The organism is Pseudomonadota bacterium (genome assembly GCA_018823285.1).
Taxonomy (GTDB): domain Bacteria; phylum Desulfobacterota; class Desulfobulbia; order Desulfobulbales; family JAGXFP01; genus JAHJIQ01.
On sequence record JAHJIQ010000066.1, the window covers coordinates 1 to 57,671 of the forward strand.

At 55.1% G+C, this 57,671-nt stretch carries 53 protein-coding genes and 1 riboswitch (1 of these 54 running past the window's edge); of the genes, 27 read left to right on the top strand and 26 right to left on the bottom strand.

The window, feature by feature from the left end; genetic code table 11:
• Positions 1-275: 275 nt before the first annotated feature.
• From KKG35_14750 to KKG35_14790, 9 genes are all read left to right on the top strand, one after another.
• Positions 276-743, top strand: a complete 468-nt coding sequence (locus KKG35_14750; GenBank protein ID MBU1739388.1) for a nucleoside deaminase — start codon at positions 276-278, stop codon at positions 741-743.
• A gap of 108 nt (positions 744-851) precedes the next feature.
• Positions 852-1,484: a tetratricopeptide repeat protein gene (locus KKG35_14755; GenBank protein ID MBU1739389.1), complete on the top strand. Its 633-nt coding sequence runs from the start codon at positions 852-854 to the stop codon at positions 1,482-1,484.
• An 85-nt stretch (positions 1,485-1,569) separates the two neighbouring features.
• Positions 1,570-2,589 carry a hypothetical protein gene (locus KKG35_14760; protein ID MBU1739390.1) on the top strand — a complete coding sequence of 340 codons (1,020 nt, stop codon included), beginning with the start codon at positions 1,570-1,572 and terminating at the stop codon, positions 2,587-2,589.
• Positions 2,590-2,943: 354 nt separating this feature from the next.
• On the top strand, positions 2,944-3,582 hold the full coding sequence (locus KKG35_14765) for a hypothetical protein (protein MBU1739391.1): 639 nt from the start codon (positions 2,944-2,946) through the stop codon (positions 3,580-3,582).
• Between the two features lie 270 nt (positions 3,583-3,852).
• Positions 3,853-5,508 (top strand): hydroxylamine reductase, encoded by a 1,656-nt coding sequence (hcp, locus tag KKG35_14770; GenBank protein ID MBU1739392.1) that lies wholly within the window; start codon positions 3,853-3,855, stop codon positions 5,506-5,508.
• A gap of 87 nt (positions 5,509-5,595) precedes the next feature.
• Positions 5,596-6,357 carry an HD domain-containing protein gene (locus KKG35_14775; GenBank protein MBU1739393.1) on the top strand — a complete coding sequence of 254 codons (762 nt, stop codon included), beginning with the start codon at positions 5,596-5,598 and terminating at the stop codon, positions 6,355-6,357.
• A 72-nt stretch (positions 6,358-6,429) separates the two neighbouring features.
• Positions 6,430-7,173 carry a 4Fe-4S binding protein gene (locus tag KKG35_14780; GenBank protein ID MBU1739394.1) on the top strand — a complete coding sequence of 248 codons (744 nt, stop codon included), beginning with the start codon at positions 6,430-6,432 and terminating at the stop codon, positions 7,171-7,173.
• 192 nt (positions 7,174-7,365) lie between these two features.
• A complete protein-coding gene (locus KKG35_14785) occupies positions 7,366-7,869 on the top strand; it encodes a TlpA family protein disulfide reductase (GenBank protein MBU1739395.1) in 504 nt (167 codons plus the stop codon).
• Between the two features lie 113 nt (positions 7,870-7,982).
• Entirely contained in the window at positions 7,983-8,192 is a 210-nt protein-coding gene (locus tag KKG35_14790) for a hypothetical protein (protein ID MBU1739396.1), read from the top strand.
• 203 nt (positions 8,193-8,395) lie between these two features.
• Here KKG35_14790 and KKG35_14795 read toward each other — a convergent pair whose 3' ends face one another.
• A complete protein-coding gene (locus tag KKG35_14795) occupies positions 8,396-8,887 on the bottom strand; it encodes a DUF456 domain-containing protein (GenBank protein ID MBU1739397.1) in 492 nt (163 codons plus the stop codon).
• 194 nt (positions 8,888-9,081) lie between these two features.
• On the opposite strand from KKG35_14795, the gene uppP reads away from it, so the two are divergent.
• The 7 genes from uppP to KKG35_14830 all read left to right on the top strand — a co-directional run bounded on the left by uppP (position 9,082) and on the right by KKG35_14830 (position 17,940).
• Positions 9,082-9,888: an undecaprenyl-diphosphatase UppP gene (gene uppP / locus KKG35_14800; GenBank protein MBU1739398.1), complete on the top strand. Its 807-nt coding sequence runs from the start codon at positions 9,082-9,084 to the stop codon at positions 9,886-9,888.
• A 174-nt stretch (positions 9,889-10,062) separates the two neighbouring features.
• Positions 10,063-10,761, top strand: coding sequence for a methyltransferase (locus KKG35_14805; GenBank protein ID MBU1739399.1), 699 nt, complete (start codon positions 10,063-10,065; stop codon positions 10,759-10,761).
• 10 nt (positions 10,762-10,771) lie between these two features.
• A complete protein-coding gene (locus KKG35_14810) occupies positions 10,772-11,596 on the top strand; it encodes a class I SAM-dependent methyltransferase (protein ID MBU1739400.1) in 825 nt (274 codons plus the stop codon).
• A 399-nt stretch (positions 11,597-11,995) separates the two neighbouring features.
• Positions 11,996-13,450, top strand: a complete 1,455-nt coding sequence (locus tag KKG35_14815) for a TrkH family potassium uptake protein (protein ID MBU1739401.1) — start codon at positions 11,996-11,998, stop codon at positions 13,448-13,450.
• A gap of 37 nt (positions 13,451-13,487) precedes the next feature.
• Positions 13,488-14,900 carry a Trk system potassium transporter TrkA gene (gene trkA, locus KKG35_14820; protein MBU1739402.1) on the top strand — a complete coding sequence of 471 codons (1,413 nt, stop codon included), beginning with the start codon at positions 13,488-13,490 and terminating at the stop codon, positions 14,898-14,900.
• 280 nt (positions 14,901-15,180) lie between these two features.
• On the top strand, positions 15,181-17,037 hold the full coding sequence (mnmG, locus tag KKG35_14825; protein MBU1739403.1) for a tRNA uridine-5-carboxymethylaminomethyl(34) synthesis enzyme MnmG: 1,857 nt from the start codon (positions 15,181-15,183) through the stop codon (positions 17,035-17,037).
• A 57-nt stretch (positions 17,038-17,094) separates the two neighbouring features.
• The gene (locus KKG35_14830; GenBank protein MBU1739404.1) at positions 17,095-17,940 is read left to right on the top strand and encodes an MBL fold metallo-hydrolase; all 846 of its coding nucleotides are present in this window, start codon (positions 17,095-17,097) and stop codon (positions 17,938-17,940) included.
• A 72-nt stretch (positions 17,941-18,012) separates the two neighbouring features.
• On the opposite strand, the gene KKG35_14835 is transcribed toward KKG35_14830, so the two are convergent.
• Positions 18,013-18,948 carry a GGDEF domain-containing protein gene (locus KKG35_14835; protein MBU1739405.1) on the bottom strand — a complete coding sequence of 312 codons (936 nt, stop codon included), beginning with the start codon at positions 18,946-18,948 and terminating at the stop codon, positions 18,013-18,015.
• An 8-nt stretch (positions 18,949-18,956) separates the two neighbouring features.
• Positions 18,957-19,745, bottom strand: coding sequence for a prepilin peptidase (locus KKG35_14840; protein MBU1739406.1), 789 nt, complete (start codon positions 19,743-19,745; stop codon positions 18,957-18,959).
• A gap of 135 nt (positions 19,746-19,880) precedes the next feature.
• Between KKG35_14840 and KKG35_14845 the strand changes: the two genes are divergently transcribed.
• The 8 genes from KKG35_14845 (at position 19,881) to KKG35_14880 (ending at position 23,816) form a co-directional block, all read left to right on the top strand.
• Positions 19,881-20,279, top strand: a complete 399-nt coding sequence (locus KKG35_14845) for a hypothetical protein (protein MBU1739407.1) — start codon at positions 19,881-19,883, stop codon at positions 20,277-20,279.
• A 71-nt stretch (positions 20,280-20,350) separates the two neighbouring features.
• The gene (locus tag KKG35_14850; protein MBU1739408.1) at positions 20,351-20,884 is read left to right on the top strand and encodes a hypothetical protein; all 534 of its coding nucleotides are present in this window, start codon (positions 20,351-20,353) and stop codon (positions 20,882-20,884) included.
• A gap of 52 nt (positions 20,885-20,936) precedes the next feature.
• Complete coding sequence (locus KKG35_14855; protein MBU1739409.1) at positions 20,937-21,302, top strand: PilZ domain-containing protein; 366 nt, start codon at positions 20,937-20,939, stop codon at positions 21,300-21,302.
• An 82-nt stretch (positions 21,303-21,384) separates the two neighbouring features.
• Positions 21,385-21,939, top strand: coding sequence for a PilZ domain-containing protein (locus KKG35_14860; protein MBU1739410.1), 555 nt, complete (start codon positions 21,385-21,387; stop codon positions 21,937-21,939).
• A gap of 12 nt (positions 21,940-21,951) precedes the next feature.
• Positions 21,952-22,263, top strand: a complete 312-nt coding sequence (locus KKG35_14865; GenBank protein MBU1739411.1) for an MTH1187 family thiamine-binding protein — start codon at positions 21,952-21,954, stop codon at positions 22,261-22,263.
• Positions 22,264-22,275: 12 nt separating this feature from the next.
• Positions 22,276-22,440 (top strand): hypothetical protein, encoded by a 165-nt coding sequence (locus tag KKG35_14870; GenBank protein MBU1739412.1) that lies wholly within the window; start codon positions 22,276-22,278, stop codon positions 22,438-22,440.
• Between the two features lie 2 nt (positions 22,441-22,442).
• The gene (locus KKG35_14875) at positions 22,443-23,354 is read left to right on the top strand and encodes a 4Fe-4S binding protein (protein MBU1739413.1); all 912 of its coding nucleotides are present in this window, start codon (positions 22,443-22,445) and stop codon (positions 23,352-23,354) included.
• A 24-nt stretch (positions 23,355-23,378) separates the two neighbouring features.
• Positions 23,379-23,816 (top strand): SH3 domain-containing protein, encoded by a 438-nt coding sequence (locus KKG35_14880; protein ID MBU1739414.1) that lies wholly within the window; start codon positions 23,379-23,381, stop codon positions 23,814-23,816.
• 216 nt (positions 23,817-24,032) lie between these two features.
• Here KKG35_14880 and KKG35_14885 read toward each other — a convergent pair whose 3' ends face one another.
• A complete protein-coding gene (locus KKG35_14885) occupies positions 24,033-24,947 on the bottom strand; it encodes a diguanylate cyclase (protein MBU1739415.1) in 915 nt (304 codons plus the stop codon).
• 512 nt (positions 24,948-25,459) lie between these two features.
• Between KKG35_14885 and KKG35_14890 the strand changes: the two genes are divergently transcribed.
• Together KKG35_14890 and KKG35_14895 are read left to right on the top strand one after the other, a co-directional pair.
• Positions 25,460-27,232, top strand: a complete 1,773-nt coding sequence (locus KKG35_14890; GenBank protein MBU1739416.1) for a hypothetical protein — start codon at positions 25,460-25,462, stop codon at positions 27,230-27,232.
• Between the two features lie 319 nt (positions 27,233-27,551).
• Positions 27,552-31,058: a right-handed parallel beta-helix repeat-containing protein gene (locus KKG35_14895; GenBank protein ID MBU1739417.1), complete on the top strand. Its 3,507-nt coding sequence runs from the start codon at positions 27,552-27,554 to the stop codon at positions 31,056-31,058.
• Positions 31,059-31,220: 162 nt separating this feature from the next.
• On the opposite strand, the gene KKG35_14900 is transcribed toward KKG35_14895, so the two are convergent.
• The 22 genes from KKG35_14900 to KKG35_15005 all read right to left on the bottom strand — a co-directional run bounded on the left by KKG35_14900 (position 31,221) and on the right by KKG35_15005 (position 55,987).
• Positions 31,221-32,111: a glycosyltransferase family 2 protein gene (locus KKG35_14900; GenBank protein MBU1739418.1), complete on the bottom strand. Its 891-nt coding sequence runs from the start codon at positions 32,109-32,111 to the stop codon at positions 31,221-31,223.
• A 51-nt stretch (positions 32,112-32,162) separates the two neighbouring features.
• Positions 32,163-33,113, bottom strand: coding sequence for a sulfotransferase (locus KKG35_14905; GenBank protein ID MBU1739419.1), 951 nt, complete (start codon positions 33,111-33,113; stop codon positions 32,163-32,165).
• 31 nt (positions 33,114-33,144) lie between these two features.
• Complete coding sequence (locus KKG35_14910) at positions 33,145-34,533, bottom strand: oligosaccharide flippase family protein (GenBank protein ID MBU1739420.1); 1,389 nt, start codon at positions 34,531-34,533, stop codon at positions 33,145-33,147.
• A complete protein-coding gene (locus KKG35_14915) occupies positions 34,526-35,926 on the bottom strand; it encodes an O-antigen ligase family protein (protein ID MBU1739421.1) in 1,401 nt (466 codons plus the stop codon). Before KKG35_14915 ends, KKG35_14910 begins: the two co-directional genes overlap by 8 nt.
• A gap of 1 nt (position 35,927) precedes the next feature.
• Positions 35,928-37,109 (bottom strand): glycosyltransferase, encoded by a 1,182-nt coding sequence (locus KKG35_14920; GenBank protein MBU1739422.1) that lies wholly within the window; start codon positions 37,107-37,109, stop codon positions 35,928-35,930.
• A 153-nt stretch (positions 37,110-37,262) separates the two neighbouring features.
• Positions 37,263-38,831, bottom strand: coding sequence for a mannose-1-phosphate guanylyltransferase/mannose-6-phosphate isomerase (locus tag KKG35_14925; protein MBU1739423.1), 1,569 nt, complete (start codon positions 38,829-38,831; stop codon positions 37,263-37,265).
• 66 nt (positions 38,832-38,897) lie between these two features.
• Entirely contained in the window at positions 38,898-39,683 is a 786-nt protein-coding gene (locus KKG35_14930; GenBank protein MBU1739424.1) for a class I SAM-dependent methyltransferase, read from the bottom strand.
• 4 nt (positions 39,684-39,687) lie between these two features.
• A complete protein-coding gene (locus KKG35_14935) occupies positions 39,688-40,914 on the bottom strand; it encodes a hypothetical protein (GenBank protein MBU1739425.1) in 1,227 nt (408 codons plus the stop codon).
• Positions 40,890-41,777, bottom strand: a complete 888-nt coding sequence (locus KKG35_14940; GenBank protein MBU1739426.1) for a methyltransferase domain-containing protein — start codon at positions 41,775-41,777, stop codon at positions 40,890-40,892. The genes KKG35_14935 and KKG35_14940 overlap by 25 nt, the downstream gene beginning before the upstream one ends.
• An 88-nt stretch (positions 41,778-41,865) precedes the next feature.
• Complete coding sequence (locus KKG35_14945) at positions 41,866-43,107, bottom strand: radical SAM protein (GenBank protein MBU1739427.1); 1,242 nt, start codon at positions 43,105-43,107, stop codon at positions 41,866-41,868.
• A 264-nt stretch (positions 43,108-43,371) separates the two neighbouring features.
• Entirely contained in the window at positions 43,372-44,148 is a 777-nt protein-coding gene (locus KKG35_14950) for a WecB/TagA/CpsF family glycosyltransferase (protein MBU1739428.1), read from the bottom strand.
• Positions 44,099-45,124, bottom strand: a complete 1,026-nt coding sequence (locus KKG35_14955) for a hypothetical protein (protein ID MBU1739429.1) — start codon at positions 45,122-45,124, stop codon at positions 44,099-44,101. The genes KKG35_14950 and KKG35_14955 overlap by 50 nt, the downstream gene beginning before the upstream one ends.
• A gap of 17 nt (positions 45,125-45,141) precedes the next feature.
• On the bottom strand, positions 45,142-46,188 hold the full coding sequence (locus KKG35_14960) for a GNAT family N-acetyltransferase (GenBank protein ID MBU1739430.1): 1,047 nt from the start codon (positions 46,186-46,188) through the stop codon (positions 45,142-45,144).
• A 69-nt stretch (positions 46,189-46,257) separates the two neighbouring features.
• A complete protein-coding gene (locus KKG35_14965) occupies positions 46,258-47,361 on the bottom strand; it encodes a DegT/DnrJ/EryC1/StrS family aminotransferase (GenBank protein ID MBU1739431.1) in 1,104 nt (367 codons plus the stop codon).
• Positions 47,361-47,837 carry an N-acetyltransferase gene (locus tag KKG35_14970; protein MBU1739432.1) on the bottom strand — a complete coding sequence of 159 codons (477 nt, stop codon included), beginning with the start codon at positions 47,835-47,837 and terminating at the stop codon, positions 47,361-47,363. The genes KKG35_14965 and KKG35_14970 overlap by 1 nt, the downstream gene beginning before the upstream one ends.
• Entirely contained in the window at positions 47,795-48,862 is a 1,068-nt protein-coding gene (locus tag KKG35_14975; GenBank protein ID MBU1739433.1) for a Gfo/Idh/MocA family oxidoreductase, read from the bottom strand. The genes KKG35_14970 and KKG35_14975 overlap by 43 nt, the downstream gene beginning before the upstream one ends.
• A 40-nt stretch (positions 48,863-48,902) precedes the next feature.
• Positions 48,903-50,087, bottom strand: a complete 1,185-nt coding sequence (locus tag KKG35_14980; GenBank protein ID MBU1739434.1) for a sugar transferase — start codon at positions 50,085-50,087, stop codon at positions 48,903-48,905.
• Positions 50,088-50,102: 15 nt separating this feature from the next.
• A complete protein-coding gene (locus KKG35_14985) occupies positions 50,103-50,873 on the bottom strand; it encodes a hypothetical protein (GenBank protein MBU1739435.1) in 771 nt (256 codons plus the stop codon).
• Positions 50,874-50,875: 2 nt separating this feature from the next.
• Entirely contained in the window at positions 50,876-52,297 is a 1,422-nt protein-coding gene (locus KKG35_14990) for an AAA family ATPase (protein ID MBU1739436.1), read from the bottom strand.
• Entirely contained in the window at positions 52,288-53,883 is a 1,596-nt protein-coding gene (locus KKG35_14995; protein MBU1739437.1) for a hypothetical protein, read from the bottom strand. Before KKG35_14995 ends, KKG35_14990 begins: the two co-directional genes overlap by 10 nt.
• Positions 53,884-53,951: 68 nt before the next feature.
• Positions 53,952-54,707 carry a polysaccharide export protein gene (locus KKG35_15000; GenBank protein MBU1739438.1) on the bottom strand — a complete coding sequence of 252 codons (756 nt, stop codon included), beginning with the start codon at positions 54,705-54,707 and terminating at the stop codon, positions 53,952-53,954.
• Between the two features lie 551 nt (positions 54,708-55,258).
• Entirely contained in the window at positions 55,259-55,987 is a 729-nt protein-coding gene (locus KKG35_15005) for a response regulator transcription factor (GenBank protein MBU1739439.1), read from the bottom strand.
• 456 nt (positions 55,988-56,443) lie between these two features.
• A riboswitch (cyclic di-GMP riboswitch) is annotated at positions 56,444-56,533 on the top strand.
• Positions 56,534-56,579: 46 nt separating this feature from the next.
• Between KKG35_15005 and KKG35_15010 the strand changes: the two genes are divergently transcribed.
• Positions 56,580-57,671, top strand: the 5' portion of a protein-coding gene (locus KKG35_15010; protein MBU1739440.1) for a tandem-95 repeat protein. 1,593 nt of this gene lie beyond the right edge of the window; 1,092 of the gene's 2,685 nt are visible here — the first part of the coding sequence; the start codon lies at positions 56,580-56,582; its stop codon lies off the right edge, out of view.

The following is a 57,671-nucleotide window of genomic DNA, read 5'->3' on the forward strand; positions in this document are numbered from 1 at the left end:
CGAGCAGCTCGCCTGCTCGTACGAAACTTATACCCGCAGGGTGAAAAGCTTAAGTCGAGCAGCTCGCCTGCTCGTACCGATTAGTTAAGTTAAGCAGCGTGCCTGCTTATACGAAACTTATGCCCCCTGGGCGAAAGCGAGCTTGCGAGACATCGAGACTTAATACCCGCTGGGTGCAATAACGTGTCGGTTTCTCGCAGGCAAAGTGTTTTTATCGTCTGAAGTGCTGTTTCCGGAGAGGGAGGCGGCTTTTTTTCTTTGGGAGAATTTTGCAGATGGATGAGGAATTCATGGCGGAGGCCATCCGGCTCTCCGTGGAAAAAATGCAGGAAATGGAAGGAGGGCCTTTCGGGGCGGTCATTGTCCGTAACGGCAGGATCATCGCCCGGGGCTGGAACCGGGTCACTTCCACCAATGATCCCACCGCCCACGCCGAGATCGTGGCAATCCGGGAGGCATGCCGGGAGCTGAACAATTTCTGGCTCGGCGACTGCCGGATTTATGTGAGCTGTGAGCCGTGTCCGATGTGTCTTGCGGCAATCTACTGGGCGGGAATCAGGCAGCTCTATTATGCGGCGGAGAGGAAGGATGCCGCCGAAGTCGGCTTTGGCGACGAGTATATCTACAATGAAATCATCAAGCCGATCGGCGACCGCAACCTTGAGATGACCCAGATGATGCGGGAAAAAGCGCTTGCCGCCTTCGCGATCTGGGATACTATGGAGAACAAGATCGAGTATTGACGTCACTCGGTTTGGCGGGTGGGAGCAATCCGGGTTTTTTGCCGGTGCAGGATCCCGGATCTGTCGAGAGTGTTACCGAAAACTTTGCGAAAAAGATGGAACTGGAAAATGAATAACAAAATCAGAGCAGCACTTTCACCCTGCGGGTATAAGTCTCGATGTCTCGCAGGCTCGCTTATCGGTACGAGCAGGCGAGCTGCTCAACTCAGCTTTATGCTGGTAGCGGGCTTCGTTCTTCTCCTGCCTCTCCTTGCCGGGGCCAAAGAAGTGACCAAGTATGCGCAGGAAGAGGTCGAAAAAGGGTGGGGTTTTTTCCGGGACAATGATCTTGATGAGGCCCTGGGTCGTTTCAATCAGGCCATCATTATGGACCCGGCATTCGCCCCGGCCTATTACGGCAAGGCCCATGTGTACAGCGCCAGAAACCAGCCGGGCGAGGCGATCAAGTTCTTCCGCAAGACCATAGAGCTTTCCGATCCGCCGATGGTCGAGGCGTTTGTCAACCTCGGCTTCACCCTGACCCTGGCCGGACACGAGGAGGAAGGGTATGAGATGTACATGAAGGCGCTGGCGATTGACCCGAACAACAAGGACGCCCATATCAATCTCGCCCATTACTACTGCGGGCAGCTGAACGGCGCAAAGGCCTGGGAGCACATTCGGACCGCGCTCAGCCTGGGCGGGAAGATGCCGGAAGAGCAGCTGGCCGACATGCGTTCCATCTGCCCGGAAGAGAAATGAATTACGGATTTCAGCTTTCTGTGCGAACGATTCCGATTCCATGCCTCTTCTCCGAACGAGAATAATCAAACTCAAAATTCAGCAAATGGCTAAAAACCAGGTCCGGGTGACAGGCTTGACTTTACTGTACTGCTTGTTCTCCTGGCCCCCCATGGTCGGGGGCGCCACCGGTGACGCTTCTCCTGCCGACCTGGGCCACCGCTATGAACTGCCGGGCCACACGGGAAGAGTGGCTGAGATTGTCTTCCTGCCCGGCTCGGACCGCTATCTGGTCTCGGCAGGGTATGATGACAAAACCGTGCGTCTCTGGGATCTGCGGAAGAGAGAGGAGGTGGATCGGATTGAACTGGGCATCAAGATCAGCGATCTGGCGATCAGCCCGGACGGGAAGACTATCGAGGCCTTGAAAATCACCGGGGGGATCAAGCGGATCGCCCTGGGAAAGAACGGGTTTGGCAACCCCCGGTCGCATTGGGGCTCCGCGGGGGACTACGGACGTCTGGCAATCAACTCCGACGGCCGCTTCTACGCCATCGCTTCGCGAAATGAGGCGGTGACCGTCTGGAACGCCGAGAAGCGACGCAGGCACCAGTCCTACCTGGGGACCGAAGACTACCGGGCGGTGGCCTTCGCTCCGGGCAAGGCGATCTTCGCGGCGGCCGATTCTACCGACCGGTTGGCCTTCTGGGACATCCTGGCCCTGGAAGGTTTCGGTTCCAGACGCACCTACCGGATCCAGGGGGTCGCTCCGAAGCTCGGCACCTGGGACCTCGCCTTCAGCCGCGACGGCGGGCAACTGGCCACCAGCCATATCGACGGCCACGTCACCACCTGGCGGTTCACCGCTGAAAAGCTGGTCGCCAGCCAGGTCCATACTTTCGACCTGCCCCAGTCGGCCTTTGCGGTGGTCTTCAGCCCCGGGGGAGAATATCTGTTCGCCTCCTGCCAGGACGGCTCGGTATATCGGTGGGAGACCGCAAGCGGCAAGCCGGCAGGGATCTATCCGGGTAAATCCGGGTCACTCCTGGTTCTGGCCCTGGACCGGCGCGGTTCGACCCTGGCGGCGGGATCGCTGGAAGGCAGGATCGTGTTCTGGCAGAAATAAAGCTGAGTTGAGCAGCTGGTCTGCTCGTACGAAACTTATGCCCGAAGGGTGAAAAGCTGAGTTGAGCAGCTGGTCTGCTCGTACGAAACTTATGCCCTCTGGGCGAAAGCGAGCTTGCGAGACATCGAGACTTATACCCGCAAGGTGAAAAGTGAGGGTCGATGGCAACCATGCCGATAACCTGAATCCGTGACGGTTTATGCATCTTCCGTCTCAAGTGGCTGTAATTGCATGCAAAGATATTGCTCACGGATTCAGGGATAAGGCCTTCCCGGCCCGGGCCGTAATCCACGTGCAAGGGTTTCAAACGACATTCCCGACCTGATCGGGAATCCACCGCTTATCAGGGCTGAAATGGAAACCGGCAACCCAAGATCTTCCGGCAATCGACTTACCGACATCCTCTTCCGGGTCACCCCCCGTGATATCCTGGAGGCGACCGGTCCTCTGGTAATGGCCGCGACCTTCGCCTTTGTCCTTTACGGCATCCAGGTGCCCTTCGATTTTCTGGTCTTCTTCGGATTCGGGCTGCTTTACTGGCCCCTGTACGAAATCGTCGGGCTCCTGGCCGGGCTGGGACTGGGCGCTCTCTTCAGGACCCTGCCGGCCAGCCGAAAGGACGCGTTTCGTAACGGTCTCCTCCCGCTGGGGTTGGGTATTGTGGTGATCGGGCTTTTCTACTTCGGACAATGGGTCTGGCTGGTGATTTTCAGCCATCTGCTGGGGTTGGTGCTTGGGCGGACGGAAGTAAACGACCGGGGGCAGGGTTGTCGGCAAGGCGTGACAACCGGCCTCCTTCTCCTGGCGGTCCTGTTTCTGATTGTTGTCGGTTTGCCGACGAAACTGAGCGACATGTTTCAATTCCCCAATGTGGTTGGTGATCTGGTTTTCCTGCCCGGGATGCTGATCATCGGGATCGGCTACTACTTGCTGATGGCCGGATCCACAGTAGTGATCAGCAGCGGCTCCAGGCACGGCGGGCAGAGGAACTGAATAGCGGCCATTGTACTCCAAACCACATGAATACATGGTTGAATTCTGGTCTCCGACAACGGTGTTTTTATGAACATGCAAAGCAAAACCTGTCTCGACGCTGCTCGAAGTCTCACTTAAAAAAATCCCTCCTTTGACCTAAGTCAACGTCACAAATCTCTCCTTCCGCTATCCTGTTGAAAAATCAGTTGTCAAACCGTGTTTTGGTTAACGGCTTAAAAATTTGCATCGTGTTAATTTTTATTTAATTTTTTTCAGGAGGATTGTGAAATGTTCTGTAACCAGTGTGAACAAGCGGCGAAGGGCGGGTGTACCAAAATCGGAGTGTGCGGCAAGGATGCGGATATTTCCGCCCTGCAGGATCTGCTGATCCATGCGCTGCAGGGGTTGTCTTTATTTGCGGTGGAGGGCCGCAAGGTTGGTGTCGCCGATGCGGATACCGGTCTTTTTACCTGCGAGGCGGTGTTTTCCACCCTCACCAATGTGAATTTTGATGCCGAGCGGCTGGCGGGATTGATTGGAAAAACTGTGGAGTTGCGGAACGAGCTTTCCGACAAGGTTGCCAAGGCCGGCGGGAAAACCGATTTTGCCCAGGCGGCTGCCACCTTCACCCCGGCGGCGGACCTTGCAGGTTTAATTGCCCAGGGCAACGGTGTGGTGGTGACCGGCGTGGCCGATGACCATGAGGATATCAAGTCGTTGAAGAGTATTCTGCTCGGCGGGTTGAAGGGAGTTGCGGCGTATGCGGATCATGCCAGGATTCTCGGCCGGGAGGATGACGCGATCTATGCCTTCATCCATGAGGCGCTGGCCGCCACCCTGCAGGAAAATCTCTCTGCCGGTGACTGTGTCGCGGCAGCGCTCAAATGCGGGGAGGTGAACCTGCGGGCGATGGAGCTTCTCGATGCGGGAAATACCGGGACCTACGGTCATCCGGTGCCGACTTCAGTCCCCCTTGGCGCCAAAAAGGGCAAGGCGATCCTGGTGTCCGGTCATGACCTGAAGGACCTGGAGGAGATTTTGAAGCAGAGCGAGGGCAAGGGGATCAACGTCTATACCCACGGCGAGATGCTGCCCACCCATGGCTATCCCGGGCTCAAGAAATACAAGCACCTGCATGGTCATTACGGGACCGCCTGGCAGAATCAGGGCAAGGAATTTCCCGAGTTTCCCGGCGCGATTGTGATGACCACCAACTGTATCCAGAAACCGAAGGGGTCATACCGCGACAACATCTTTACCACCGGCCTCGTCGCCTGGCCCGGCGTGAATCATGTGGGAAGCGACAAGGATTTTACCCCGGTGATCGAGAAGGCCCTCTCCATGGGTGGTTTCTCCGAGGATACCGAGAAGGGGTCGGTCATGGTCGGTTTTGCCAGGAACACCGTACTGTCGGTGGCCGACAAGGTGATCGCGGCGGTCAAAAACAAGGATATCCGCCATTTCTTTCTGGTGGGCGGGTGTGACGGCGCCAAACCCGGTCGGGATTACTACACCGAACTGGTCGAGAAGGTCCCCGCGGACTGCATGGTTTTGACTCTCGCCTGCGGGAAGTTCCGTTTCTTCGACAAGAACCTTGGCGAGATCGGCGGGATCCCCCGGCTGCTCGATGTCGGTCAGTGCAACGACGCCTATTCGGCGATCCAGATCGCGGTGGCGCTGGCCGGGGCCTTTGACTGCGGCGTGAACGATCTGCCGCTGTCGATGATTCTCTCCTGGTATGAGCAGAAGGCGGTGGCGATTCTTCTCACCCTGTTCCATCTGGGTATTCAGGACATCCGGCTTGGACCGAGTCTGCCGGCCTTTATCACCCCGAACGTGCTGAAGGTTCTGGTTGAAAATTTCGCCGTGAAACCGATCTCGACCCCGGATCAGGACCTGAAGACCATCCTCGGTGAAGGATACAAGGAAAACCAGGCGGCCTGAGGCAAATACTTGCAGTGCCTGGAGCAAATCCTTATGATTGGGAAATGCTCCAGGCGCTTTGGTGAAACAGGAAGAGGAGGCTGAACAATGAAATGTCCAGGGCAGGACAGCCGGTATTGGGACGGGGCGGCGGTATTTGAGGCGGCCTGTACCAAGTGCGGGGCGACCATCGAATTTTTCAAGGACGACAGTACGCGTAAATGCGGCAACTGCGGGCACAAGATGCTGAATCCGCAGACGGACTTCGGCTGCGCCTCCTATTGCCCCTACGCCGAACAATGCCTGGGTGAGCTGCCCCCCGAGTTACTGGCAGGCAAACAGGATCTCCTGAAAGAACGGGTCGCGATCGAGATGAAGAAGTATTTCGACGGGGACTTCAGGCGGATCGGCCACGCCGGCAAAGTGGCCCGCTATGTGGAGCGGATCGGCGCAAAAGTCATGGAGAACTGCGGCGGGGAGGGAGCCTGCGCTTCCTACAATCCGGCGGTTGCCGGGATTGCCGGGTATCTGCATGATATCGGGATCAAGGAAGCGGAGCTGAAATACAATAGTTCCTCGGCAAAATACCAGCATCAGGAAGGCCCGCCGGTGGCCCGGCAGATCCTAGAGGGGCTTGGCGCCAACGAGGGGCTTATTGAAGAGATCTGCGATATCGTGGGGCACCACCACACCCCCCGGGATGAGGAGACCCTGAACTTCAAGGTCCTCTACGATGCCGATCTGATCGTCAATCTGGAAGAGAAGGGCAAGGAGTCGCCGGCCGATCCTGCGCATCTGGAAAAGATATTGAGAGGTTCTTTCCTTACCGCTGAAGGGGCGGAAGTGGCACGGGCGGTTCTGGGCAAATGAGCATCTAAGCGGAATTTACGGGGATTTCCCGAACATTTCACAGACAGAAAAATGTCGGACCGGAGGTGGTCGATGAAAGTTTTGCGGAAGATAATCGAGATTGATGAAGAGCTCTGCAATGGCTGCGGGGAATGTGTTCCTTCATGCGCGGAAGCAGCGCTGGTGATTGTAGACGGCAAGGCGAAAATGCTCGGCGAGAAGTATTGCGACGGTCTTGGCGCCTGCCTGGGGAATTGTCCGCAGGGGGCATTACGAATTATCGAAAGAGAGGCCGATGATTTCGACGAAGAAGCGGTCGAGGAACTTCTGCGCCGGCAGAAGAAAAAGGAGCAGCCGGTCAAGGCTGCACCGCCGCCGATGGGAGGGTGTCCTTCCGCCGGGTTGCAGAGTTTCCGGCAATCTTCCCCCTGCAAGGCTGCCAATGCGCCGGTTTCCACCGGAGGGGGCGCTTCGGCGCTGGGCCATTGGCCGGTCCAGATCAGGCTCGTTCCTCCTTCGGCGCCTTTTCTGAAGAATGCCGATCTCCTGGTTGCGGCCGATTGTACGCCGGTGGCCTACCCGGATTTTCACAAGGATTTTCTCGAGGGCCGGGCGATCATGATGGGCTGCCCCAAGTTCGATGATGTTGAAGGCTACGTCAACAAGTTCCAGGAGGTTTTTGAGACCGCAGGGATCAAATCGATCAAGATGCTGATCATGGAAGTTCCCTGCTGTTCGCAGATGCGGGGGATCATTGCCGAGGCCCTCAAACGGTCCGGTCGGGATATCCCGGTCAGCGAAACGGTGATCAGCGTGCGGGGAGAGGTGGTCGCGTAATTTACGCCCGGACATGGATCTGGTTTTCAATCGGCGGAATGACCGGGAAGATGTGCTGAGGAGTGCGGTGAGGCAGAGAAAATCCTTTGTTCCTTTCCGCAAAACCTGTATCTTTAGCTGCGGTTCAGGAAAAAAAAGGCACATTTTTTTAAGACGTGCTCCCGAGAAAAATATTCACAAAGGTATGCGCCATTGAAGATATCCAGGTCCGTCTCAATCATCTTTGCCGGCTTTCTTCTCTGTGCCGGTCTGCTTTGCCATGTGGGGAACGCTGACGCGGCCAAGAAGATGCCGGAGTTTTCCCTGAAAACCGTAGCCGGAGATCAGGTTGTTGATTCAACCGCCCTGCGCGGCAAGATCCTGCTGATTAATTTCTGGGCCACCTGGTGTCCGCCCTGCCGGAAAGAGATCCCGTTCCTGATGGAACTTCATAAAAAATACCAGAGAAAGGAATTTTCGGTGATTGGCATCTCTCTTGATCAGGGCGGGAAAAGACTGGTGCAGAAATTTGTCGACAAGCTGCAGATCAATTACCCGATAGTGATTGGTGATGCAAAGATCGCCAAAAGTTTTGGCGGGGTGGTCGGAATTCCCGTTTCTTTTCTGGTGGACCGGGAGGGGAATCTGGTGAAACGGTATGACGGGTATGTCTCTGAAAACATACTTGCCAAGGATATTGAGCGGCTGCTGGATTGATTTCCAACCGGCAATCAGTACAGTTTTTCTTGACAGGTTTTCTAATCTGATTTAACTTTTTTCACTCTGAACTTGGTGTTTCATTCTTTTAATTTTCATAAAGGAGAGAGAAAATGAGTAAAAAGATTATGACTCTGGTTCTGGCTATGGCATTTACCGTTGGTGTGGCAGGCGTCAGCCTTGCCGCCAAAAGCGCTACCTGTGAAGTAAAAGCTATCGACGGCAATACCGTTACCCTTGAGTGCAAGGATACGAAAGGCCTGAAAGAAGGCATGAAGGTCAAAGTGAAATCTGCCGTGAAAAAGGCTGTTGAGGGTTGCTAAGAAGCAACGCTTGAACATGCATAGCGAAACGCATTCCCCGCAGCTTGCTGCGGGGAGTTTCAATTGTGGATTTGTCAGCTGCCTGGCGTAATGCCAGGCAGCTTTTTTTTGTCCTGCAGCACCCTTTCACCCTTCGGGTACTCACTTCAGTACCCCCTTGAGGTATAAGTTTCGTACGAGCAGGCGAGCTACTCGACTCAGCTTTATCTGTAGAGGCGGTAAAAGATCAGCACCGCCATCAGCAGGCCGACCATAAATTCAAAGAACAGAGAGAGCAGGGTGCCGATCAGGGCGCCGACCCCGGCTTTCAATGCTTCCTGGAGTTCCTTGTAGTCAAAGATGATTTCAAAGGCGATCGCTCCGATAAAGGTGCCGGCAAAGATGCCACCCGGAATGGGCAGGACGAGGCCCGCGAACATGCCAAGGCACGCCCCGATGATCCCGTAGCGGGAGGCTCCCATTTTTTTGCTGCCGGCGGCGGTGATGGCATACTGGCCGCCGTAACCGATCAGGAAGACCAAGGTGAGGATAAACAGGAATTTCCAGTCCAGCGGGGCAAAATTGCTCGCGAGACCATGGAGCACGGCCGCGGCCAGAATGATGGCCGTGCCGGGCAGGGCGGGGAAGAGGGTCCCGAGCAGACCAAAAAAAACCACAAATACAAGTAATGCGTTGATAATATTGATATTTTCCATGTGAGACCTTGGGGTGATCCTGCCAATAAACTGAAGTTCTATGCATTTCTGACCAATTGATTCAAACTACCCGGTAAACGTTGTAAAGTCATTATCAGAACTGAAATTTGTTCCGGGAACCCGCCATCGCTTAACAGAGCGTAACTACAGGTTTTTGTTTACTTTATACCCTCTCTTACGTATAGTGCCAGCCCATGAACCTATTTTATGCGATACTTCTTGGAATCCTGCAGGGGGCAACGGAGTTTCTGCCGATTTCAAGTTCCGGACATCTGGCGCTGGCCGAGCATTTTCTCGGTCTCGAAGAGGCAGGGCTTTCCTTTGATGTCGCCCTCCACCTCGGGACATTGCTTGCGATCCTGATATATTTCCGCAAGGATTTCCTGTTGATGGCCGGAGCCCTTTTGCATCGAGGTGGAACAGACGATGGTCCATTGTATCGCAGGCTCGCTCTGTACATCTGTATCGGGACGGTTCCCGGGGTTCTGGCCGGGCTTTTTCTCGGGCATATGGCTGAAGAAGGTCTCCGCCAACCGCTCTATGTGGCAACGGCGCTGGGCGGGGTCGGCCTGTTTCTGCTCTGGGCGGAGAGAGCCGGCTCCAGGGTGAAGGATATGCAGAGTCTTCGACTTTCCGATGCGCTGATCGTTGGTCTTTTTCAGGCCCTGGCCATTGTTCCCGGTGTTTCCAGAAGCGGCATAACCATGACCGCCGGACTGTTCATTGGTTTCAGTCGTGAGACGGCGGCAAGGTTCTCCTTTCTGTTGTCTGCCCCGATCATTTTCGGCGCCGGGGTGTACAAGATACCTGAGATCATCAGCAAGGGCGGCGAGTCGGGACAGTTTGCCTTCTATCTCGCCGGGTTTCTGGCTTCGGCTGTTTCCGGGTATCTCTGTATCGCCTGGCTGCTTAAATTCATCAGAACCAGAAGTTTTGATCTCTTCGCCTATTATCGGCTGGTTCTTGCCGGGATTGTTTATCTGGCTGTATTTCTAGGGTAGACAGTCTTCTGAGCTCCCGAAAAAACCATTTTCCCGAAACAAAAAAATATGGGGTATTTTCCTGAACCCGGCATCCGGATGATCTGAACATGCAACGTGGGGCGAATTTTCTGCAGCACGAAAGCGGTATTTCGGCTGCGGGGCGCTTCAATCAATTCCAGAGGAGAACATAGTATGGATACGACAAAACTCCCAGACAAGGCGGCGGAAATTCTGCGGCGCCTGAGGAGGAAATATAAGACCGAGTTCGATACCTTGCGTTTTCGTGACCGGGAGCTCAAAATCCTGCAGGTTTCGGACATCGAACCATTGCTGGCCGGCAAAGATCCCTTTGCCGATGTATCGAATTTCCCCTTCTGGGTAAAACTGTGGGAATCGGCGATGGTCCTGGCCGACACTATGGCCGCGATGCCGGTTGAGCAGGGGAGCACCCTGCTTGAGCTTGGCGCCGGACTCGGCGCGCCAGGTCTGGCGGCAGCCATGGCTGGTCACAAAGTGACTTTGAGTGATTATGAGCCCCAGATCCTCGATTTTCAGAGGGTCAGCGGTGCGGCAAATGGTTTGACCGGGGTTTCCTATGTCAAACTGGACTGGTTGAAGCCGAAGATGAAAACGAAATTTAAGACCATTATCGGAGCGGAGATTTTGTTCCGGGAGGATTTTTTTGCGCCGCTGCTGCAAATCATGCGCAATAATCTTGAAGATGGCGGGACGATCTATCTGGCCCATGACAGCCGTCGGAAAAGCCTGAAACCATTTCTTGAGTTGGCCTCCGAGCATTTTGCGATCGGCGCCATGGCGAGGAAGATGACCTCCGACGACAAGGAAGTGACGATTGTCCTGAACCGGCTGCAGCCGCTCTACAAGGGATGAACCGGGGGTGATCGGGATTGACTCAATCGACTGGAACACTCTGTGGCGGGAGTGCCGCAACAGTCGTAGCAATAAAGGAAAAGGGCGAGCGGATTGGGACAAAAAGGCCGCCTCTTTTGCCCGCCGGAATCGTGGCAGTTCGTACAGTGAAAGGCTCGTCGATTATATTGACCCCGGCCCTGAAGAAACGGTCCTCGACATAGGGGCTGGGCCGGGCACCCTCGCTCTGCCGCTGGCGAGACGGGCGAAACGGGTCACGGCCCTCGATTTTTCCGAGAAGATGCTGGAGGAGCTGCAGAGGGAAGCTGCTGCACAGGGAATTGATAATATCGTTGTTCATCACGCCGCCTGGGAGGATGACTGGCAGGCACTCGGCATTCCGCCCCATGATATTGCCGTTGCTTCAAGATCGATGTCGGTGGATGATCTGGAAGGGGCTCTGAAAAAGATCGACCGCTGGGCCTTGCGCAGGGTCGTGATCACCGATCGGGTGGGTTCCGGGCCTTTTGACCCGGATGTGTTCCGGGCGGTTGGTCGTGCTTTTTCTCCCGGCCCGGATTATATTTACACGGTCAATATTCTGCACCGGCTCGGGATTTATGCGGGAATCGATTTTATGGATGCCGAATTTTCGAAAACCTATCTCAGCCGAGAAGAGGCTGTTGATTCATGCCTCTGGATGCTGGAAGAGATCAATCCCGAAGAGCAGGCCGCCTTTGATGCATTTATCGAAAGCAGATTGACCCGTCTTGAAGATGGAAGCTGGCAGCTCAAAAGAGCACATACCCCGAAATGGGCAGTAATCAGTTGGGAAAAGGTGCAGCCTGAAGTTTAACGGGCTGAAAGAACGGAGGTGGGGTGTTGATGGTAATATGCTGATTTTATTGCAAAAGATGGCTGTTGGTGATGCGGGCAATTTGACTTTCCATCACTTTAAGAGCGATTTAAATAGGCTATAAGATCTTTGCCGGCAATATTTATTGAACAGCACACTAATCAGAACCCCCTCGGAGTCTATGCATGCCTGAGGGATGTAAGGGGCGTTGAATACCATTACGTAAATCGTGCTAAAAAACACTCTTCAGTTTCGTGTTTTTTTCGCAAGAGTATGAGGTGAGTCACTCAACGGGAGAAAAAATTAATTCCAGCAAAGTAGTTACAGCTGGCAGCACCCACTGTCAGGTTTACTGAACGAACCCTGATCCGGCTGCGCATACCGTCACTCCAAATTCCTATGCATTTTATTTCAATCGCACATGTCCTGGGGCTTCTATTAATAGTTACCGGCAGTTCCATGTTTTTGCCGGCGATCTGCTCCGTTTATTACAATGAAGCGGATCTGTTGCCTATTATCTGCTCGGCGTTGATCACCGTTGGTCTCGGCTTGCCCAGCTGGAAGTATTGCCGAAGCGATGAAGAGCTGAATATAAAAGACGGTATTTTTATCGCTGTCTTCGGCTGGTTTCTGGTTTCTGCCTTATCCGGACTGCCCTTCATGATCCACGGGGCAATCCCTTCTTTTACCGACGCCTTCTTTGAAATGATGTCCGGTTATACCACTACCGGCGCCACCATCCTTACCGATATTGAATCGCTTCCGCACGGCCTTTTGTTCTGGCGGAGCGAGACCCACCTGCTGGGTGGTATGGGCTTTCTGACCCTTACGGTCATTTTCCTGCCCAAAGGAATGGGCGGTATGCGTCTGTTTCGGGCCGAGTCGAGTCCGGGACAGGTGATCACCAAGGAAAAATTCAAGGCCCGGAACAAAGACACCATGATCATGCTCTGGCTGATCTATCTGGGGCTTAATATCCTGGAGATCATCCTGCTTTGGCTGGGCGACATGCCGATGTTCGATGCCATGTGTACCGCTTTCGGTACGGTCTCCACATCGGGCTACTCGCCCAAAAACTTAAGCATCGGCCATTATAACAGCGCCTATTTCGACTGGATTATTACCCTGTTCATGTTTCTCGGCGGCATGGCCTTTATCCTCTTCTACCAGATGATGCAAGGCGACTGGCATGCGATCAGGATAAATACCGAGTTTCGCTGGTATCTAGGTTTTATCCTGTTTTTCTGCGGGATGGTCTCGTTCATTTTATGGCAGAACAATACCTATGGTGCTATGGATTCGCTGCGCTACGGGACGTTTCAGGTGATGTCTTTATTGACCACCACGGGCTTTGGCACCGCCGACTATGAACTATGGCCCCAGGCCTCCCAGATGTTTCTCTACGCGGTATGCTTTATCGGTGCCTGTGCCGGGTCGACCACCAGCGGGATTAAGGTGGTCCATTATGTGATCATCTGCAAGTACATGTATGCCTCGATTCGCAAGTTGTTTTTTCAACCCATGGCGGTAGTCTCGATCCGGCTTAATGAACGACCGGTGGAGCGGTCAATCATTGATCTGGCAATCTGTTATTTTATCGTCAATATATTCATGGTGCTGCTTGGCGGCTGTTTCATGGTTCTGGTAGACTCCATGGATTATGTCACTGCCATGAGTTCGGTGATTGCTTCCCTGATGAACATCGGTCCCGGCTTCGGAGACGTAGGGCCGTCAGAGAACTACGCCTTTATCTCGGATACAGGAAAATGGTTTCTGGCCTGGAATATGCTGGTCGGGCGTCTGGAGATGTTCTCGGCTCTGGTTGTTTTCTATCCCTCATTCTGGAAGAAATAGACCCGATTTAACGATTTTAAACGGAAGATACTTCGCCATGTTTGGAAAAAAAGCAACATCACAACAGGAAAATATTCTTATCCTTGGCCTGGGCGGCATGGGCTTTTATCTTGCCAAGCGGTTGCAGCATGAGGGCTACTCGGTTACTGCCATAGAACCGGACAGCAAACTCGTCAGTTATGCGGACGCCAATCTGGATGCGCGATTCATAACCGGTTCGGCACTCTCCATCGAACACTGGCGAGAGGCCAATGCCGAGAAAATGGATTACATGATTGCGGTGACCAACAAAGATGCGCTCAATATGATGGGAGCGCAGATCGCTGACAAGTTCGGCATCCCGCAGAAGATCTGCCGGATACGTCACCAGGAGTTCGGCAAGGAAGACTCCCTGTTGAGCGGTGAGGATCTGAAGATCGACCTGTTCATCAACCCTGAGGAACTGGTCGTCCAGGAAATCGTTCGCTTGATCAAGCGAACGGCCGGCAATGAGGTCATCGACGTTGCCATGGGCCAGGTGCAGGTGATGGCCACCCGGATCAGTGCCGAATCTCCAATGGCCAATAAGAGTCTGATTGAAATCGCCCAGACATATAATGAATTCCCATTCCGGGTTGTGGCCATCGGCCGCGGGATCAAGACCATCATCCCTGGTGGCCGGGATAATATTCTGCCCCAGGACCAGGTACTTTTCATGGCGGGTCGCGAAGACCTGAAGATGTTGATGGAATTAACCGGTGTCAAGCAACAGCGTCGCTACCGGGTGATGATCCTGGGCGGCGGTATGGTGGGCAGCCTGGTTGCTGAACAGCTGGGTAAAACGATGCAGGTCAGGCTGATCGAAAGAGATGAAGAGCTGGCCGAAAAGCTGTCCGCTGAGTTGCCGGAGACAGAGGTTCTGCTTGGTGACGGCTCCGACAAAGAAGTGCTGCTGGCGGCCGGCTTGCTGAATATGGATACCTTTATCGCTGCCACCGGCGAGAATGAGACCAACATCATGAGCTGCCTGATGGCCAAGCACCTGATGAGCGAACAGGATGAGAATAAACAGTTGAAAACCGATCGAAAAACAATATCCCTGGTCAACAAAGAGGATTATCAGGTCCTTGCCACGACCAGCGGCTCTGATATCGCCCTGAACAAAAAAATCCTTGCCGGTAACGAAATCCTCACCTATATCAGACGGAGTGAACTGCTTTCAGTCTCACATCTGCACGGTTTTGACGCAGAGGTGATCGACCTGGTTGCACCTCCCGGCTCCCTCATTACCCGCAAGCCTTTGTCGCAGCTTCAACCGGTGATTGCCGGAAAAATTATCATTGGCAGTGTATTCCGTGAGGATAAGTGGTCGGCGGCAGTAGGAGACACCCATATCCAGGAGGGGGAAAGAGTTATCGTGATCTGTGCATCGCAATATTTCAAGGACTTGAGGGAATTGTTTGCATTTTAGAATGCGGGTAGTCGATGGCTATTCTTCCAGAAAAAAGGTTCCCCTCGCAGTCTCGAAGATGGCGTGTGGTGCGGCAGTCAGAGGTTTATGATGTTTGACAGGCACAGCGAACGCTTTCCTCGCAGCTCAAAGACTTACGCTTGTCTGCCGCGAGGAGCTTCAAATCCCGACAGGAAGGAGCTGTTTCCACGGCCCCCTGATTACTGGAGAATGGCCGGCAAGCCGGTTTGGCGCTGGAAGCTGAAGGAAAGTGAGGGCAGAAACGGTGGCTGGCATTTCAATGTATGACGTGATTGTGGTAGGCGCCGGGCATGCCGGGTGTGAAGCGGCCCTTGCCGCCGCCAGACTTGGCTGCCGGACTGCGGTGGTGGTGATCAACGTCGACACCATCGGCGCCATGTCCTGCAACCCTGCGATCGGAGGGCTTGCCAAAGGCCATCTGGTGAAAGAGATAGACGCCCTGGGCGGTGAGATGGCAAAGAATATCGATGCCACCGGCATCCAGTTCCGGCGGCTGAATACCAGCAAGGGACCTGCCGTCTGGTCGTCGAGGGCCCAGGCGGACCGGTTGCGTTACCGGCTGCGGATGAAGGAAGTCCTGGAAGGGCAGGACAATCTCGAGATCAGGCAGGGGGTGGCCGACCGATTCATCCTCGAAGAGGGCAGGGTGGCCGGAATTATCACCTCCCTCGACGAAGAGCTCCGGGCCGGGGCGGTGGTTGTCGCCACCGGCACCTTTCTGAACGGCCTGATCCATATAGGCCTGAAGTCGTTTCCGGCAGGACGGATGGGCGACTCGCCCTCGGTCAGTCTTGCCGAGGACCTCCGCAGACTCGGGTTTGCCATGGGCCGGATGAAGACCGGGACCACCCCTCGCCTGGATGGCAACTCCATCGACTATTCCGAACTTGAGCCCCAGGAGAGCGATGATCCGCCCGCGCTCTTTTCGTATGGGAGCAGTACGACCACTCTTCCCCAGTACCCCTGTCATATCACGTATACGAATGAGAAGACCCACGAGATCATCCGGGCCGGGTGTGACCGGTCGCCGATGTTTACCGGGATCATCGAAGGGATCGGGGCGCGATACTGCCCCTCAATCGAAGACAAGGTGTTCCGCTTCCCTGAGAAGACACGGCACCAGATCTTTCTTGAACCGGAAGGGATTGATACCGTCGAGGTCTACCCGAACGGGGTGCCGACGAGTCTGCCGATCGATGTGCAGGAGGCGATGCTGAAAAGTATCAAGGGGCTTGAGAATGTGCGGATTATCCGCCCCGGCTATGCCATCGAATATGATTATGTCGATCCTCTGGAACTGGCTCCGTCTCTCGAAACCAAGAAGATCGGCGGCCTCTTTCTGGCCGGTCAGATCAACGGCACTTCCGGGTATGAGGAGGCGGCGGCCCAGGGGCTGATGGCCGGGATCAATGCCGCCCGCAGCGTGAGAAGTGAGGCGCCGGTTATCCTTGATCGCTCCCAGGCCTATATCGGGGTCCTGATTGATGATCTGGTGACCTGTGGAACGAAAGAGCCGTACCGGCTTTTCACCTCCAGGGCGGAATATCGTCTGCTGCTCCGGGAGGACAACGCAGACCTCCGTCTGACCGGGATCGGTCGGGAGATCGGTCTGGTCGGCGAAACCGCTCACGCGCGTTTTACCGTGAAAAAGAAAGGGATCGCTTCGGGCGTCAGCTGGTTTGAATCGGCAACGATCAAACCGGTCAAGGAGGTGAATCTGAGGCTTGAAGCTCTTGGCAGTGCGCCGCTCAAGCAGCAGGTTTCTCTGGCCGATCTCCTCCGGCGGCCGGAAATGGACATCGACAGGGTTGCTCAAGTGTACGGAAAGGAAATGGAGGTCGATCTTCAGTTCAAAGACGATATCCAGCTCCATATCAAATATGAGGGGTACATCAAAAGACAGCAGGAACAGGTAGAGCGGTTCCGCAAATTTGAATCCATTGCCCTGCCTGCTGATCTCGATTATGCGAGTCTGTCCGGCCTTTCAAACGAGGTGGTGGAAAAACTGACCCGGGTCCAGCCGATCAATCTCGGCCAGGCGTCACGGATATCGGGGATCACCCCTGCGGCCATCTCGATCCTGCAGGTCTATCTGAGGAAGTCCGGGCTCATGTGACCGGTTTTCCATTTACAAGTATTCGATATTGTTCTTTAAATTTGAGGATATGGTGCTGTGCCGAAAAGCTTGAAAATCGGACAATTTGAAATATTCTGGCTGCGTGGCGGGGAGTTCGAGCTTGACGGAGGATGCATGTTCGGCGTGGTTCCCCGGGTTCTCTGGCAGAGAAAATTCCCGTCAGGGGATGACGGTCATGTGCGGCTGGCCAATGACCCGATTCTGGTTAGAACCCCTGAAGCCAACATCGTTATCGACTCCGGTCTCGGCAACAAGCTGACCGGGAAGCAGAAGGCAATATTCCGGGTGACCCGGGAGTGGCAGGTGGAAGAGGGCCTGGCGGAACTCGGTCTCAACAGAAATGAGATCAGTCACGTGATCCTGACCCATTGCGATTTCGATCATGCCGGCGGGGTGGTCATGTATGGCAGGTCCGGCGCTCCGGAGCTCACCTTCCCGGAAGCCGTGCATCATGTCCAGAGGGCGGAATGGGAGGATGTGCTCGCTCCCGGCAGGAGGGCCGAGAACTCCTACTGGCCGGTCAATCTTGATCTGCTGAAGGAGAGCCCGCAGCTGAACCTGGTCGGTGACCGTGCTGAACCGGTGACGGGAGTTGAAATGGTCCGGACCGGCGGCCACACCAGGGGGCATCAGATCATCAGGCTCTCGTCAGCGGGTGAGTCGGCGGTCCACCTGGGTGATCTTCTGCCCAATCAGGCCCACTTTCATCCGCTCTGGGTCACCCCCTACGATAATTTTCCCCTTGAATCCATAGCGCAAAAGGAAGTGCTGATTGCTGGAGAGGCGGAGAAGAACAGCTGGTTTCTTTTTTATCACGACCCCTATATGGCTGCCTGCAGGATCGATTCCGGCGGTGAAATCACTGAGAGATTTGTTCTCTGATCAGGGATGATCGCCCCTGGCAAATATTGGGGCCATGCTCTGGGATCATTGGTGGACGGGGCGTTCTGCTCCTCACTGATCCTTCACTTCGGTGCGGTTGCGACCGGTTTTTTTGGCAATGTACAGGCAGCGGTCCGCTTCTTTGAATAATTTCTCCGGTGAGGGGGTTTCCCCCTCCTTCATGGTGGCGACCCCGATACTGAGCATGGCCTGAAACTGTTGCCCGTTGTAGACGTGGGTCTTGTCCTGGGCCGCCTGGCGGATCCGGTCGCAGATCCTGAAGGCCTGCTCGCCATTGGTCTCCGGCAGGATCAGCAGAAATTCCTCGCCGCCATAGCGCCCCAGAGTGTCATAGTCTCTGAGCAGGCCGGTGATAAACTGGGCCAGATCATGGAGAATCATGTCCCCGCACTGGTGCCCGTAGGTGTCATTGATCTCTTTGAAATGATCAATGTCGATCAGGGCCACCGACATGGGCCGTTTCTTTCTTTTGTGAACCACGAGCTCTTCAGACAAACGGTCAAGAATATTGCGCCGGTTTGCGATCTGGGTGAGATCATCGGTCTGACTGAGCAGTTCGAGTTCCGCCTTTGATCTGAGCAGTTCGTTCTGGTTGGTGATCCAGTCACTGACGTCGAATATGGAGAGAAGCACATGTTCGGTGTCGCCGTCACCATCCTTGAGGGGGGAGATGATTACGGTCTGTTCCATCGGGGTGAGTTCCTCTTCCAGATATGATCTTGCGGAGTGAAATGGAAACATGTGCTGGTGGACCTTGTTGGAGAAGAACACGGGTTTGCCTTTTTTAAAGACTTCCCGGGCTTTTTTGATCAGCCCCTTTTTCTGCAGTTCCGGAAAGATCTCCTGGAGCTTTCGCCCTTTTACTTCAGCCGGGCTGAAGGTGCTGTGCTCCCTCATCCAGCGGTTCCACAACACCACCCGGAGGTCTCTGTCGATTACTGTGGCGCCGATACTGAGATGGTCAAGCAGCTGGTCATGATCGATCATTGCCGACCTCAGTATGGTGGTGGCATGAATAGAGTGTTGAACAGGTTCTGGATTTCCCGATTGTAGAAAAGATAGAGAATAGCCGCAATCGACAGAAAAGGCCCGTAGGGGATAACGGTCCGCCCGCCCTTCTTCTGCCGGATCATTGCAAAGATACCGACAACCGACCCTAAAAGAGAACTGCCGAAGACCACAAACGGCAGGGACTGCCAGCCAAGGAAGGCGCCGATCATCGCCAGCAGTTTGATGTCGCCGCCACCCATCCCCTCCCGCCTGGTCAGCAGGTAGTAGGTGGCGGCAATCAGGTACAGGCTGCCGCCGCCGAAAAGAACTCCCAGCCCTGAACTTTGCCAGCTGACTTCCGGGTTTGCAAAGGAAAAAGCGAAGCCTGCCAGAATGCCCGGCAGGCTGATCACATCAGGGATGATCTGGTGGTGAAAATCGATGAAGATGATCACCAGCAGGGCCGCGCAGAAGAGGAAATAGCCGGCAAAGGCGGGGGAGAGGGAAAATCGGTAAAAAAGGGCTGCGGCCAGGAGCCCCATCGCGATTTCAACCAGGGGGTACTGGATTGAGATGGATGTTTTGCAGGAACGGCAGCGTCCTTGCAACACCAGGTAGCTCACCACCGGGATGTTGTCGAACCAGCGAATGTCCTTTTTGCAAGCCGGGCAATGGGAAGGGGGAAAAATAATGGAGTTTCCTTCCTCGGGAAGCCTTACGATAACCACATTCAGGAAACTGCCGACCACAGCCCCGAAGAGAACAGCGAAAATGTAGAATAGAATGTCGATCATGATCCGGTTTATTTTAATATTTACAAGGTTTTGAGAGTATATTTTATTTTGCCGATCAGATAAAGTTAAACTTTTCTGTCCGGGAAAGGTGTTGCGCCAGGGGGGCGATTTTACGGAAGATGAAGGAGGGTGGTATTGGCAGGATCGGATGAAAAGGGCAACGAACTGGCAGCGGAAGAGGCGGTCCAGCTTCTTAAAATCGAGATCATGGCCCAGGACTGGTCTTTAAGCAGCAGAAGGGCTACCGGGGTCGGTGAGGCCTTGAAGGTGCTGCACCCTTTTATGAAAGGGCGAAAGGGGGCGATCCATATCATGGGAATGGCAAGGGGGGCTTTGGATCATATTGTCCTGCATGGCAGGGAGGTTCGCCCTGAGGTCATGGATTTTCTGAAAGCCGCGCTGGCGAATATCGTCACCCTTTATGAGGACGAAGGAGCGGGCGGCGGCGCCAGGGAGGCGGAGCTTTTTCACCGGACGTATGATAATTTCAAAAAGCTCAAGGCGATGGTTGCCGGTAGAAAGAAAATCAGATAACTTTTAAAAAAGATGGTAGATTTTACGATGTACCTTTTTCTTGAAGCTCAAGCGTCAAGGGGGCGGTGATTGTGCCTGATATTAAAGAACGTGAGATAAATACCATCGGTTTTCAGACGGGCCAGGAAATCCGGATTTTCACGATCGGTGATCGGGAGATGGGCGTTTCTGAGGCGAATGTTGCCGCAGTCAAGGACATATCAGAACGAGAGGCGACCAGGTGTCAGCAGCGGGCCGGTGTCTGCCTGAAAGACTTTGGTGGTTTCTGGACGAACCTTGCCACATTGTTTAACGGCCCCCTTGCCGAATACAATAACAGATTGCTCAGGAAAATGACCCTCCCGGTGATGGTTCCGAAGGGGATCGGACTCTCTCAGCTCCCAGACAGCGGCGCACGATTCCTGGTTGTGCTCTCTTCCGGCAACTGGCACGGCGTCATACTCTGTTCGCAGGTCCATGAACAGCCCATATTGCTCGGCAGTTTCACGCCATCCCGGAATGGTGATGTGAGCGGTCTGATAGAACGAAGCAATGTTGATGATATTCTGCTGATTGATGTGATATCATTGCTGAAACGTGAGGGGTTTCTGACGGTTGTAGTGTGAGTTTTCTGAAGGCAAGCCCCTTTCTTTCCCACGTATCGCAAGGGAGGATGATATGACAAACCGAAGGGAGAATACCAGGGTCAAATTCAAAGGAACTATCGATCTTCATTTTCCCGGTCGATCGTTCGCCGATTGTGAAACGAGTGACCTCTGCCTCCACGGGGTGTTCGTTGCCGGGGTAAGTGGTCTGGCGGCTGGTGATGAATGTGACGTTTCGCTTCGCCTCAGCGGGGCAACCAGCGACATTGTTTTGCGGATGAAAGGGAAGGTGGCCAGACTTGAAAAAAATGGAGTGGGGCTCAAGTTCTCCGAGATTGATCTGGACAGTTTTTATCATCTCAAAAATATCCTGTATTACAATTCCGGTGATCCGGATGTGCTGGAGGAAGAGTTTCAGCGTCAGCTGGCAGGGAAATGATTCCCCTCTCCCGGTAACAGTTGGGGAGCGGTTCTGAAAAAAATAATGGCATCAGAAATAACCATCATTAGTGGGTGGCTTTATGATCAACAGAGCAGAGAACAGGCGCCGTGATGTCCGGGTTACTTTCAAGGCAACGGCCAGGCTGCGGTTTTCAGAAAACAGGTTGTATGACAACTGCGCAACCAGAAACATCAGTGTCAGCGGAGTGCTGGTAGATGATGTGACCGGGGTGGGGCAGGGCGAGAAGTGTGATGTGGAATTTCACTTGAGCGGCCGGACCAGTACTCTGGTTCTCGAGATGTCCGGCGAGGTGGTCCGGGTCGACGAGAATAGCGTCGCTCTGCAGTTCTTCGGAGTCGATCAGGACAGTTTCTGCCATCTGCAGAACATCGTGTATTTCAATTACAAAAATCCCGGTGAACTGGGTGAAGGCTACGAGGAGATCCTGGCCAGTGTCGATGACGAGAGCCTCTATTACGGCATGATTGACGACGGGGCCTTGTCCTCCGGTCTGTTGAGCGAAGATGATGACTATGATGATCTGCTCGGTGATGATGAGTATGGAGATGATTTTGATCAGGATATTCTGGAGCAGGTCGGGCATCGTCCCGCCGAAGACGAAGACTATCATTAGGGAGGGGCTGGAATGGCTTTGATGCAGATTAATATAGTCCCCCTTGGCTCTGCCTCGACCAGTGTCGGCGAGTTTGTTGCAGGTGTTCACAAGGCGCTGGAGAAAGAGGATTTCAAGTGGGAATTGACCGATATGGGGACCGTGGTCGAAGGAAACGCCGGGGAGCTCCTGGAGCTGGCGGCCAGAATACACGAGGTCCCATTTCAGAAAGGGGTGCGCAGGGTTGTGACCCAGATCGTTATTGATGATCGTCGGGACAAAGAGGTTGTTCTGGGCGGGAAAGTCGCCTCAATCAGAGAACGGCTGAATATAGCCGATGGATAATGTGACCGGACAATGGCAACGAGCGGTAAAACTGAAAAACCAAGGGTCAGGAAAAGGCCGGTTATTGCTGTCCTGGTATTTATAGCCGTCTGGATGATCGGGATTGCCTGCGGTGAACCATCCCGGGTTCTTGAACAGGCGGTCCAGATCTGCCTGAGCTGCATCGGGATAGGGTGACCATGGAGACTGTACGGAAATGGGTCCAGGTCATCTTCGGTTTTCTGGTGAACGGCAACTGGGCTTTTCCTTTCACCAGAACCATCTACCAGGGGCCGCTGAAAGTAATCTGCGCTCCCGGGCTGAATTGCTATTCCTGTCCTGCCGCCACAACCTACTGTATTCTTGGCTCTTTGCAGCAGCTTCTGGCGAATATCAGGTTGTCGCTGGAAACGGGCCAGATGTATTTCGGCGCTTATGTTGTCGGTTCGGCCGGGATTCTGGGCGCCATGTTCGGCAGGATGATCTGCGGGTGGGTCTGTCCGTTTGGTTTTATCCAGGAACTTCTCCATAAGATACCTTCAAGAAAATTCGGGATTCCAACTGTTTTAAAATACGGCAAATACGCTTTTCTCCTTTTTTTTGTCATCCTCTTTCCCCTGTTGCTTGTTGATGAGTTCGGGGCGGGATCTCCCTGGTTCTGCAAGTATGTCTGTCCTGCCGGGACCCTTGAGGCAGGCATCCCCATGATTATTCTCCAGCCGGGACTTCGTGCCAGCTTGGGGTACCTCTTTTTGAATAAATTTGTTATCATGGTTGCGTTTATTGTCTGGAGCGTGCTTACCAGCCGGCCCTTCTGCCGGACCACCTGTCCCCTTGGGGCGTTTTACGCGCTGTTCAGTAAATTCAGACTGGTAAGACTTCGGCACCTGGAAGCAAACTGCACCAGATGTGCGGCATGTCACAGTGTCTGCCCGATGGGGGTGAATTTTGACGAATCGCCCGATGACAGTGAGTGTATTACCTGCATGAGATGCATGACCAAAGCATGCAAGTTTGATGCGATATACCTCGAAGTGGGAGGTATCCCTGTTAGAACCGGAAGGATTCCGCATTCACCTGTCATGGTTTCCGATAGTGCCAAGACCGATTAATTTATTTTACGGAGTTTGTTTGTTATGAAGAAAGTGATCCTGACAGTATTTCTTGTTCTGGCCCTGACTGTGTCTGCCAAGGCTGAGACAATGGTCAGTATCAATGGCCCGAAGGTGAACATGAGGTCCGGACCCGGGACCAGTTTTTCGGTGCTCTGGGAACTTGGTGACGGGTTTCCCCTGAAGATCGTCGGTTCCAAAGGGGACTGGTATAAGGTTGAGGATTTTGAAGGGGACGGCGGCTGGATCGAGAAAAGTCTGGTGCATCGGGACCCGCATATGATCGTCAAAAAACAGCGGATCAATGTCCGCAGCGGCCCGGGGGAGGGTTATCGGATAGTCGGCAAGGCCAATTACGGCGTCGTATTCAAAACGCTCAAGCAGAAGAACGGCTGGGTCAAGGTCAAACACGAGAACGGCCTGGCCGGCTGGGTCACCCGCAGCCTGTTGTGGGGATGGTGAGCCGTCGGGAAAGGCAGGGTAGAGCACTAAAAAAACCGCCTGCAGTTTTAATAACTGCAGGCGGTTTTTTTATTTCCGGCGGAGAGAAAAGTCTGTGAATACTGTTTGCTAACAGCTCTTTGGTTGACCGAAGAAGGTGTCATGCATAACGAAATTGAAAGACCTGACGAAGGATCATGCAATGGAAACATCAGGTCTGGTCTGGACTACTTCAGGTCAGGCGTTTGCCGGCCAGACGCCGACCTTGTTGCGACCGTTTGCCTTGGCGTGATAAAGGACCTTGTCGGCATGTTCAATGGTGTCTTTCAGTTCTTCATTTGCCGAGAGTGGGGCGATGCCGAACGATGCGGAAATATTGAGCCGTTTTGTGCCGGACACGTCATAAATTGTTTTTTTGCTCAGTTCTTCCCTGACCCGGTCGATAAGATGATGTGACGTCTCAACCGTTGTTTTCGGCATACAGATCATAAATTCCTCGCCGCCATACCGGCAGATTGAATCGTAAGGGCGCATGTTCTCCATGATGAAATTGGCGATGGAGGCCAGCGCCCTGTCGCCGGCAGTATGTCCCAGATGATCATTGATTTTTTTAAACCGGTCGATATCGAGCAAAACGAGGCAGGCGGGTTCGTTAAACCTCTTTACCCGGGAATGTTCCTGTTCGAGGATGCGGAAGAAAGCCTCCCGGTTAAAGGCGCCGGTCAGATAATCAAAAGAAAGCATCAGTTTGAACAGGTCGTCCCGCAGATTCATGAGAGACTCTGTGAACGCGCCATCGGAACGGACAAAATTGTCGTATTCAACCCGGGCAATGCTTTCGCCTCTATTCGCTTTCATGACGATGTTGCGCATCTGCTCATGCACCAGTCGGTGTTGTTTTTCCAGCCCCGTAAACTCCGGTTTCTGCTCCAGAAAGTTATTGCGTTTCCCATAAAACCAGCGCCCGAAATAGCATTGTTTATGGGACTCTTCAGAAGCGTACTGCTCTTCAACATAGATCCCGCAGATTATTCTCGTATTCCATTCCGCAAGCCATTTTCGATGGCTGTTGATTGCTTCGGTGAGCTGCATGAAAGATGATTCGACTTCGTCAATAGTCGGAGTTTTGATGGAACCGGGGAACTCTGTCATTTTGTAGTCTCCCTGCTAATGGTGCCTTCCGGATGGATTCAAGCTGCGGAACGGCCGGTTGAATGCCGGGCTCCATGACGCTTTTCCTCTTCACTCATTGCCAGATCCCCAGCCCCCCTCCGAGATGTATCGAGATCAGGGGGCAGGATTATATCAATGGTAGGGAAAGAAAGAGACGGAAAACAATCACCCAATGTCCTGATTTTTTAACTACAAAAAATGTCTGGCGGTCTACATCGCGAAGATTTCCTGGCTGTGAAAATGGTGTAATTCGGGGCCGCCCGGCTCATCCTGCCCATTTTCGCAAACAGGTTTAGTCGTTTAGGATGAGGACCTCTCATCTTTTTCATGCAAAACTCCTTTCTGACTAGGAAAAAAATACAGCCATGAGCTGATTGATTTACGCCAAATGATTTTGAGATAAAAAAACATGCGTTCCGGCGGACCGGTGAGAGTCCGCAGTAAAATCTGATCCAGATCGATAATGGTCTATCCAAGTCAAGGAGGGAGAAATGAAAAGCAAACAAGTGTCTCTGGTTTGTAATGTTCTGCTGCTCACATGGGTATTGGTCGCAAATAGCGGATGTTCCGGCAGCAGCTCAGGCGGGGAATCCTCCTCCGGTGGATCGGTAACCCAGCCGACTGCGGCGGCTTCGTCCTCCGTCGTAAGGGTGACGACATCCGGCTTGCTTGGTACGGGTCTGGTTGTACAAAATAATGGTACGGAAGATCTTGCCATAAACGAGAACACGACAGCCTGGTTTCCTACACCCGTCAAGGAAGGAAGCAGCTGTGAAGTGACCATTGTGTCCCAGCCTGTTTCTCCGGCCCAGACCTGTGACGTGGTCAATGGCACGATGGTGGTAAACGGCGGCAGCGTTGTCGATGTTCAGGTGAAGTGCCTTACCTCGATTACCGAAAACTTTGATAGCGGGGAACTCGATTCCGGCTATTGGCATACGAGCGGCGCCTATGACAGAAGAATTGTCGGCGGTCAGCTGCAGTTCAAACTGGCCGAGGCCGGCGAATTCGCTTTCGATCACCTGCCGCTCAGGAATTCCGGCTGTGGGGAGGTGGCTGCCGATGTGACGATCACCAACACCGATTTCACCGGCACCGGTGACAAGGCCTTTCGGACACGGCTCGAGAGTTGCGGGTATCATACAACCACGGAGGGTGAAGGGGCCGGGAACCGGACCGGGGATGTGAACGCCGCGATAATCTGGAGCGGCACCGAGGCTTCGTTCAAGGTGTTCCGGTGTTTAAACGACGACTGCAACACGACGGACTCGGTCGAATACCTCACTTTAGGCGACAGTGGCGGTGTCCCGCTGGGCACAGCTGCATTCAATTCCACTGCAACGCTGATGATTGACTGGGACACCATCCAGGCAAACCAGTTCACCTTCCAACTGAACAACAACCCGGCAGTGTCCTTTGATCCGGTCGCAGCAGGCGCACCGATCACTGCCGCAGCTCCTGCCAGGCCGGAAAAATACCTCGGCATCCAGATCGCCTTGACCAACCCGGAGGATCAGGCCGAAATGACGGCAATCGTCGACAATGTGATCGATGGTTTACTTTCAGACAATTTCGACGGCGTGAGCTATCTGGACGGTTCGTTCTGGAAAAAAACCAGCGGACGGCGGCAGGTGGAAAACGGCAAGCTCGTTCTGGAGACCGGACAGGCCTATGTGAACAATATTGAGGCCGACACCCGTTTCAACAACTCCACCGACCTGCATTCCAATTATGACATCATCTTCAGAGGGGCCGAGGTCGTTGAAGCTGATCTGACGTTAGATCCGGCGACGTTTGTTGTTGACAGCAACCCCGCGGATTCTGTTGAAGTCTCCGCATTGCTGGAAATGGAATTCAGGCCTCCCGGCACGAGCGAGAAGGATCTGACGGATCTCTTCGTGATCCGGGCGGCATTGAAAGAGGGGCCCTCCGGAGCGGGGACCGCAGACATTCTGGCGGTGGGATGCCGGGATTCTTCCTGCGGGACAAAGTATGCCATCGCCAATGACAGCCGGAGTTTCGCCGCCGCCGTGGTCAAGGGCCAGCCGTATCACCTGAAAATCGAACACCTGGGCAACGGAGTGATCAACGTATCCCTGGATCAAAATGAGACACTTTCCGTGGATCTGTCTTCAATCGCCCAATTTGCAACTACGGAATTCTCCGGGGTCAGATTGAGCGTGGCGTCCCAGGGAACGGATGCCCCCGGGGAAGAGGCATTTATTCGGGCATTCTTTGAAAATGTCAGTGCCGGAGGGCCGTAAAACCAGGTTTGACCGCCGACGCGGAACGGGGAGTGGCGGATGCTCCCCGTTCCGCTTTCCTGACGAGAAGGGTGGTTCAATAAACAATCTGGTTCCCTCTCTCGATTTCAGCCGATAACTCTTCGACAGGCTCACTGTCATCCTTTTGCAGGTTCACGGCAGGGCCAGCCTGAAAGGTCTAGCCCAAATGAATCTCGGACCTGTTCCTGATACGAAGAAAATACAGCCATCCGCTGATTGATCTGCCCACTATTATTTTGGGATAAGGAGGGTGTCTGTTTCGAACATTTTTCTTGTTTCAACCATGAGGATAGTCGGCATGAAGATAAAACGAATATTGTTTCTCGGTTTCCTGGTTTATCAGGCGCTCACCGCAAATCTCTGGGCGGCAACGTATTATGTGGATAATGCCGCGCCGAATACCAGTGACACGAATCCGGGGACCATCCAGGAGCCGTGGCGGAACTGTCCGGGAATGGTCGGCTGGGCGGGAACGGCGACACTTGCCCCGGGAGATGTTGTAAAATTCAACAGTTCCTCCACCTGGAAGGGCGCGGGAGGCAACGCCTTGCTTGAAGCAACCGGGGGTGTCACCTATGACGGGAGTTCCTGGGGGACAGGAGTCAGGGCGACGCTGCAGGCTGTGGGATCATTCGTTCGCGCGATTGTCAGCATCCAGAAGGATGATCCCGTCATCGCAACGGTTGTGCAGGGATTTAACGTCAACGGCAACGGGACCTCGAATTCCGGGATGACGGTCAACTGGCCGTCATCCGTGAATCTGACCGGAGCGGTCAAACGGATCGAGAACTGTGATGTTCATGACCTGCGGCCACTGAAAGGCGGCGCCGCGCGATATGGGATCAAGGTCGGCGCTATCGGCGGGGATACCTGTAAAAACGTTGAGATCCTGAACACCAGGGTCCACGATATAAGCACCACCGGTATCGCAATCTATCCGGCCGTCAATTGTCCCACCTGTCTAATCGAAAATGTCACGATCCGGGGGTGCACGGTCGGTCCGAATATCAGTCAATATGACACATGGAACGGCACCGGAATCATTTTTAAGAACAATCAGGATAATGTTCTGCTCGAGAATTCGGAAATCTTCGACGCAGTATTAAATAACGTGATTATCCAGGATGATGGAAGCGGCGCCCCGCAAAAACTCACCATCCGGCACAACCTGATTCACAACGGACCGAGTCATGGAATCACGGTCCAGACCCCGACGACAACAATTTTTGACGTGTATGGAAATGTGATTTATGGAAACGGGAAAAACGGCATAGAGTTTTCCACGGCCATCAAGGGGAGTTCGAACAGGGTAAAGATTTACAACAACACCTTGTACCAGAACACGGGGGGAGAAATAAATTTCAGCAGCAGCAGCGCCACCTACGCCCTGCTGGAAATCAAAAACAATATCCTCTATTCGGTAAGCGGCCAGACCCCTCTCAGAAGCGCTCTCGGGAATATCATTACCGCGCATTCAAACAATCTTTACTATCGGCCGGGCGGGGGAACCCTTGCGACCGTAGGGGGGACAAGTTATACGTCATTAGCCGACACACCGACATACCTTCTTGTTTTTGAAAAATCAGCCAGTCTGACGGATCCGAAATTTGTTGATCCGGTGAGAGGGGTCTATTCGATAGCTGCAGGTTCCGGAGCGATCGGCACGGGCGTCGATCTCGGGTTTCCCTTGCTGAATCCTGCATCGTCATGGCCGGGAAACATTATCCTTTCCAGCCAGGATGCCTCCACCGGCTATGCGATCGGAGCGTATACCGCGCCTCTTGCCCAGAAGACCCTGATGGGCCTGAAGGTCGACGGGCCCGGCAGTGTCGAGGAGAACGGCACCGCGACGTATACCGCCACGGCGATCTGGAGCGACGGCAGCACCAGCGCCGTAACGCCTGAGTGGAGTGTGAGTTCGGCGTATGCGAAAGTCAGCATCGACGGGGTTGTGACCACCTCGTCGGTGGTCGGCGATCAGGCCATGACCGTCAGTGCCGGCTACGCCTATGGCGGAATAGCAAAAACCGCGGCCATGACGGTAACCATTATCAAAGTGCCGCCAGCTTTGAGCGGTCTGAAAATCGACGGGCCGGGCAGCCTGGAAGAGAACGGCACCGGAACCTATACCGCCACCGCCACCTGGAGTGACGGCAGCACCAGCGTGGTGACGCCGCTCTGGAGCGAGAATTCCGCGTATGCGACAATCAGCGCCGACGGGGTGATGACTGCCTCGACGGTCCCCTCCGACCAGATCGTCACCGTCAGCGCCGATTTCACTGCCGACGGGGTCACGAAAACGGCGGCCATCGAAATCGGCATTACAAAAGTGGCGATAAGCCTCAGCGGCCTGAAGATCATCGGGCCGCTCAGCGTAAACGAGAGCAGCAGCGGAATCTATGCCGCCACCGCCACCTGGAGCGACGGCAGCACCACGGTGGTGACGCCGCTCTGGAGCGAGAACTCGTCATATGCGATGATCAGCACCATCGGGGTCTTGACCACTTCAGCGGTGCCATCCGACCAGATCGTCACCGTCGGCGCCGGCTACACCGCCGACGGGATCACGAAGGCAGCGTCCCTGCCGGTAAGCATTACAAAAGTGACGCTCAGTTTGAGCGGGCTGAAGATTGACGGGCCGACCAGCGTGAATGAGAACAGCAGCGGGACCTATACGGCAAGGGCGACCTGGAGTGACGGCAGCGCCACCACGGTGACCCCCCTCTGGAGTGAGAATTCCACGTATGCGTCAATCAGTTCCGCCGGGGTGCTGACGACCTTGTCGGTGCCCTCCGACCAGAGTGTTACCGTCACCGCCGGTTATTCCTCCGGCGGGGTAACGAAAACAGCGTCGTTGACGGTAAGTATCACCAAGCCCTCTTCCGGGGCGATTCTGCTTTTCCGGGCCGAAGCGGGGACGTTCACTCCGCCGACCATGGAGATTGCCACCGCGCCGGAAATCCCCGGCGGCTCCTATATCACGCCTACCGTCAGCAATTCGGGGAGCGCCGTTTACGATTTCAATATCACCCGGCCCGGCACCTATAAAATTGTCGGGGAGGTCTATTCCGCCAATGCGGCGTCCGACTCGTTCAGGGTCAAGATTGACGATGCCCCGGAAGATATCTGGGACTTGAATCCTGAAGGGAATTCCGCCCTGTACAACGTCTGGCGGCAGGACGAGGTCACCGCCAGGGGCACGGGAACATTCGCCGCCCCGCAATTTGATCCGTTGCGAATACAGCTGGCGGAGGGGCCGCACACAATTACGATCAGCGGCCGGGAGCTGAATTCGAGGCTGGCTTATTTCTATCTGGTAATGGGACCCGGGAGTACGGAACTGATCGAGGCGGAGTCCGGAAAATTGACTCTGCCGATGAAGGTCGCGACTGATGCCGGGGCATCCGGCGGCGCCTGTATAGAAACCACGACCAGTGATTCGGGGAGCGCGGTGTTCACCTTTGATATCGCCCAACCCGGCACCTATAAAGTGCTCGCCAACACCTATGCCGCCGATTCGGGGACTGATTCCTTCCTGGTCAGTGTAGACAACGGCCCCGAGGACATCTGGGACTTGAATCCCCAGGGTGATCCTGCCCTGTACAATGTCTGGCGCCAGGATGAGGTCACCGCCCGCGGAGACGGATCATTCAAGGCGCCGCAGTATGATCCGATGACGGTGCAGCTGGAGTCCGGCCCCCACACCATTACCTTCAGCGGCCGAGAGGTCAATACGAGGCTGGATAACTTCTATCTGCGGAAAATATCGACTGAAACGGAGGTTACCGGGATAAAAATCGACTGATCGCCGCTTCTTGTCGCAGCCGGTGGAAAAGGATCAAATACTGTGGTGAACCTGCAAAACAAGTGTATTCCTCGAGGCTCGAAGGCTCCGGATTGCAGCTCCCAGCCGCAGGGAGCTGCAATCCGGACAGGATTTGATCCTTTTTACAGGTTCGGCGGAACCTTAGCGAGATTCATAAACTTTTCTGGAGCGCAGCAGAACCCACAGCCAGGGGAACTGCTTGCGAATGAAAGTTCGCAGCCAGTAAATCGGCCATAATCTCCCCCCGTGCCGTTTTATAAACAGCATCCACTCCGCGGCCGGGATCATCGCGTTGGGTCTGGTCAAACGGTCAACACGTTTCTGAAACGGGAGGGAATTGTCCTTAAGCGAACCTTTCAGGCTGTTTCTCGAGCAGGTTCCCGCATATCCGGGAGCGACCCAGCTTGAAAAGCCATGCTCTCCGGCACGGAGGCTGTAATCATAGTCTCCGCCGCAGTGGGTGAAGTCCGCACTCAGATTGCCGACAAGAGCCGCGATCTCCCGCGGCACCAGGACGCAGTTGCCGTTGATCACCTCACAGGGTTTTGGTTGATCAGAGGGGGGAACCAGCCTGTATGACAACGGGCTCCAGGACCTGATCTTCCTGCTCCCGCCGTAGGTCAATGCCCCGGTTGCCGCATCGTGCATCGCCCCGGTGACAATACACTCTTTGCCGGTCTCATTTTTTAGGCGACATGAAGTGGTGTACAGGGTCCGGACGGCATGGGGGTAAAGCAGGGAATCATCGTTGAGCCATAAGTAGAAGTCGTAGTCTTTTTTCAGCGCCTCCCCGAAGGCCAACCTCATTCCCCCTCCCCAGTAGAGGTCTCCCGTACCCTGCAGAACGATGGTCCCGGGGAAACGGTTTTTCACCGCATCTCCGGTGCCGTCCGTGCAGCCATCGTCAACCAGGTATACGCTCAGGCGGATGTTGTCGATGTTCTCCTGGCCTTTTAAACTGTCGAGGCAGGCAAGGGTTGATTCTTTGCGATTGTGGCAGGTCATCAGGACGGCAATTTTTGTTTCAACCATGAGAGCGGCTCCGGGGTGATGAGTATTCCTTTCGGCCGGCTTCTCCACTTGTCAGTAGAGGTGTCCGGCGGGTGGCGTCTTTCTTTCTCTCCGCGACAGCAGGAAATTTACGGGAGGGTAGAGGGCCGATCTGAGCAGGTCGGAAAACATGCCGTCCAGGTTCAGGTCGGTTTTCTTCGACACGAGGGCAGTTAAATCGCCCAGGCTGTACCCCATGGCATGGAGATGTTCCTCGCCCAGCCAAGCCAGATAGCGGATGGCCCAACGCCGGCGAAAGGGGTTGTTGAAGGTCTTCTGCCACTTGGCGAGGGAGTTGTCGCTCAAAACTTGATATTCCCTGATGCCGGTCTTGTCTCCCAGGCTGCCTTCCAGGCTGACATCCTGAAACGACTCGATCATCTTTCCGGTGTATTCAAGTTCCAGATAGTCGCATAGCCGTTTCAACTCCCGGGCGGGTGACTGGACAAGGCGTTCGTACTGCAAGGCATGGACCTGCGAAGAATGCTCGTTGTAGGCATTGATGAGGTTCCTGCTCCCGTCGTACAGGTCCAGCTGCCAGACCTGCGGCTTCCATTTTCCCTTGCACCAGCTGTTGATGATTGAGGCAATGACGGCCAGGGGGTTACGCCACAGGAATACGAATTTGGCTTCCGGGAAGATCTCGAAAATTTCATTGACGATCAAATGGTATCTCGGGGTTTTATCCAGAAAATATCTGCTCCCGGGAGGAGAGTTCTTCTGATACAGATTTAAGGCGAAAGCCCGTAGTTCATCGAGATAATCCCGGCGTCCATTTGGAAGTTGCTGATAAAAATCCCGGATCGCCTTGACCGCATACCCGTGTCCGTACTGCGACTTGACGCCGTCGGCCTTCAAGGTGCAGGCGAAAGGGAGCAGCAGCCATGGTTCGGACACCGTCGCGACCTGCCCGGAGGTGGCCAGGATCCGTTGCAGCAGGGTGGAGCCGGACCGTGGCAGGCTGAAGATGAAGATCGGTTTCATTGCTCAGGCCATTGTTGTTGTTTTAGCGCTTTCAGGCATTGCGCTGATAATTTGTCTTGAGGAGAAATCTCTGCCTGCCGACGGCGATGACCGACAAGAGATTTTCCTTGAAAAGGCAGATCTCCTTCAGGCTGATAAAGGTATTGATCCTCATTTTTTTCAGGCAATAACCGGCCATCAGCAGATTCTGGACAGCGATGCCCGTCCCTGCCCCGATGGCAACCCCGATATAATCGTAGCGGCCGATCAGGACAAAGCTCACCAGAATGCTTAAAGAACCGCTGAAGATGGAGATTGCCAGAAGCACCTTCTCCTTTGAAGACATCATCAGGAGCACCCCCGGCACGCCGGTGCAGAGGTTGATGATATTGGCAACTGCCAGAATGGTTAAGATCAGGTTGCCGCCGGCATAACTCTCTCCATAGAGATGATGCAGTATGGTTTTTCCGAAAATCAGGATGAACAGCAGGGCGATTATCGATGGCACCCCGGCAATCGTCGCGGTGCTTCTGAGGACTTTTTCAAGGTCGGCATGTTTTTTTTCGGCATACAGCTTGGCGACCATGGCCGGAATGACCAGTCTCACAATTTGCAGGGTTGCCGTGAGCAGAATCACCACCCTCCAGGCGGCGCCGTATAATGCGACGCTTTCGGCGGTGCTGTAATATCCGAGCAGCCAGAGGTGGCCTTGCTGCAGGCCGGTCAGGAAAATGGCCGAGAAGCAGAACGGCCATGAAGTCTTCAGTATTTCGGAGGCATGAATCGACCCGGCGCCACTCAAGCGGGAAGTGCTTTGAAATAACGCCGCCGAACCTGCCAGAATATTTACCGCGTAGGTGCAGATCAGGATCAACAAGGCGGTATTGATGTCTATTTTCACCTCCAGCAGGAAAAGTGTTGCCAGCACTGCAATGTAGAGAAAGTTTGGAATCAGTCCGTCAAACAGGGTGGCAAGTCTGGTGTCGTGCAGGCCCCGGAAAGACTCGGCGATCAACCTCTGCAGGGTCACCAGGGCCAACCATACTGCGAGGTAGGAGATGAGTTCGCCCATCACGACTGAATTGAATATCCTGACCGACACAAACCGGCCGAACCCTGAAAGAAGCAGTGCGGCGGCCACCATGGCCGACAACGCTCCGATCGACAATGTCCTGCGGATTGCCTGCCGGGCCCGCCCCGGCATCGCCAGGGCCAGTGACCCGGAGATAATGCGGACAATCGACCGTTCCATCCCCAGCAAGGAAAAGAGCACCAGGAAATCCATGAGGCTTACACAGAGGAAATAGACTCCCATCTCCTCTGCCGAAAGCATTCTGGTCAGCAGGGCGACCAGGATGAGGCCGATCGGCAGGGCCAGGATTTTCAGCCCGACGACCCACAACCCTCCTGAAAATAAATTTCGTTTGATTGCATCATCCATTGGAACGATGGGCCTCTCCGGGAGTTTTTAAAAAATTGCGGTAAAAAACCGGGGCGCTGTGAACAGGCTGGATGCCGGTTTGTTCTTGCAGCAGCCGGGCGTTGAAGAAACCAAGAACGATGAAGAAAAATATCTTTCCCAGCGGATCGGTGAAAGAGGTGTTGAACTGACTGAAGACAAGAAGCGACCAGAGATAGGTCTTCAGGAAATCGGCATATCGCCGGTCCCGGGCGGGAAGATTTTTAAACTGCCTGAAGATGCCATACAGGAAAAAGATCATCACCGACAACCCAAGCAGTCCGGTGTTGGCGAGTTGTTCCGCGAACATGTTGTGGGTCGCCCGGTTGAAGTCGGCGAATGATTCCTTCAGTTTCAGGTTGGAGTCTTCGGTGATCGAGTCGGTATGGACCGGGAACCGCCCCAGGCCGAGGAGCGGATAGCGTCTGGTGATTTCAAGGGAGTCGTCCCATTTCGAGAGCCTCTCCACGGTGGTTTTGTTTTCCAGGTTGAGGGTGTCGCCGATCCGCAGCAGCATGTCGCCGGCAAGTGATTTGCCGGGGGTGATCTGCAGCATCGATGCAATCAGGACCGTCAGGATGACCATTGCGATACCGGCGGTCGGCACCCAGATGTACTCGAGCATTTTGAAATCCCTGGTTGTGAAGTAGAAGAAAAGGACAAAGGCGAGGGTCACAAAGCCTGAACGATGGCCGGTCAGGGCAATGCCGATCGCCAGGAAAGCGATCATGGTGCAGGCGAGCATCCGGTGCAGCCGGTAGTATCGGCTGTAAAAGAGCATGTAGCAGATGGGCAGCATGAAAATCACGACGGTGTTGCCGAGCAGGGTCCGCCGGGTGCCGCTGCTGGTGAATTCGACGTCATGGGTAAAGTATTTCCATAAGGAGAAGAGAACCAGCAGCAGCCCGAGAAAGATGCTGTACCTGAAGAACTTTTCCTTTTTCAGCTCAATATCGGGGATGGTCGGGACCAGGACGGCGATAAACATCAGCGCTTCGGTGGAGAGGTTCCGCAGGATATTCTGGAGCGCGAAGCCTTTGCCGTAGGAAAGAAAACCGATAAAAATCGACCAGAGAAAAAAGAGGAGCACCAGTTTGTTGATCCGCCCCTCTATCAGGCCTTCCAGAAGGTGGCGTTTGAAAAACAGGTTCTTGGCCACCATGACGGTCAGGAGGAACAACAGGATCAGGATCAGGTAGTCGGTGATGAAAAGATTGATGGAGCCGATTCGTAAGAGCGGGGTCTTTTCGTAGCTCACCGACGGGGCAAAGCCCAGGACCATGATCGTCGGCAGCAGGTACAGGAGGTAAAAAGGCCTGATCAGGCACAGCAGGCCGAAGGGGATGACAAGCGCCATGACGATCTTTTCCACCATTCTACTGCACCCGGTTTTTCCGCATAAAAGCGTCGTTCACGATTGCCGATATTTCCGCGATCTTCACCGACCACTCGCTCCGGCGGGCGGTCTTGATCCGTTCTTCCACAAGCGCAGGGTCCTTTTCCTCCAGGGCCCTGCCCACCATGGCGACGAACTCTTCCTCGTCCCTGCCGATGTAGACCAGCTCTGCAAGCTTCCTGACCTCCGGCAGATCGACGCTGACCACCGGTTTGCCCTGGCACAGGTATTCCCGCAGCTTGATGGGGTCGACCGCCTCCATGAGTTCGTTGACATGGTAGGGGATCAGGCAGACCGAAAAGTGTTTCATGTACTGGGGCAGCAGATCGAAGTCCCGGTACCCGAGAAGATGGACATTTTTCAGGCCTTCCAGTTCGGCCAGGCTGTGCAGTTGCTTGCCGATCAGGACGAGGCTCGCGTCCGGATAGCGGCGGGCGATCCTGCCGAGCAGGTGGTAGTTGACCCGTTCCGAAAGGCCGCCGAAAAAGCCGATGATCGGTTTGGGCAGTTTCTCAAGGTCTTCCAGCCGGTATTCCCGGGACAGCGCGGAATGGAAATGATCGACATCCACCCCGTGGGTAACGGCAAAGGCGTGGCGGTTGAACTCGGCCATGTCGTTTCTGATCGCATCGGAGGTGCAGATGACCGCATCCGCCCGGGCGCCGATCAGTTTTTCGTAGGCCCGGATCTTCTCGCCGTTGACAAAGGAGAAGGCGCGGTAGCGGTCGACCGGGTTGTAGATGGTCAGAGCGGGGTTGAACAGATCGAGAAAGGGGGCGGCCGATGGGGTGCCCACCCATAAGATGTAATCGCGGAAGTTGATCTTCGGCAGCAACCGGTGAAATTGCGCCCGGAGGAGCGCCCGGTTGCATCTGGTCGCCAGCGGGTTGTAGACAAAAGGGATGACGAAGGGATTGCAGACCACGGTGCCGTCCGTTGTGACCGGGTTCTTCTGGAACTGCCTTTTGATCCTGTTGAAATAAAAGCGGCACTGGGACAGCTTCAGGGAAACATTGCGGCTGCCGAGGGCGTTGACGTAGAGGATCCTGTTTTTATCTGCCAGCAGGCGCATGGTGGTCTGCTGCAGCCCCGGATATTGCCAGGATGAGGACCCGAAACATATGATATTCTGTCCGGTCAGCATCTTGTTCCTTTTCAACATGTTCCCGTTTATCTGAGAAGACGGTTGCCGGGTCTGGCGACGGCATGCAAAAGCAGACCCTGTAAGCATTTTTTCAAAAATCGGTTCACCCGGTCAATCAACCCAAGGGGTTATTTATGGTGTATCCGCAACGCCTTTTCCCGGGAGACGGGATCAGGATTGATGGATGACCGGCGAATCGTGCCGGTGCGGTGGGACACGCATCCCTCCCCCTGCCGGAGCGGGGCGGGGCCGGGTGCCGCGGGTCTCCATCTTTCCCGCCTCGCCGCCTTTGGCGCCGGATGGAGACAAATTCGCCCGGCCGTAGTTGTCGGTGAATCGGACAATATCATCCTCGCCCAGGTAGGAGCCGCTCTGCACCTCGATCAGCTCCATCGGGATCACCCCGGGGTTTTCGAGGCGGTGGGTGTGCCCCAGTGGAATGAAGGTGGATTCGTTTTCGCTCAGGATAAAGGTCTCCTGGTTTCTGGTGATTTTGGCGGTCCCTTTCACCACGATCCAGTGTTCCGCCCGGTGGTGGTGCTTCTGCAGGGAGAGAACGGCGTTGGGGTTCACGATAATCCTTTTGACCTGAAAGCGGTCGCCGGTGGTGATGCTTTCGTACGAGCCCCAGGGGCGGAAGACCTGACGGTGGAAGTTGGTCTCCGGCCGTCTGCCGGCGGTGAGGCGGCTCACGATCTTCTTCACGTCCTGCACCTTGTTCTTGTGGGCGACCAGCACGGCGTCGGCGGTTTCAATGATGATGTGGTCCTTCACCCCCACGGTGGTCAGCAGCCGGTGCTGGGCGTGGAGATATGAGTCATGGGTGTCGTGGGCAACCACATCGCCCCGGGTCACATTGTTTTCCGGGTCCTTGTCGCCGACCTCCCACAATGCCGACCAGGAACCGATGTCGCTCCAGCCGGGGGCCACCGGCACCACCACCCCCCTGCAGGTCTTCTCCATGACCGCATAGTCGATGGAATCGGCCGGGCAGGCGGCAAACGCCTCCCGGTCCAGCCGCTGGAAATCAAGGTCGCTTTTCAGGGTGGCATGGGCTTTCCGGCACCAGGCGACCATCTCCGGCGCGAATTGATCCAGCTCCTCCAAAAAAGAGTCGGCGCGGAAAAGAAACATGCCGGAATTCCAGAGGTACCTGTCGCTCTTGAAATAAAGCCGGGCGAGATCCGGATCCGGCTTTTCAATAAATTCTTCAATCGCAAAACACGTGTGCTTGCCGGCCGGAAAGTTCCCGACCGCCTTGCCCTGCCTGATATAGCCGTATCCCGTTTCCGCCTTGTCCGGGACGATCCCGAAGGTGACCAGCTTCCCCGTTTCGGCCACCGGCATCGCGGCGAGGACCGCGTCGCAAAAGGTTTTGGTGTCTTGGATCAGGTGGTCGGCGGGCAGGACCAGAAGGAGCGGGGTCCCGCCGTTGGCGGCAAGGGCGTGGATCGCCGCCACGGCGGTGGCCGGCGCGGTGTTGCGGCCGACCGGTTCCAGAAGGATTGCGGCAGGCGCTGCCGACACCTTGCGCAGCTGTTCCGCAACCAGAAAACGGTGTTCGTCGTTGCAGACGACGATCGGCGGTGCGGCGTCCGGAAAATTGTTCAGCCGCAGAACCGTCTGCTGCAGAAGTGACTGGTCGCCCACGAGCTGCAGGAGCTGCTTGGGATAGAGTTCCCGGGACAGCGGCCAGAGTCTGGTGCCGGAGCCCCCGGCGAGGATTATCGGAGTGATCATTGGCGATCCTTCTTGCGTTGAGGGTGTGGAGAAGATGGCCGGTGTCGCCGGCAAGATCCCGTGGTATTACATAAGAACACACCTGGGTTTGCCGGTTGACGGCACCGCGGATTTCCTGAAGCAGAGCACCGGTTCCGATGCCCATCTCGGGGAAACGCTGTAGAGCATTTTCATGCCGTGCCTGAAGATTGCGGCCTTTACTTTCGATTTTTCTTTCAGTTTCCGGAACCTAGAGCTGCTCTCGGGCAGGGCGAGGTACACCGCCTCGGGGGAAAAGCCGAAGGCGCTGACGTAGTCGAGCAGGGTCCGATGGGTAAAGTAGCGGACGTGGGCGTAGAACTCATAGCGGTCCGGCTCGGTGAACGGATCGTGAAAGGTCTTTCCGGTGACCACCATGGGCAGCAGGTAGGCGAGACCGTTGTAGTTCGGCGCGGAGATGTAGAGGTACCCGTCATCCTTTAAAATCCGGCGGATCTCCTCCATGTAATTATCGATCTGGATCAGATGCTCGATGGTGGCCAGTGAGATGACCGCATCGAAACTTTTATCAGCAAGGGGGAACGGCTTGTCCTTGTCGTCGATGTCGAAAGAGATCGTGTCGAGGCCGCTCTGCTGCATGGTCTTTAAACATTTCGGGCAGATGTCGTTGCACAGGAGTTCCGCGTCGTAGGCCTGCCTGATTCTCCGGCCTAAAACGCCCACCCCGGCCGAGGTGTCCAGGATTCTGGTATGGTTCCGGTCCTCGAATATTGCCGGGAATATCCGGTGCCGCTCATGAAAGGCCTGGTAGTCATCGACTGTCGACACTTCCTCAAGCCTCTTTTCTTCCAAAGCAATGGCATCAGCTCTCATGAATTCACTCCTTGATGTTTGATGGTCGGAGGGCAAAGATGTTTGCCGGCCGGAGGACATAGCCGGCGGCCATCTTCATTAAATCGACCAGTCTTTTGAAAAATGGTTTCAGATCTTTTGCATCAAAGATGGCAAAGACGTTGGGGCTCAGGTATGGCCGGATATACTGGTTGAAACTGTAGCGTTCCTCCCCGAAATGCTTGACGCTGTGAATGATGTCGCGGAGCTCGTCGATCCAGTAAACGCCGTCTTTCCAGTTCGGGTTGAATTCGACATCCTCGTTGAAATAATGGGCGTATTCGATCCAGGGAAAGTTGATCCCGCAGCGGACGGCCAGGAGGGTCGAGCGGTTGTGCCGCCCGTTGATCTCCATCAGCTTGTAGACGCCGTCACGGGGGTCTTTTTTGAATTCGGTACAGGAATATCCCTGGTAGCCGATCGCGTTCAGGATCTTGCGTCCCGCCTCGATCACCTCAGGCACGTACTTTGAAACAACCACCCGCGGCACCCCGATTCCGGGCGGCGAGAAGCGGACTTTTTCCGCCGTGAAGTCGACCACGGTTTTCTCTCCATGAATGTATGAATTGTAATTCACCCCGTTGGCGTCACCGCCGGGGATATACTCCTGGAGCATCACTTCAATCCGCGCGTCTGCCGCTTCCTGATAAGCATCGATCATCTCTTCCGGGGAGTGGACAATCGTCATCTTTTTGCCGAAGACCTCGAAGAACTTGTGGCTTTCGCAGGGCTTGACGATGCAGGGGAACCGGATCTCCCGCGAATACCGCCGCACTTCGGCGAGGTTTTCCGGGACAATCGTTTTCGGGCAGGGTACGCCGATCTGATCGGCAAGCCGGTAGGTGTATTTTTTGTCGATGTACTTGATGGTCGTCGCCCAGTCGGGGCAGGCGACCTTGAAATGTTTTTCAAAGAGGGCTTTGTTCCTGGAAACGACCGACAGGGTCGCGTCATCGGCGGGGATCAGCAGGGACCCGGCGAGCTTTTCGGCGGAGCCGAGAATGGCCCTTATAAACTCGCTCTCCTGCTTTTCCGGGTGCGGGCAGAGGGTCGCCTCCCTGACATATTTCGAGACATATCCCATGTCTTTCCTGTCGTAATAATAGACATACAGGGGGACGCCCATGATCCCGAGGGAGCGGATGACCCCAAGCCCCATCGTATGACTTGTGAGAATAATTGCCGGCTTCAATTGGCTGTTTTTTGCACGCATATCACCCACCTGTTTGGAATCCATTTCAAGAGAGAGGGCCTCGATGAAGCTTTGTGTTCCAGATAGCTGCCGACCCTGACGGCCATGGCCTTGGGCAGAATGCTCCTGCGCCAGACCGTGACCAGCGGGCTGTAGCCGATGCTCACGTAATCGACGATTTTAAGGTTGGAGGAACGGAAAAGGTGGTTCAATTGTCCGTAATAAAACTTCCGGTTGGTGAGGTTTTCGTTACGTTCAAACGACCCGACGAGATCGGAATGGCCGGGTTTGGCTTTCCAGCGCAATTTTCTGAGAACCCTGGGCAGGAGCTTGATGTGGTAATAGGGGTCAAGGATGTTTTTGAACCGGAGCAGGTTGGGGAGGGTGACGATCGCAAACCCGCCGTCTTTCAGGACCCGGCTGATTTCCCGGACACTCGTTTGGTCGCTTTTCTGGTACTCCAGCACGCCGACGCAGGTGACGAAATCAAAGGTCCTGTCGGCGAAAGAGATGTTCTCAAGATCCCCCGGGACAATCATTTTCCTGGCCGGGGGGAAAGCGGCAGTATTTTTCCGGGCTTCCTCGAGCATTTCCTCGGAGATGTCGGAGCCGACGACCTTGTGCCCCCGCTGCAGCATGTCCTTCATCAGGATCCCGGCGCCGCAGCCGATATCGAGGATGTCCAGAGAGCCCCCGGAGGCGTGTTTGTCCAGCAGATGAAGCACGGTTTCTTTTCTCTTGATGATGTCCCGTTTATACAGGCTCAGCTCTCCGGAGTGATTCCGGTCGTAATTTTTCCGCCAGGCATCACTCTGGGTTGAAAAGTAAGCCGCAAGACCTTCCTTGTGCTCAAACCGCCTGTTTACATTGCCGCTGATCGCCATAGGCCAAATCCCCGGTTGCTGGTGCAATATTTAGTTTCGTTGGGGCAGGAGAGCGTGCGGCTCCTGCCCATTTCCCGCTTCCGGCCGCTTAATTCTGGCAATTCAAGTGGGCGCTGATTTTACGGGTTTTAAAAAATGCCAGGGCTTTCTCGACCCGTTCGGAGATCACCTGGGCTGAAACGCGTGGCCCGATATGATTCGCCGGGGTGTTTTCCTTGGCATCGTATGGAAAGACCGTCACTTCATCGAACCGGTTTCTGTCGACCTGGGTCAAAGTTTGTTTGAACTCACTTTCCGTTTCGGAAGGAAATCCGACAATGATCTGGGTCTTCAGTCTGATCCCGGGGTGCAGGGTGCGAATGCCGGACAGGACCGCAGAAATACCTCGGGCGTCATGTTCTCTTTTCATCAACCCCAGAATCCGGTTATTTCCCGATTGAATGGGGCAGAGGATGCTTCTGATCCTCCGGGTGGAAACAAGCTCCAGCATCTCCTTTTGGTAGAGGGTCATCCACTTCGGATGGATTTCCTCGATATGGAACCCGATCGCGCCGTTATGGTGCGGTTTTACCGATTCGTTATGGCCGTTTGATTCCTTGAGGAGGTGGCCCAGCAGGTTGGGGAAGGTGTCGTTCCGGTCTTTGCCGTAGGCGCCCACATCGTCGCCAAGAATCGTGAATTTTTTGTGCCCTGAGGCGATTCCTTCCCGCAGCTGATTGACTATTTCATTTCCGTCGGTGCTTTTGAGCGGCCCGATTGCCCGTTTGATCGCGCAGTAGGTGCATTTGCCAAGACAGCCCCGGCATATAAAGAGATAGAAAACCTCTTGGTGCAGATGCAGGGAACTCCTGATCTTTTTTCCGGCATAATCTTTTGCCTTCACCAGGAATTTGTTGGAAAACTCAAACTCCTCTTTAAATTTGCCGATAGCGGACTGGAGAGAGGTTGACTTCATCTTTTCCGGAATAATATTCTGGGGTTGAAGATCCCTGAACTTCAGCTGGTTGTTCTCGAAATACGAATCAATCCGATCGATATCTTTGGGGGCCAGGAACTCAAGCCCGTTGAATTCGGCATGGTATCTGGTCGGGGCTATGTCTGGAAGGCATCCGTATACCAGAAGTTTCCCTTTCATGCCTTTCAGATAACGTATGCGCTTGATGGACTCTTCCTCCTCCTTTCCTTTGAAGGCACATGTTCCTGCAAGAATAAAATCTGCCTGATCAGGTCGATTGACAAAGTCGTGATTGTTCAGTTCAAAATATTTATGTAGAGAGGCAAACTCATTCATTCGTCTTGAACAGCCATCCGCTTCAATATAAATTTTCACAATGTGACCTCATTCAACTGTTGATAGTTAAAATTCCATTGATCTAATTTTTATTCAGTACTGCACAAAACAGTCGTTCTATTCTTTATGGTCAATTCGGTTTATGGAGGACTTCTATGGGTCATGCTCACATAAATGAAATCATCCGGTCAATCAGCAGAAAGGCTTATTTTCTCCTTAGTTTTAAGTTTGTTCATCCGGCAAAAGGATTAGTCCTGGTTTGCGATTTTTCGGCACCCGGAATCAGTTCCGGCCCGGAGGAGGCTACACAGAACCGAGACGGCCTTTAATGACTTCGATCGGGAAGTGCATTAAGAATTGCAGGCGCAGGAGGAACGGTCGTTTGAACCACCGGACCGGGTTCCCCATCATCCGGTAGAACCATTGCAGGCCCAGATTCTGAATAATTCGGGGCGGGGTTTTGAGTTCGCCGGTGTAGAACCGGAACGCCGCACCGACCCCGATCATGACGCCCCGCTCAAGAAGGCCTACGTTCCGGTGCATCCATTTGTCCTGCTTGCCCCCGCCGAAACTCACCCAGATAATGTCGGGCGAGACGGCATTGATTTTGGCGAAAATATCCCTGGTGTCTTCCGGGGTGAACTCCGTTTTAAACGGCGGGCTGTATCCGGTTATCCGGATCTTCCGGTTCATGCGGCTCGCCTTCTCGATCACCCGGGAAATGGTCTCATCCGTGTCGCCAAGGAGAAAGTGAGTGAGACCGTTGTCGTCCTCCAGCAGACGCTGCAGCAGCTCTCCCCCGGCAATTCTCTCAACCCTTCTGCAACCGAGCAGCCTGGCGTACCACGCCAGCGGCATGCCGTCGGGGATACTCATCAGCGATCTGCCGACGGCCCGTTTCAGCTCCTCATCGTGGGTCGCCGATATCACGACGCCCACATCGGTCAGGCAGGCGTAGCCCCTGGTGGCGATATTGTCCCGGATGGTTCTGAAGGCATCGGTGAAATTGGTGTTGCTGATCTTCACCTTTTTAAAGAGAACATGTTCCGGTTCCGGGGCGGTTTGTTTCTTCCTGGACATAGTGTGCTCCTTCGCAGGTGATTGCGTTTATCACTTCAGTTGCCCGGGGGCGTTCTTTCTCGTCCGCCATTCCCGGTCTGTACAATCCGGCGATATCCTTTGGCAGTGCATGCCAGTACTCGCCGTCGTATCGTTCCCTGAGGTATTCAAGAAACTGCCGGTAGTAGCCGGCGGGGTATTCCTCAAGCCCGTTTCTGCGCCGGGAGAAATTCATGTAATCCGGATGCACATTCAGCAGGACCATGCCTCGGTTGGCCGCGAGCCAGTCCAGTTTCTGCCGCCAGATATCGATGTTTTTCTCTCCCATGAGCACGAAAACGGTGAAGTCCTGAGGCAGGGTGTACGGCAGTTCAACATAGCCCCCGCCCGGTGCGCCGTTGCGGACCCAGAAGGGAAAGATGGTGCCCACCCCGTCGGATTGCGGTTCAAAGGGATCGGTGTCAAAGGTGGAGGCGTCATATTCGATGTTCAGATCATGGATCCAGTCGAGTTTATGGTGCATCGAAGGGGAGCGGAAGCCCACCGCCTGCCATTCGTGAAGGTAGCGGTTGATGTGTCTCGCCCGGTCCCGGAAGATCTCCCTCGACTGATACAGCCTGCCGTCATGTTTCAGGCCGTGCACGCCGACCTCAAAGCCGTTGGCGGTCAGTTCGGCGCGGAGATCACCAGGAACCCCATAGCGCTCCGGGACAAAATTGAAGGAGGAGCGGAACCCCAGCAGCATCTCGAGGAGCATGAGTTCCCGGCAGTTCTCTACCCCTTTTGCGGTATCCACGTCGTGGGTCAGGACCAGGGCGAATTTTTTCTCTTCCGGCCAATCATGACGGGATGCCGGCCCGGCTCCGGCCGTTTCGTCAATGGGCCAGGTCCTGCCGTGGAGACGGCGCTGGCCGAGGACCAGCTGCCGGCGCAGAAAGAGCTGCAGCGTCCGGGGGATATACCTTTTGAGTCTGTAGTAGAGGTTATAGGCAGCCATGGCTTTTTCCCTTTCTTTTACGCAACATGGCGGTAGGCGACCGAGCCGATTATTCGGAGGACCGGGATCGGCAGGTGCGGGACGATCCGTTCGCTGAAGGAGGGGCCGCTCTTTTTTGGCAGGGGAAGGGGAAGCCGCTTGTTCAGCGAATACTTGTAATAGGCGATTTCTTCGCTCCGGGTGCTCCAGCCGTTCTTGTACTGGACCAGGCCGTGGTTGTCCGGGTCTGTTCGCCCCATGTCCATTGATTCAAACCCTTGCCGGGCATAATGCCGGATGGCGTGCCACATCACCAGATAGTTGGCGCGCAGCTGCTGGCAATCGCTGTTTGAAGCGCCGTATTTATACATGGCCCGCCTGCCGAAATGAAAATAGACGGCCCCGGCGATGGCCTTTTCCTTGTGAAAGGCGAGGACAATATTTCCCATGTTGCGGGAGAGGATGTGTTTGTGGACGTTCCTGAAGAAGGAAAAGGGCTGGGGCGGGATCCCGTGCCGTTTTCGGGTCAGGCAGTTCAGGGTGTAAAACTGTTCCACGGCCTGCAGGCTGTTGCCGGTTGTGCAGATGACTTCGGCGGCCAGGGCTTTTTTGATATTCCGCCGGGTGCTCTCCCGGAAGGAGCTGAAGAGCGCCTCCTCTCCGGGGGAAAGAGAGAGGGTGTGCCCCAGGTAGGTGTTGGAGAGAGGGCGGTCTGCGGCGATTTTCCCCCCGGGTCGCAATTCGAGGGAGTTCCACCCCTGCTTCTTGCCATAGTAGAGGATGCAGGCCAGGAGGCAGGCGGTATCGATGGCGTTTTCACTAATATGTTCGCAGCAGTCTGAGAAGGGGAGGGAGACCCCCCTCCTGCCGGTGATGAAACTCTGGACTTCCATGAGCGGCACCATGGCCCGGATCTCCTGATCATCCGTCAGCAGGGCAAAGTAGCATGGCCTGTACCGGTAGGTTTCCGCAAGCGTTGCGGCCCATGCGGCCGAATGGAAGAAGGTGGCCCTGCCGGTGGCCAGTATCCGCTCGTCCCAACGGGGTGAGTCGATGGGGTTGATGATCTGCACCTGGTTTGTCATTGGTTGTCCTTGTCCCTTCCGCCGGCCCCGGCCGGCGGAAGCGAAATATTGTCTCCGCCTGTCGTTCGCCTAAGTGACAATCTGGCGGATTTCGTCCGTCACATAGTTGATCTGCTGCTCGGTCAGCTCCGGGAACATGGGGAGCGAGAGCTGCTCCCCGGCATATTTTTCAGCCACCGGATACATCCCTGCGCCGAAGCCCATGCCGGCATATGCCTGCTGCAGATGGATGGGCACCGGGTAATGGATGCCGCAGAAGATTTTCTTTTCAGCCAACCGGGCGAGAACCCGGTCCCGGTTCCGCAGGCGTACAGGATAGATGTGATAGACATGCTTCGTGTTTTTCGCTTCAGAGGGCAGGGCCACCCCTTTCGTCCCTTCCAGAAGAGTGGTGTAGAGAGCGGCGTTTTTCCGGCGGGCCGCATTCCAGAGCGGCAGGTGTTTGAGCTTGACATCGAGAATGGCCCCCTGGATTCCGTCCATCCGGGAGTTCCAGCCGATGACGGAGTGATGGTATTTCTGCTGCTGGCCGTGGTCCCGAAAGATCCGCATCCGCGCGGCCAGCGTCTCGTCATTGGTGACCACCGCTCCGGCCTCGCCGTAGGCCCCGAGATTTTTGCCGGGGTAGAAGCTGAAGCAGCCCGCCCGGCCCAAGGACCCGGCCCTCCGGCCCTTGTATTCCGCCCCGTGGGCCTGGGCCGCGTCTTCAATCACCACCAGGCCGTGTTTTTCGGCAAACCTCAAAATGGGGTCCATGTCGGCCATCTGTCCATACAGGTGGACCGGGATGATGGCCCTGGTCTTCGGCGTGAGGGCCGCTTCCAGAAGGTCGGGATTCATGGTGTAGCTCTCTTCGTCGATATCCACGAAAACCGGGACGGCCCCGCACTGGCTGATGGCCTCGGCGGTGGCGATAAAGGAGTTCGGCACCGTGATCACCTCGTCACCGGCCCCGATCCCGAGTCCGCGGAGGGCGATCCAGAGGGCATCGGTGCCGCTGCCGACCCCGACGGCATGACGGCATTGACAGAAGTCGGCGAAGTTTTTTTCAAATTCTTCCACAAACGGCCCGCCGGCAAAGGAGGTCGAGTCCAGGACTTTGGCAATTGCCGCGAGCGCTTCCTCCTGGATGAGCGCATATTGCTGTTTCAGATCAAGAAGTGGTGTTTTCATCAGTCATCATCCTTCATCAGTTGTAAGATCCGGGCTGGATTGCCCGCGACAATGGCATTTCTTGGCACATCTTTGGTGACGACACTGCCGGCGCCGACGATGGCGTTTTCCCCGATGGAGATCCCTCCCAGCAGCGTCGCCCCGGAACCTATCGAGGCCCCGTGTCCGACCAGTATGGACTGGCAGCTCCAGTCGGCGTCTGTTTTCAACCGGCCGTCCCGGGTGGTGGCGCGGGGGTATTTGTCGTTGATGAACGTGACGCCGTGGCCGACGCAGACCCGGTCGCCGATCGTCACCCCTTCGCAGATAAAGCTGTGGCTGGAAATCTTGCAGGAGGCGCCGATCCGGGCCCCTTTCTGGATTTCGACAAACGGACCGATCTTGGTCTGATCGCCGATCACACAGCCGTACAGATTGACGAAGTCGGAAATTTTCACGCCGTGGCCGAGCTGGACATCAGATGATATTTTTTGCATGGCGCTGCCTCTATATGGGTGATGGAAACCTGCCCGCCCCCGATTTCCAGGGATGCGGACGCGGCTTCGAGAATTTTGATGACATCCAGAGCCTCTTTGCCCGAGGAGTGGGGTTTGAGGCCGTTTCTGATGCAGTCCAGAAAGTGGGCGGTTTCGATCAGCAGGGGTTCTTTCTGTTTGACATACGGGCAGTAGGAATCACCGTAGTGGTAGGAGTATTGAAAATCCGCAAAGGTGTCGTAGTGGGGCGGCGTTTCGACCCGTTTGTCATAGATTTTTATCTTCTCCATCGATTCGATATCGTTGTAGACGAGCATTCGCTTGCTGCCCACAAAGGTCATCTCCCTGACCTTGTTGGGATCAAGCCAGCTGCTCTGGATGGTGGCGAAACCGCCGTTGTTGAAGTTCAGGGTCATGTTGGTGACATCTTCGATTCTCTTGTTCACATGGGCCTTGCCCTGGCAGTTGACGCTGACCGGCATCTGTTCGAGGATGTGGAGGATGATCGAGATGTCGTGGGGGGCCAGGTCCCAGGCGACATTGATGTCCGTCTGGTAGAGCCCGAGGTTGCAGCGCCGCGAGCTGATGTAGAGAACTTCGCCCAGGTCCCTGGAATCGACGATCTCCTTGATCTTCATGACCGACGGGGAGTAGACGAAGGTGTGGCCGACCATCAGGGAGAGTTTTTTCTCGGCGGCGATCTCGATGAGTTCCCGGCATTCTTTGGCGCTGGTGGCCATCGGTTTTTCCACGAAGGTGTGCTTGCCGGCGAGCAGGCTTTCCCGGGCCATTGGATAATGAAAGCGCACGGGGGTGGCGATGGCGATCGCATCCAGCTGCTCATCCCGCAAAAGGTCTTCATAGCGGGTGGTTGTTTTCGCGTCCGGGTAAAGTTTTCCGATGTGAGCCAGGCGTTCCTGCGAAACATCGCAGATCATCTGCAGCTGACACTCCGGCAGAGAGTTGAAACTGCGGATAATGTTCGGCCCCCAGTATCCGCAACCTGCAACAGCGACCCTGATCATTTTGTTCTCCATAGTCTCAGTCCCTTTTGTGAATTTTTTTCTAGAATTTTGTGGGCTGTCCCGTTCCGATCCTGATGAGTTGCCCTCGTTTGTGCAGACTTTCCTTGAGTTCCGAGGCGATGGTCATCGGGGTCATGAGCAGTATTTTGATGTCCAGCCAGAGGGATTGTCGGCGGGCGTACTGAATGTCCAGCCGGACCATCTGGTTGAAGGTGAGCCTGTTTTTGCCGCTGACCTGCCACAAGCCGGTCATTCCCGGAGTCGTATCAAAACGGCCTTTGTGCCAGAGCTGGTATTCGGCAACTTCATAGGGAATCGACGGGCGGGGGCCGATCAGGCTCATGTCCCCTTTCAGCACGTTCACCAGCTGGGGCAGTTCATCAAGATAGGTCTTGCGCAGCAGTTTGCCGAAAGGGATGATCTGGTCGTTGTGGTCGTCGAGTTTGACCATGGGGCGGGCGGGCGCCCGCTCGCCGTCTTCTTTCGGGATCAGCGAGGCCAGATGTTTTTGATGGCCGGTGGTGTCGGCGTTGTACTCCATGGTCCGGAACTTCAGGAATTGAAAGGGGCGTCCGCCGAGGCCGATTCGGGTTTGCCTGTAGATGGCCGGGCCCGGCGAGACCGATTTGATCACACACCACAGTAGAACAAAGAGCGGAGAAAGGAGGATCAGTCCGAGGGACGAGCCCAGAAGATCCAGGCACCGTTTTTTTCTGGAGATCCTTTTGAGGTAGAGCAGAGACAACTCCTGCTCCGGAAGATCGCGGGTAAAGTGATGCCCGAACCCCCGTTCCGGCTGGATTCTTTTGGGTATTTTTTCGGCGCTCCCGGCCCCTTTATCCTGCGGTGGCGGGTAACTGTAAACTTCGCAGAGCAGCTGAATGCCGTTGGCAAGGAGGGACATCTGGATGTATTTGGCGAAATTCCAGGCGCTGTGGGCGTTGGAGTTGTGCAGAATGACGCCGATCTTGTTCGGCAAAAGCCAGCCTGCTTCATCGGTCGCCCGCATGCGGTTGTTCAGTTCAATCAGCAGATGGGTTTCCGCCTTGCCCCCCAGTTTCTCGTGCCTGGTGGCAAAGGTGACCAGGGAAAACCGGTGGGTGCTTCGATCGGCCCTGGCGCGCTCCCTGGCCAGGATATGCGCAAATTCCTTTTCTCCGTACAGGCTGTCGGACAGTACTTTGTGGGGTGCGTGAAACCATTTGAACACGGTGGAGAGAGACATGCGCGGCCTCCTTTGTCAGATTCTTTCGTAGATGAATTCGGGTATCGGATAGCGCCGTTTATTGAGGACGACACCGAGGATGTTGCCGTCCTGGGCCAGAATCCGGTCTTTCACCTTCTCTACCGTCTGCCAGCGGGTCTTTTGCGCCTGGACAACCAGGACGACGCCGTCAACTTTCGGCGAGAGCAGCAGGCATTCCGGGCGGCTGATCGCCGCCGGCGAGTCGATCAGCACCAGGTCAAACTCCTCCTTCAGCCTGTTGAGCAGCGGATCTATCCGGGACATTTCGCAGATGATGCCGGCCGGAAGGCCCTGACTCGACACCTGGGTCACATAGAGGGTGGTGCCGTCGACCCTGGCAAAGTCCTTTCGGGTCAATTTGGTCTGGCTTTTTGTTCCCAGCCGGGGCAGCTCGGACTGGACCTGAAAGAAACTGCACTGGTTCGGCGCTTTCTGGTTCAGGTCCAGCAGCAGGACGTTCTTTTTCAGTTTCATGCTGGCAAAACCGGCAAGTTTTCGCACCATGGTGCTGGTTCCTTCTCCCTTCTGGGTCCCCTGGAACTGGACAATCCGGCTCCTCCTTCCCGGCAGAAGGGTGACCAGGCTCTGATAGAGGCTGGTGGTGGGGTCGCCTCTTTTGGCATCGGAAATTCCGGGGCGGGTTTCTGCATACAGGGCCGGGCTGTGATCGGCGCCCTGCAGGGGGGGAATGGATATTTCCGTGGTTTCGCGCGCGTGGCCCCGTTCAAGGTCTGCGTATTCCAGTGCTTCAAATATTTTGGTCATGGTTATCGCCTCGCCTGGAAAGCAGACAGTATGCTTTCCTGTCTTGAAAGTTCCGGTAGGATGATCGTGTCGCCGATGAAGATCAGATCGGCGTCGAAGATTTTCGGGTTGCCGGCCTGGACCCTCCTGATGAGCTGGTCGTTGACGAAACCGTATGCGTCGAGGCAGATCCGGGAGAGATGTTCTCCTTTCCTGACGGTGATCGTTCTCGGTCCGGGTCTGCTCTTGCTCAGGGCGGGAGAAGGTTCCGGTTGCTTCTGTTCATTTTTCGCCGGGGCGGCGATGATTTCGGGTTCTCTGTCCGCCGCTTCGCCTGCCACCGGTTCATCGGGAGGGGCGGTTGTGCCCTCCGCTGCCCTGGACACCGAGAAGGGGCCTGAGGAAAGAAGGGTGGTCTGCGACTGCCCGGTCGCCGACGGGGCGGGCGATCTTGCCGGTGGCGGTTTCGTTTCCCTTTCGATCCCGGCCTGGCTGTTGACCGGTCCAGCGGGTTTATTCCGGTCGAGATCGGCTTTTCTGAAGGAGGAGAAGACCTGTGACCCGTTCAGGACGGAAATGGAGAGGAGCAGGGCGCCGAAAACGGAGGCGTATTTCCAGATGAAACCAACGGGGCGCCGGTTTCCCTGAAAATCGGCGATGACCTGACTCGCGATCGCCCTGGTGATTTTCCGTTCCTGAAAACCGAACCCCGCCACCAGGGCATTGTCGCAGAGGATGTTGAGCATTCGCGGCGAACCCTGCGCCGTCCTGATGATTTTTTTGAGGGCACCGGAACTGAAAATTTCCTGGGGAGTGGAGGTGACTTTCGCCAGGCGGAACAGCACGTATTCGTGGCTTTCCGTGGCTGAAAGAGGGCGCAGGGTCGCGCGAATGGCCAGCCGCTGGTTGAGTTGTCGCAGTTCTTTGCCGGCCAGTTTCTCGGCGAGTTCCGGCTGGCCGACCAGAACGATCTGTAAAAGCTTGTCTTTCGGGGTCTCGAGGTTCGACAGGATCCGCAGCTGTTCAAAGGTCTCGACCGGCATGTTCTGCGCTTCGTCGATGAGCAGGACAATATTGCGGCCCCGCTCATACCTGCTGATCAGGACGGTATGCAGCTGTTGCACCATGTCGTAGGGGCTGTCGCTTTGCAACCGGATCCCCAGTTCCCGGAAAATCGTTTTCAGGAGTTCATTGAAGGTGACGGCCGGGTTGAACACATAGATCGGTTCGACCAGATGCCGGTCGCACATGGCCAGGTAGGAACGAACGATGGTGGTCTTGCCGGTCCCGACTTCGCCGATCACCGAAACAAACCCTTTTTTCTTGGCGATACAGTAAATAATCGCCCCCAGGGCCTCCTTGTGGCTTGCGCTCAGGTAGAGGAATTCCGGATCCGGGGTGATGTGGAAGGGGGCCTTCGCCATATTGTAAAAGTTTACATACATGATTCGGACTCCTCGCACGGGACGGAAGCCAGCACATAAAGGCCGAGCCTTCTTTCCACGTCCTCTTTGGTTTTCAGTGAAGCATCGAGATACTCGAGGAAAAAGGCGAGACTGATCCCGCCGAACAGACCCAGAAGGATGCCGAGGGCGAGATTGACCGGTTTGTTCGGCTTGATCGCTTTCACGGGCAGGGTGGCCGGCTGGATGATGCTGAGATTGGAAACCTTGTCCAGGTCGAGATTCCTGGAGATGTCGGTGCGCTGTACGTCCTGACGGTACCTGAGGTATTCCTCTTCCAGGAGTTTCACGTCCCGTCTCAGTCGTGACTCGATGGTCTCGTTTTTGACCAGAGCGGCAAGCTCGGCGATTGGTTCCCTGAGGGTTTTTTCCAGAGCTTCCAGACTGGCAATTTCCCCCTGAAGGCGGGCGCGGCCTGTTTCCAGGGCAAGCTGCATCGCCTGATAGGTCGGGTCAACCCCGGTGGTGACCTCATCGGTCTCTTTTTCGCTGTTCAGCGCTGCTTCCGCCACCCGGATCTGTTCCCGCACCTCGACGAGCTGCCGGTTTTGATCGGGATATCTGGCCGACAGGTCCGCCTCCTTGATCCGGAAATCAAAGAGGCGGGCTTTTATCGCATCGGAGGTGGTGCTCTTTCTGCCGGCAACCCGGCCCAGTTCCACTTCCCTGGACCGGCGTGCCAGCCCCTGTTCGAGAGATGCGTTGTTGGCGCGGGAGGCGGCGATCCGGCTGTTTATTTCCGCGAGGTCGCTCTGGATCCGGCTGATCCGGGCGGAAAGCGTTTCCTTCTGGATACTGATGGAGGCGATGTTGTGCTCGGCCCGGAAGGCTTCGAGGGCGTTTTCCTTTTCCTGCAGTTTTTCGTAGAGATTGCCGGCCCGTTCCTGGAAAAACCGGGGCGGGGCAATGCTGCTGTGGATTTTGATATGGTGGTCCTGGAAAAGGGTCAGAAAGAGGTCCAGGACCCGCTGGCCGAACTGCGGTTCCCTGCAGTCAAAGGAGATCGTGATGACGTGGCTTTTCTGCTCAACCCCGACCTTGAGATTTTTGATCATTTTGTTGATGGCGTTTTCCCTGAGCGAGATATAGGACGGGGTCTCTTCTTTGCCGAAGAGATGGGCGGTTTTCTGCAAAGCCTTCCTGATGGAGGCGGTCATTGCGCCGAGGGAGGTCGGGTTCCGGCCTGCCTCGGGTTTGAGGTTCCCATCGGCCAGAAAAATTTCCGGAGTGATTCTGTCGACGACCTGCTCGGCAAGGAGCCTGCTTTTGATGATCGCAAGCTCGGAATTGACTTCGTTTTCCCTGCTTTGCGAGAGCGCCATGGTCGGGCCGTCCACGGTGGGGTCGAGGGCAAGACTTTCGCGGCCCACCCGGATGAGCACCCGTGCCTCCGACTGATAGATCTCGGGGGAGAGGAGGGTGAGCAGGAGCACGCCCAGGAAGGAGGCCCAGAAGAAGAGGAGGAGCGCTTTTTTTCTGCGAAACAGGACATAGAGAATATCCCGCAGCGAGCCGCCTTCTGGCGGAACATGCTGGGCCGGAAAATAATGCGGGTGCTGGAGCTGCATATCCATTTCCTCTCAATAACTTTTATGGGCCTGGGTCCGTGGACTGATCCTCTCGTCGCCGACCGCCGTCAGTTGTAGCGGTCGCGCAGTTCATAGTTGAAACCGAGCCCGATGCCCCGGAAGAGGAACAGCTCGGTGATATACTGGTTCACAAACTTGTTCAGGTTCGCAATCGTTGATTTCGGCACATAGACCACATCGTTTGGCTGCAGGAGGAAAGTATGGTTCGGGCCTGTTTCGTCAAGTGTTCCGGAAAGATCCGTTTTGTACGGAACAGCCTTGCCTTTTCCGTTCCTGCGGATGACGATCACCTCGTCGGTCCGGGCCGTTTCCTTGAAGCCGCCGGCATTGATGACCGCCTGGAGGACATTGACTTCTCCCTGAAGCGTCAGCAGGCCCGGGTTCTTGATTTCGCCGCCGACATAGATCCTCTGGTCGACCAGTGAACGGACGACCACCGAGATAACCGGATCTTTGATTTTGGATTCATAGAGATTGGTCAGTTTCGTATCCAGTTCCTCCGGCGTCAGGCCCTGGGCCAGGACCGAATCGATAAGCTGGAGGGTGATGTACCCGTCCGGCCTGATGACCTGGGTATCGTTGAGTTCTTTCCAGTAGGGGAATTTCAGTTCTATCTCGTCACCCGGCCGCAGGACCACTCTCGACTCGGGGGGAGGCGAGTAGGGCCGTTCGGCAATGCCTCCCTGGTTGGAAGCGCATGCCGCCGCCTGCAGCATGCAGGCAAGCGGCAGGGCCAGCCGCAGGAATAATACCGTCTTGGTTCGGACTTTATTCATGATGAGGCCACGATGGCGGGTGATCATTTTCCGTCCCTCCTTTTTTCTTTTTTGGCAGCGGAACCAGGCATCTCGTTTCTCCCGGAAGATTGTTTTTTTTCGCTCGGGCGGTAACCGTTTCCAGCCACCGGAGGGTTACGAACCCTGGATGAAAGCTGGTGTTCTTGATGCCATCACATCAAATTTCGATCAGTGATATCAATCGCCGGAGAGCTGTATATTTTTCGTATTGTTGCAATTGCTTATTCGCCAAAGAGTGTATGTTTTTTCTGCTCCCGGCTTACACCTTTTGTGCTATTTTTTTCTGCTGTCGGCCATCGCTCCGGAGGGAACTGAGGTTTTGCCTGTATTCCCGCCAATCCTTATTGTTCAAGGGTTTCCTGTCTTTACTCCTTCGGGTGGCGGGTGAGTGGCCGTTGTTTTTGCTGCGGCAGGTTCTTCCCGCTCGGCCTGACCTGCATCCGGGCCGCATGAACCGTCCGGGGCCTGAAACATCTCTCTTCTCTGCGGTGAGGAGTTGCAGAAGAAGATTAGGGTGGCGGGTCTACCTCTCATCCGGAGAGAGTAAGGATCTTTGCTCAGCTGATATCCGGCCCTCTCGTCTGCCATGTAAAGGCTTTTGGAGCCCGCTCAAGGTTCTGGGTCGCCCAGAGCGCCGCCTTGATGCGGCTCGTGACATTGATTTTCTGGTAAATATTGTGGGTGTGGGTCTTGACGGTGTGCGGGCTGATCCCAAGCTCGTCGGCAATATCATCTTTGCTCAGCCCTTCGGCAATCATGGCGAGGACCTCACGTTCCCGAAAGGTCAGAAAAGTAAATTTCTCGTCCGGTTTTTCATTGGCTTTCCCGGTCTTTGCAAGGCTTTGTTCCAGTACATTCCGGGAGACCCAGAGATGCCCCTGTAAAATTGCCTGGATCCCTTTCTGGAAGACGGACAGTGAGTCCTCCGGGTAGAAAATCCCCCGGATACCACGCTTGACCGCCTGGGTTTCAATCTGTTGTTCAGGGCAGACATTGAACAGGACAAATTGAAAATTTTCATACTGGAGATGCAGGTTGAGCTTACTCCATAAGGACTCCTGCTCGGCATCAATGCAATCCCAGAGAATGATACATTTTTTGTCGTAGCTCGCTTCCAGCAGGCTGAGCATTTTTTCGTGGGTCATGAAAGAGCAGGGCCGCCCCGTTGCTTTGCCAAGGGCCTGGGAGAGAAATTCGTTCTGGAGATGAAGTCTCCCGGCGATGTGGAGTCTGAGTTCCTTTTCAGATTCAAACTGGTCCGTGCTCTGCATTTTGACAGTGGCCATGATCCTCTCCTCTCGTAATGATTTGTCCATGTTGATACCGGGCCGTAATTAAAAGTCATGATGGAGGCGGAGGGCGCCCATTGTCAACGGGCTAAAAATGGTCAGAAAGTGGCAGCTTCCCGGTCTCGGCTGGGCGTGAAAAATCGGGTGTTAGGGCGCTAGTCGGTCAGGCGTCCGTCAGCGGATCGGGACTTTCATGAGTCACGCGGATATGGTATAACCGATGCTTCTGCTGCGATGGCTCATCCGCCGGCCATTACATAGCCATTTTTTACCATAAATAAGCCATTTATAAGCCTTCCGGGCGATTCACGAACAGAAATCCCTTTGCTATAATGACCATAAAGAATGAGTTGGGTGTAGTTCCCAAATCTTAATTTTGCGTCGATAAGGATGTCTTGGACCGATATGGTCTGTAAGTATAAAGAAACTTGATGAGGGTGTAAGATACAAGGTCATTGAAAAAGGCAAACTCGTCTAAAGGCGAGGACGCAAAACCACCGGCTTAACTCTCCATGTTGGAGATACGGCAGCGGGGTTGCCGATGGCTGTTTTGGCCTTCGGTATGCTTATTTTTCCCGGAGGCTTCACAATGTCAGAAACAATCTTTTGTAGAAAATCAACCAGAACACTCACCGCTATTCTCCTTGTCGCCCTGTTTGGCCTTGCCGGCTCAGCGGGCGCTGCACAAAACGTAACCGTCAGTTGGGATCATCCCTCTGCAAATGACGCGGTTCTAGCCTACCGGCTGTATCAGGATGATCGGCTGCTCTGTGAAACCCTTGATCCGGCAGCCCGGGCGATAACCTGCCCGGCGGAGCTTGCCGGAATGAGCGTGTTTACGGTTGCCGCCGTTTATAATGATGGCGCAGAAGTCGTGCCGCCCGTCAATGCACAGCCTGTGGCCCATAATCTGGCAGTGACCATGGACGAGGATGGGACGGCCAACTTTTTCCTGGTTGCGAGTGACCAGGAAAATGATCCGTTGACGTATGCGATCGTCGCCGGTCCTGCTTCCGGCGTCCTCGTCTTGACCGATCCGCGGACCGGGGCCTACCGGTATTCGCCCGCTCCTGACTTTGCCGGCACCGACACCTTTACTTACCTGGCAAACGACGGGACCGTTGATTCCGCGCCTGCCTCTGTCACCATCACCGTAAATCCTGTCAATGACTCACCGGCAGCCGACGCCGGCGCCGACCTGTCGGTTGCCGAAGGCCGGAATGTTGTTCTGGATGCGGCCGGGTCTACCGACAAGGATGACGGAATCGTGTCCTATTCCTGGGCGCAGGTAAGCGGCCCGACCGCTGTTCTTTCAGACAGCAGCGCTGTTCAGTCGATTGTGGAAGCCCCGGATGTGGGAGAAGACGGTGCGGTTCTTGTCTATGAACTGACCGTGACCGATCAGGGTGGCTTGGAGGCACGGGACACCGTTTCCATCAACGTTACGTGGGTAAACGAAGCTCCGGTGGCCGATGCCGGCACCGACCTGTCGGTTGCCGAAGGGCAGAAGGTTGTGCTGAATGCGACCGGATCAACCGACAATGATGACGGGATCGGGTCCTATTCCTGGGCCCAGGTAAGCGGCCCGACCGCTGCTCTCTCAGACAGCGGTGCGGTTCAGCCGACCTTGATCACTCCGGATGTGGGAACGGGCGGCGCGGTTCTCACTTATGAGCTGACC

Bases quoted from the DNA above. Each gene is read 5' to 3' on its own strand.
- KKG35_14950 (MBU1739428.1), bottom strand. From the start codon at position 44,148: ATGTCCAGGAAGAAACAAACCGCCCCGGAACCGGAACATGTTCTCTTT.
- KKG35_14900 (MBU1739418.1), bottom strand. From the start codon at position 32,111: ATGGTTGAAACAAAAATTGCCGTCCTGATGACCTGCCACAATCGCAAA.
- KKG35_14925 (MBU1739423.1), bottom strand. From the start codon at position 38,831: ATGATCACTCCGATAATCCTCGCCGGGGGCTCCGGCACCAGACTCTGG.
- trkA (MBU1739402.1), top strand. From the start codon at position 13,488: ATGTTTGGAAAAAAAGCAACATCACAACAGGAAAATATTCTTATCCTT.
- KKG35_15000 (MBU1739438.1), bottom strand. From the start codon at position 54,707: ATGATCACCCGCCATCGTGGCCTCATCATGAATAAAGTCCGAACCAAG.
- KKG35_14915 (MBU1739421.1), bottom strand. From the start codon at position 35,926: ATGGTGGAAAAGATCGTCATGGCGCTTGTCATCCCCTTCGGCCTGCTG.
- KKG35_14905 (MBU1739419.1), bottom strand. From the start codon at position 33,113: ATGAAACCGATCTTCATCTTCAGCCTGCCACGGTCCGGCTCCACCCTG.
- KKG35_14755 (MBU1739389.1), top strand. From the start codon at position 852: ATGAATAACAAAATCAGAGCAGCACTTTCACCCTGCGGGTATAAGTCT.
- KKG35_14890 (MBU1739416.1), top strand. From the start codon at position 25,460: ATGAAAAGCAAACAAGTGTCTCTGGTTTGTAATGTTCTGCTGCTCACA.
- KKG35_14865 (MBU1739411.1), top strand. From the start codon at position 21,952: ATGGCTTTGATGCAGATTAATATAGTCCCCCTTGGCTCTGCCTCGACC.
- hcp (MBU1739392.1), top strand. From the start codon at position 3,853: ATGTTCTGTAACCAGTGTGAACAAGCGGCGAAGGGCGGGTGTACCAAA.
- KKG35_14940 (MBU1739426.1), bottom strand. From the start codon at position 41,777: ATGGCGATCAGCGGCAATGTAAACAGGCGGTTTGAGCACAAGGAAGGT.
- KKG35_14990 (MBU1739436.1), bottom strand. From the start codon at position 52,297: ATGTATGTAAACTTTTACAATATGGCGAAGGCCCCCTTCCACATCACC.
- uppP (MBU1739398.1), top strand. From the start codon at position 9,082: ATGAACCTATTTTATGCGATACTTCTTGGAATCCTGCAGGGGGCAACG.
- KKG35_14780 (MBU1739394.1), top strand. From the start codon at position 6,430: ATGAAAGTTTTGCGGAAGATAATCGAGATTGATGAAGAGCTCTGCAAT.
- KKG35_14765 (MBU1739391.1), top strand. From the start codon at position 2,944: ATGGAAACCGGCAACCCAAGATCTTCCGGCAATCGACTTACCGACATC.
- KKG35_14870 (MBU1739412.1), top strand. From the start codon at position 22,276: ATGGCAACGAGCGGTAAAACTGAAAAACCAAGGGTCAGGAAAAGGCCG.
- KKG35_14985 (MBU1739435.1), bottom strand. From the start codon at position 50,873: ATGACCAAAATATTTGAAGCACTGGAATACGCAGACCTTGAACGGGGC.
- KKG35_14980 (MBU1739434.1), bottom strand. From the start codon at position 50,087: ATGTCTCTCTCCACCGTGTTCAAATGGTTTCACGCACCCCACAAAGTA.
- KKG35_14840 (MBU1739406.1), bottom strand. From the start codon at position 19,745: ATGATCGACATTCTATTCTACATTTTCGCTGTTCTCTTCGGGGCTGTG.
- KKG35_15005 (MBU1739439.1), bottom strand. From the start codon at position 55,987: ATGGCCACTGTCAAAATGCAGAGCACGGACCAGTTTGAATCTGAAAAG.
- KKG35_14955 (MBU1739429.1), bottom strand. From the start codon at position 45,124: ATGGCTGCCTATAACCTCTACTACAGACTCAAAAGGTATATCCCCCGG.
- KKG35_14775 (MBU1739393.1), top strand. From the start codon at position 5,596: ATGAAATGTCCAGGGCAGGACAGCCGGTATTGGGACGGGGCGGCGGTA.
- KKG35_14965 (MBU1739431.1), bottom strand. From the start codon at position 47,361: ATGAAAACACCACTTCTTGATCTGAAACAGCAATATGCGCTCATCCAG.
- KKG35_14805 (MBU1739399.1), top strand. From the start codon at position 10,063: ATGGATACGACAAAACTCCCAGACAAGGCGGCGGAAATTCTGCGGCGC.
- KKG35_14930 (MBU1739424.1), bottom strand. From the start codon at position 39,683: ATGAGAGCTGATGCCATTGCTTTGGAAGAAAAGAGGCTTGAGGAAGTG.
- KKG35_14885 (MBU1739415.1), bottom strand. From the start codon at position 24,947: ATGACAGAGTTCCCCGGTTCCATCAAAACTCCGACTATTGACGAAGTC.
- KKG35_14970 (MBU1739432.1), bottom strand. From the start codon at position 47,837: ATGCAAAAAATATCATCTGATGTCCAGCTCGGCCACGGCGTGAAAATT.
- KKG35_14875 (MBU1739413.1), top strand. From the start codon at position 22,443: ATGGAGACTGTACGGAAATGGGTCCAGGTCATCTTCGGTTTTCTGGTG.
- KKG35_14815 (MBU1739401.1), top strand. From the start codon at position 11,996: ATGCATTTTATTTCAATCGCACATGTCCTGGGGCTTCTATTAATAGTT.
- KKG35_14790 (MBU1739396.1), top strand. From the start codon at position 7,983: ATGAGTAAAAAGATTATGACTCTGGTTCTGGCTATGGCATTTACCGTT.
- KKG35_14795 (MBU1739397.1), bottom strand. From the start codon at position 8,887: ATGGAAAATATCAATATTATCAACGCATTACTTGTATTTGTGGTTTTT.
- KKG35_14920 (MBU1739422.1), bottom strand. From the start codon at position 37,109: ATGTTGAAAAGGAACAAGATGCTGACCGGACAGAATATCATATGTTTC.
- KKG35_14995 (MBU1739437.1), bottom strand. From the start codon at position 53,883: ATGCAGCTCCAGCACCCGCATTATTTTCCGGCCCAGCATGTTCCGCCA.
- KKG35_14750 (MBU1739388.1), top strand. From the start codon at position 276: ATGGATGAGGAATTCATGGCGGAGGCCATCCGGCTCTCCGTGGAAAAA.
- KKG35_14975 (MBU1739433.1), bottom strand. From the start codon at position 48,862: ATGATCAGGGTCGCTGTTGCAGGTTGCGGATACTGGGGGCCGAACATT.
- KKG35_14835 (MBU1739405.1), bottom strand. From the start codon at position 18,948: ATGATCGATCATGACCAGCTGCTTGACCATCTCAGTATCGGCGCCACA.
- mnmG (MBU1739403.1), top strand. From the start codon at position 15,181: ATGTATGACGTGATTGTGGTAGGCGCCGGGCATGCCGGGTGTGAAGCG.
- KKG35_14910 (MBU1739420.1), bottom strand. From the start codon at position 34,533: ATGGATGATGCAATCAAACGAAATTTATTTTCAGGAGGGTTGTGGGTC.
- KKG35_14855 (MBU1739409.1), top strand. From the start codon at position 20,937: ATGACAAACCGAAGGGAGAATACCAGGGTCAAATTCAAAGGAACTATC.
- KKG35_14860 (MBU1739410.1), top strand. From the start codon at position 21,385: ATGATCAACAGAGCAGAGAACAGGCGCCGTGATGTCCGGGTTACTTTC.
- KKG35_14760 (MBU1739390.1), top strand. From the start codon at position 1,570: ATGGCTAAAAACCAGGTCCGGGTGACAGGCTTGACTTTACTGTACTGC.
- KKG35_14880 (MBU1739414.1), top strand. From the start codon at position 23,379: ATGAAGAAAGTGATCCTGACAGTATTTCTTGTTCTGGCCCTGACTGTG.
- KKG35_14895 (MBU1739417.1), top strand. From the start codon at position 27,552: ATGAAGATAAAACGAATATTGTTTCTCGGTTTCCTGGTTTATCAGGCG.
- KKG35_14960 (MBU1739430.1), bottom strand. From the start codon at position 46,188: ATGACAAACCAGGTGCAGATCATCAACCCCATCGACTCACCCCGTTGG.
- KKG35_14935 (MBU1739425.1), bottom strand. From the start codon at position 40,914: ATGCGTGCAAAAAACAGCCAATTGAAGCCGGCAATTATTCTCACAAGT.